This is a genomic window from Cupriavidus sp. GW821-FHT02F09 (assembly GCF_059421605.1).
In genome coordinates this window covers 1-57,671 of the sequence record NZ_JBWKVH010000023.1, presented here as the reverse complement: position 1 = coordinate 57,671, position 57,671 = coordinate 1, and the positions used below count along the sequence as shown (strand labels likewise).

The window sequence follows — 57,671 nt, the reverse complement described above, 5'->3', positions numbered from 1 at the left end:
CGCGCCCGAAGTCGCGATCATGGGCGTATGCAAGAGCTTCTGGAAGCAGCACTCCAGCGACGGCAAGAACTGGGCTTCGCGCCTGACGCTGCCGCTGTCGTTGTCATGGGACCACCGTGTCATCGACGGCGCCGCGGCTGCCCGCTTCAATGTCCATTTTGCCAACCTGCTCGCCGATCTGCGGCGTGTGCTGTTCTGAGGGGCGCGCTGCAATGACCCAACGTGTCGAAGTCAAAGTGCCGGATATCGGCGATTTCAAGGATGTCACGGTGATCGAGGTCATGGTCAAGCCCGGCGAGACCATCGCCGTGGATACCAGCCTGATCGCGGTCGAGTCCGACAAGGCCTCGATGGAGATCCCTTCCACCCACGCCGGCGTAGTCAAGGAGATCACCGTCAAGGTCAACGATAAGGTGAGCGAGGGATCGGTGATCCTGGTGGTGGAGGCCGCCGCGGGCGCTGCAACCGTTGCCGCGCCCGCCGCGCCAGCGCCTGCGGCCCCATCGGCCCCATCGGCACCGCCCAAGCCAGCGCCAGCCGCCGCGCCCGTTCCCAACGCTGCCAGCTACACCGGCAAGGTGGACCAGGAATGCGAAATGCTGGTGCTGGGCGCCGGCCCCGGGGGCTATTCCGCCGCGTTCCGCAGCGCCGACCTGGGCATGAAGACTGTCCTGGTGGAGCGCTACGACACGCTTGGCGGTGTCTGCCTCAACGTGGGCTGCATCCCCTCGAAGGCGTTGCTGCACACGGCATCGGTCATGGATGAAGTGGCGACCCTGCCGGACCACGGCATCCGCTACGGCGCGCCCGAGATCGACCTGGACAAGCTGCGCGGCTTCAAGGACAGCGTCATCAAGAAGCTGACCGGCGGCCTGGCCGGCATGGCCAAGGCACGCAAGGTCGAGGTGGTGACCGGCGTCGGCAGCTTCCTCGACCCGTATCACCTGGAAGTGGTGGCGGCCGACGGCGGCAAGCGCGTGATCAAGTTTGCCAAGGCCATCATCGCGGCGGGCAGCCAGGCGGTGAAGCTGCCGTTCATGCCCGACGACGAGCGCGTGGTCGACTCCACCGGCGCGCTGCTGCTCAGGTCGATCCCCAAGCGCATGCTGGTGGTGGGCGGCGGCATCATCGGGCTGGAGATGGCCACGGTCTACTCCACGCTGGGCACGCGCATCGACGTGGTGGAGATGCTGGATGGCCTGATGCAGGGGGCGGACCGCGACCTGGTCAAGGTGTGGGAGAAGAAGAACGCGCACCGCTTCGACCACGTCATGCTCAAGACCAAGACGGTGGGGGCCAAGGCCACCGCGGCGGGCATCGAAGTCAGCTTCGAGGGCAAGGAGGCGCCGGCGCCGCAGGTCTACGACGCGGTGCTGGTGGCGGTGGGCCGCAGCCCCAACGGCAAGTCCATCGGCGCGGACAAAGCCGGCGTGGCCGTCACCGAGCGCGGCTTCATCGAGGTCGACAAGCAGATGCGGACCAACATCGCGCATATCCATGCGATCGGCGACATCATCGGCCAGCCAATGCTGGCGCACAAAGCGGTACATGAAGCGCATGTGGCCGCCGAGGCCGCGCACGGCGAGCCCGCCTTCTTCGACGCGCGGCAGATCCCGTCCGTTGCCTACACCGATCCCGAGGTGGCCTGGGCCGGCAAGACCGAAGACCAGTGCAAGGCCGAAGGCATCAAGTTCGGCAAGGCCGTGTTCCCGTGGGCCGCTTCGGGCCGGGCCATCGCCAACGGCCGCGACGAAGGCTTCACCAAGCTGCTCGTCGACGAAGCCACCCATCGCGTGATCGGCGGCGGCATCGTCGGCACGCATGCCGGCGACCTGATCAGCGAGATCTGCCTGGCCGTGGAGATGGGCTGCGAGCCCGCCGATATCGGCAAGACCATCCACCCGCACCCGACGCTGGGCGAATCGATCGGGATGGCGGCCGAGGTGTTTGAAGGGCATTGCACCGATTTGCCGCCTGTGAAGAAGAAATAAGAAGAAATAAGCGAGAGGCGCACGGCGCGGCATTTGCGCCGTGCGCTACGCCCAAGAGATCACAAGAACGTGTATCGCCGATCTGGCGCCCTGACCGAGCCACAGAGACAACCATGACCGAAAACCTTCGCGAAGCCGCACTCGACTACCACCGCTACCCCACGCCCGGCAAGATCTCCGTGACGCCGACCAAGGCAATGGCCACGCAGCGCGACCTCGCCCTCGCCTACTCGCCGGGCGTGGCCGATGCCTGCATGGAAATCGTGCGCGATCCGGCCGAGGCAATGAACCTCACGTCGCGCGCCAACCTGGTCGCCGTGATCACCAACGGCACCGCGGTGCTGGGCCTGGGCAATATCGGGCCGCTGGCGGGCAAGCCGGTGATGGAGGGCAAGGGCTGCCTGTTCAAGAAGTTCGCGGGCATCGATGTGTTCGACATCGAACTGGCGGAAGACGATCCGGACGCGCTGATCGACACCATTGCCCGCATGGAGCCGACCTTTGGCGGCATCAACCTGGAAGACATCAAGGCGCCCGAGTGCTTCTACATCGAGAAGAAGTTGCGCGAGCGCATGAAGATCCCGGTCTTTCATGACGACCAGCACGGCACGGCCATCGTGGCCGCCGCGGCCATCCTGAATGCGCTCAAGCACGTTGGCAAGGATATCGCCGAGGTCAAGCTGGTCGCATCCGGCGCCGGCGCCGCGGCACTGGCCTGCCTGGACCTGATCGTCAGCCTGGGCCTGCCGACCGGCAACGTGTTCGTCTCCGACAGCAACGGCGTGGTCTATCAGGGCCGCAAGGAGGCAATGGACCCGAACAAGGCGCGCTATGCGCAGGACACATCCGCGCGCACGCTGGCTGACATCATCGGCGGCGCGGACATCTTCCTGGGGCTGTCGGCCGGCGGCGTGCTCAAGCCGGACATGGTCAAGGTGATGGCGCGCGACCCGATCATCCTGGCCATGGCCAACCCCACGCCGGAGATCGCGCCGGAGGATGCGCTGGCGGTACGTCCCGATGCCATCCTGGGCACCGGGCGCTCGGACTATCCGAACCAGGTCAACAACGTCCTGTGCTTTCCGTTCATCTTCCGCGGTGCGCTGGACGTTGGCGCCACCACCATCAACGAGGAGATGAAGCTGGCCGCCGTGCGCGCCATCGCCGAACTGGCGCATGCGGAAATCCCCGAAGTGGTGGCCCAGGCCTACGGCGCGGTGGGCCTGCGCTTCGGCGCCGAATACCTGATTCCCAAGCCGTTCGACCCGCGCCTGATCGAAGCGGTGGCGCCCGCCGTGGCCAAGGCCGCGATGGACAGCGGCGTGGCCACGCGCCCGATCGCTGACATGGAGGCGTATCGCCAGCGCCTGGGCCAGTTCGTCTACCAGTCGCGCAGCGCCATGGGGCCGGTGTTTGCCGCCGCCAAACGCGCGCCCAAGCGGGTGATCTACGCTGAAGGCGAGGACGAGCGCGTGCTGCGCGCCGCCCAGGTGGTGATCGATGAGGGCATCGCGCGCCCGTTGCTGGTGGGCCGCCCCAATGCGATCGTCCAGCGTATCGCGCAGTTCGGCCTGCGCCTGCAGCCCGGCGTGGATTGCGAGTGCGTGGATCCACTGGACCCCGCCGTCTACAGCGACGCGGCCGAGGCGTACTACCAGCTGAGTTGCCGCGACGGCGTGTCGCGGGCGCTGGCACAGGCGGAGGTGCGCAGCCGCGGTACGCTGCTGGGCGCCATGCTGGTGCGCCAGGGCCGGGCCGATGCCATGCTGTGCGGCACCGTGGGCCGCTTCCAGGATCACCTTGGCTATGTGCGGGACACCATCGGCCTCAAGCCCGGCAGCGAGACGCTCGCCGTCATGCAGATGCTGATGCTGCCGGGCCGCCAGCTGTTTATCTGCGACACCCACGTCAACCTCGACCCGACGGCGCAGCAGATCGCCGACATCACGTTGCTGGCGGCCGAGGCGGTCAGGCGTTTCGGCATCACGCCTAGCGTGGCCCTGCTCTCCCACTCCAACTTCGGCGGCTCCACCGCGCCGGCCGCGGTGAAGATGCGCGAGGCGCTGGCGCTGGTGAAGGCGCGTGAGCCGTCGCTGGCCGTGGAAGGCGAGATGCGCGGCGATGCGGCGCTGTCCAAGCCCATCCTGGAGCACGAGTTCCCCGAATCCTGCCTGCCCACCGAAGCCAACGTGCTGGTGATGCCCAACGTGGATGCCGCCAACATCTCCTACAACCTGATGCGCATCGCCGCGGGCGGCGGCATCACGGTGGGCGGCATCCTGCTCGGCGCCGCGCGCCCGGTGCACATCCTGACGTCTTCATCGACGGTACGCCGCATCGTCAACATGAGCGCCGTGGCAACGGTCGACGCCAGCGCGCAGCGCGCCTCTGCCTGGGCAATCGACTGACCTGACCCGCGACGACGCCGGCGCCCACGCAACCCCAAAGAGGAGACACCCATGGACAATGACAATCACCCCAAGCCGTTGTACCGATCCCTGTACTTCCAGGTCATCACCGCGATCGTCATCGGTGTGATCCTCGGCCACTTCTACCCGCAGGCCGGCGAGGCGATGAAGCCGTTGGGCGATGGCTTCATCAAGCTGATCAAGATGATCATCGCGCCGATCATCTTCTGCACGGTCGTGGTCGGCATCGCCGGCATGGAGGACATGAAGAAGGTCGGCAAGACCGGCGGGCTGGCGCTGCTGTACTTCGAGGTGGTGAGCGCCGTTGCACTGGTGGTGGGTCTCGTGATCATCAACCTCGTCAAGCCCGGGGCGGGCATGAATGTCGACGTGAGCACGCTCGATACCAAGAGCATCGCCGCCTATACCGAGCCCGGCAAGATGCAGGGCACGGTGGATTTCCTGCTGCATGTGATCCCCAATACCGTGGTGGACGCCTTCGCCAAGGGTGAGATCCTGCAGGTGCTGCTGTTTGCCGTGATGTTTGGTTTCGCGCTGCACAAGTTCGGCGGGCGCGGCACGCTGGTGTTCGACTTCATCGAGAAATTCTCGCATGTGCTGTTCACCATCGTCGGCTACATCATGAAGGTGGCCCCCATCGGTGCGTTCGGGGCCATGGCGTTCACCATCGGGAAATATGGCGTGGGCTCGCTGCTGCAGCTTGGCCAGCTGATGGCAACGTTCTACGCGACCTGCCTGTTCTTCATCTTTGTCGTGCTTGGCGGCATCGCGCGCGCGCATGGGTTCTCGATCTGGAAGTTCATCAAGTACATCAAGGAGGAACTGCTGATCGTGCTGGGCACGTCGTCGTCCGAATCGGTGCTGCCGCGGATGATGGCCAAGCTGGAGAACCTGGGTGCGCGCAAGTCCGTCGTGGGGCTGGTGATTCCCACCGGCTACTCGTTCAACCTGGATGGCACGTCCATCTACCTGACCATGGCGGCTGTGTTTATCGCCCAGGCCACCAATACCGACATGAGCCTGATGCAGCAGCTGACGTTGCTGGCCGTGCTGCTGCTCACCTCCAAGGGCGCGGCCGGGGTCACCGGCAGCGGCTTCATCGTGCTGGCGGCCACGCTGTCGGCGGTGGGCCATGTGCCGGTGGCGGGCCTGGCCCTGATCCTGGGCATCGACCGCTTCATGTCGGAGGCGCGCGCGCTGACCAACCTGATCGGCAACGGCGTGGCCACGGTGGTGGTAGCGAAATGGACCGGCGACCTGGACGTGGCGCGCATGCACCGCCGGCTGGACAACGAATCGGACGCCGAGGCCGACGAGCCGGAGGCCGTGCTCGATCCGATGGTGGCGCGCATGCCGGCCTCCGGCACCACGCTGACCCGGTGACCGGCAGGCCGCGATGAAACCTTCCACCTATCGTCCCGACGCCAGCGTCAAGGCACCGCACCGCATCGTCATCGTCGGCGGCGGCGCTGGCGGGCTTGAGCTGGCCACCCGGCTGGGCAACACCCTTGGCCGGCGCCGGCAAGCCGAAGTCACCCTGATCGAGAAAACCCGCACCCACGTGTGGAAGCCCAAGCTGCACGAGATCGCCGCCGGCAGCATGGACATGAGCGCCCATGAAGTGGGCTATCTCGCGCAATCGCACTGGCACCACTTCCGCTACCGCGTCGGCGAGATGGTGGGACTGGACCGGGAGCGCCAGGAGGTGCTGGTGGCGCCCTATGTGGATGACGAAGGCACGCAGATCACGCCGCCGCGCACCTTTGGCTATGACACGCTGATTATCGCGGTGGGCAGCCAGAGCAACGACTTCGGCACCCCTGGCGTCTACGAGCACGCCATGCGGCTGGAGTCCGCGGCGGACGCGCTGCGCTTTCACTCGCGCATGGTCAATGCCTGCATCCGCGCGCATGCGCAGACCGCGCCCCTGCTGGCCCAGCAGCTGCACGTTGCCATCATCGGCGCCGGCGCCACCGGGGTGGAACTGGCGGCCGAGCTGCACCGCACCACCCGCGAGGTGGTGGCCTTCGGCCTGGACCGGGTCGACGCCGACAAGGACATCCGCGTCACGCTGATCGAAGCCGCGCCGCGCGTGCTGCCGGCGCTGCCGCCGCGCCTCTCAAGCGCCACGCAGGGCCTGCTGCGCAAGCTGGGCGTGGAAGTACTTACCGACGCCAAGGTGGCCGAGGTGCTGCCCGGCGGCGTGCTGCTGGGCGATGGCCGCCTGCTGCCGGCGGAACTGGTGGTATGGGCGGCGGGCGTGAAAGCACCCGACTTTCTCAAGGACCTGGCGGGCCTTGAAACCAACCGCATCAACCAGCTTGTGGTGCATCCCACGCTGCAGGCCAGCCGCGACGAGAACATCTTCGCGATCGGCGATTGCGCGGCGTGCGCGTGGCCCGAGGCCAATCAGGGCAAGGGCGGGTTCGTGCCGCCGCGCGCCCAGGCCGCGCACCAGCAGGCCTCGCACATGGTCAGGCAGGTCCGCGCCCGCATGGCGGGCAAGCCGCTGGCCGACTACCGCTACCGCGACTTCGGCTCGCTGGTGTCGCTGGGCGAGTTCAGCACCGTGGGCAACATGATGGGCGGCCTGATCGGCGGCAGCCTGATGGTGGAGGGACTGTTCGCCCGGATGATGTACCTGTCGCTCTACAAGATGCACGAACTGGCCTTGCACGGCTTTGCCAAGGTGGCGCTGGACACGCTGGCGCGCTCCATCGTCCGGCGCACCGAGCCACATGTGAAGCTGCACTGAACCCGGTGCCGCTGTCCTGCAAACACACACGCACACGCACAAGCAACCGCACAAATCCGGACCCCATGACCACGCCCACGCCCGACCCCTCCCGCTGGATTGCCGAGCTCTTCAGCGCGCAACAGACCATGCTGCGCGCGTTCGGCGCCGCTCCCGGCCAGGCACCGCAGGATGCCGACGGCACGCCCGCGCCGGTCTCCATGCTGGCGGCAGCGCGCGCGCTCGCCGCCTGGCCGGAACAGGCCCTCAGGCAAATGAGCGCGCTCTGGCCGGCGAGCGAGCCTGCCGGCACCGCGGACCGGCGCTTTGCCGCACAGGCCTGGCGCGATGACCCGCGCTTCGCGCTGGCGGTGCGCCACTACCAGAGCTACGCCACGCTGCTGCAAGGCGCGATCGAGCAAGCGCCGGCCGATGCGCAGACCAAAGGCCAGTGGCAGTTTGCGCTGCGCCAGGTGCTGGATGCGCTCAGCCCGGCCAACTGCCTGGCCACCAACCCCGAGGCGCTGCAACTAGCCGTGGACTCCGGCGGCGCCAGCCTGGTGGAAGGCATGCGCCTGTTCCTGCAGGACCTGGCCAAGGGGCGCGTGTCCATGACCGATGAGCAGCGCTTCGAGGTTGGCCGCAACGTGGCCACCACGCCGGGCGCCGTGGTGCATGAGAACGAGCTGATGCAGCTCATCCAGTACGCACCGGGCGCGGGCAAGGTCCATCAGCGCCCCCTGCTGATCGTGCCACCCTGCATCAACAAGTTCTACATCCTCGACCTGCAGCCCGAGAACTCCTTCGTCGCCCATGCGGTGGCGCAAGGACATACGGTCTTCCTGGTGTCCTGGCGCAACGTGGCGCAGGCGCAGGCGCACCTGACCTGGGACGACTATCTCGAGCAAGGCGTGCTGCGCGCCATCGACGTGGCGCAGGACATCACGGGCGCCGACCGCGTCAACACGCTGGGCTTCTGCGTGGGCGGCACGCTGCTGGCCTGCGCGCTGGCCGTGGCCGCCGCGCGCGCCGAGGACAAGGTTGCCAGCGTCACGCTGCTCACCACGATGCTGGATTTCCACGACACGGGCGAGATCGGGCTACTGGTCAACGAAGCCATGGTCGCCATGCACGAGGCCGCGATCGGCCGCGGCGGGCTGCTGCGCGGCCGCGAGCTGGCCCATGTGTTCGCGGCGCTGCGCGCCAACGACCTGATCTGGCCCTATGCCGTCAACAGCTACCTGAAGGGGAGCGCGCCGCCCGCGTTCGACCTGCTGTCCTGGAACTGCGACGACACCAACCTGCCCGGGCCGATGTACTGCTGGTACCTGCGCAACGCCTACCTGGAGAACCGTATGCGGGTGCCCGGCGGCACGGTGCAGTGCGGCGAGCCGGTGGACTTTGCCCAGGTCCAGGTGCCAGCCTTTCTCTATGCCTCGCATGACGACCATATCGTGCCGTGGGGCAGCGCCTATGCCACCACGCGCCTGCTGGGCGGGCCCACGACCTTTGTGCTGGGCGCCAGCGGCCATATCGCCGGCGTGATCAACCCGCCGGCCAAAGGCAAGCGCCATCACTGGACCGGGCCGCTCCAGAGCGATCCGCAACGCTGGCTCGACGGCGCCGAGCGCGCCGAAGGCAGCTGGTGGCCGGCCTGGACCCGCTGGCTGGCGCAGCACGCCGGCGCGCGCACCGCTGCGCGCCGGTCGCCCGGCAACGCCGCTTACCCCGTGATCGAGCCCGCACCCGGGCGTTACGTCAAGGCGAAGGCCAGCTAGCTACCAACCAGCCAGCCGCCCCGTCAATTCGCTATCCACCCTACCCCCAAGATTCACCCAGGAGAGTCACATGGAAGATGTTGTCATCGTCGCCGCAGCCAGAACCGCCGTGGGCAAGTTCGGCGGATCGCTCGCCAAGGTGCCGGCCCCTGAGCTGGGCGCCACGGTCATCAAGGCCTTGCTCGAACGCAGCGGCCTGAAACCCGAGATGGTCGACGAAGTGCTGCTGGGCCAGGTGCTGACCGCTGGCAGCGGGCAGAACCCCGCGCGCCAGGCCGCCATCAAGGCCGGCTTGCCCAACACCGTGCCCGCCATGACCATCGGCAAGGTCTGCGGCTCCGGCCTGAAGGCCGTGCACCTGGCGGCCCAGGCCATCAAGTGCGGCGACGCCGATATCGTCATCGCCGGCGGCCAGGAGAACATGAGCGCGTCACCGCACGTGCTGGCAGGCTCGCGGGACGGCCAGCGCATGGGCGACTGGAAGCTGACCGACACCATGATCGTCGACGGCCTGTGGGACGCCTTCAACCAGTACCACATGGGCACCACCGCCGAGAACGTGGCCAAGGCCTACAACATCTCGCGCGAACAGCAGGACGCGTTCGCGGCCGCGTCGCAACAGAAGGCCGAGCTGGCACAGAAAGCCGGCCGTTTCAAGGACGAGATCGTGCCGGTCTCGATCGTCTCGAAGAAGGGCACGGTGGTGTTCGATACCGACGAGTTCATCAAGCACGGCACCACGGCCGATGCCCTGGCGGGCCTGCGGCCGGCGTTCGACAAGGCCGGCTCCGTCACCGCAGGCAATGCCTCTGGCCTGAACGACGGCGCGGCGGCGGTACTGATGATGTCGGCCAGCAAGGCGCGCGAGCTGGGGCTGACGCCGCTGGCCCGCATCGCCTCCTATGCCAGCGCCGGGCTTGACCCCACGATCATGGGCATGGGCCCGGTCCCGGCCTCGCAGCGTTGCCTGCACAAGGCGGGCTGGAGCATCAACGACCTGGACCTGATGGAGATCAACGAGGCCTTCGCCGCCCAGGCGTGCGCGGTCAACCAGGAAATGGACTGGGACGCCAGCAAGATCAACGTCAATGGCGGCGCCATTGCCATCGGCCATCCCATCGGCGCGTCCGGCTGCCGCATCCTGGTCACCCTGCTCCATGAAATGGCGCGGCGCGATGCCAGGCGCGGCCTGGCGTCGCTGTGCATCGGCGGCGGCATGGGCGTGGCGCTGGCCGTCGAGCGCTAATCGAGCGCCAATCTATCGCTAAGACAACATACATTCCACAAGGAGAAAACAACCATGAGCAAGCAACGCGTAGTACTGGTCACGGGCGGCATGGGCGGCCTGGGCGAAACCATTTCCACCAAGATGGCCGATGCCGGCTACCGGGTGGCGGTCACCTATTCGCCCGGCAACACCACCCATGGCGAATGGGTTCAGCAGATGAAGGCACGCGGCTACGACATCCTCGCCGTGCCCTGCGATGTGGCGGACATCGATTCGTGCGCCAAGGCAGTGGCGGCAGTGACGGAAGTCGCCGGCCCGGTCGATGTGCTGGTCAACAACGCCGGCATCACGCGCGACATGACGTTCAAGAAGATGGACAAGGTGAACTGGGACATGGTGCTGCGCACCAACCTGGACAGCCTGTTCAACATGACCAAGCAGGTCGCGGACGGCATGGTCGAGCGCGGCTGGGGCCGCGTGATCAACGTGTCGTCGGTCAACGGCTCCAAGGGCGCGTTCGGCCAGACCAACTATTCGGCCGCCAAGGCCGGCGTGCACGGCTTTACCAAGGCACTGGCCCTGGAGGTCGCCAGGAAAGGCGTGACGGTCAACACCATCTCGCCCGGCTACATCGGGACCAAGATGGTCACTGCCATTCCCGAGGAGATCCTGAATACCAAGATTCTCCCGCAGATCCCGGTAGGCCGCCTGGGCAAGCCGGAGGAAGTGGCGGGCCTGATCATCTACCTGGCCTCGGAAGAAGCCGCCTTCCTGACCGGCGCCAACATCGCCATCAACGGCGGCCAGCACATGCAGTGACGCGGGCGCAGCGATGACGGCCATCTGGCAAGACAACAGCAAGGCAAGGCAGCAACCGGAGACCATATGAAATCCATGGGCATCGATCACGACGCGCTGATCAAGCAGTTCGCGCAATCGTCGCAAAAGCAAGGCGAATCCCTGCAACAGGCGGTCCAGCAAGCGACCCTCAAGGCGTTGCAAGGCCGGGAGCTGACCCTGAAGAGCATCAAGGACACGCTGAAGATGGTCACCCAGGCGGCCTCCGCCGGGGTGACCGGCAGCGGGCTCGCCGGGCCGGGGCTGGAGCCGATGTTGTCCCAGGTCGCGCAGGGCATGGACGCCGCGCTGGTGCAGGCGGTGGAAGCCAATCGCCGGGCGTTGCAGCAGATCGTCGACCAGGGCGCGCAATTGCGCGAGACCCACCTCAAGAAGGCCGTGGCCGACATCGAGAAGATGGAGGACGCGCTGTTGGGCACGGTGGCCAAATCCATCGGTGAGTTGCCACAGTCAGTTCAGGGGCCGTGGTCGTCGGTGCTGGAGGGCATGAAGCTCAAAGGCACGGCGACCGGCGCCAACGCCACGGCAGTGGTCGAGCAACTGACCACCCAGGCGCGCGAGCTCGCGCGCGAGGGACGGGCCTTTGCGCAAAGCAGCACCGAAGCCTGGCTCGAGCACTACGCCACGCTGGTCAGCGGCGTGCTGATCGGCATGTCGAACGGCCTGAACGGCGAAGGCAAGCGCTGACCTCGCGGTAGCCACGCCGCCATGCAGCAACCGGGACGCCGCACGCGCGGCGTCCCATCCACAACCCACGGAGGAGCCCGGACAGATGGATCCCATCCTGCTGGCGCGCATGCAGTTTGCTGCCAACATCACCTTCCATATCTTGTTCCCGACCATCAGCATCGCCCTGGGATGGTTGCTGCTGTTCTTCCGCTGGCGCTATCTGAAGGCGGACACGCCACCGCTGCGCCATGCCTGGCTGAATGCTTACCGGTTCTGGACCAAGGTGTTCGCGCTGACGTTCGCGCTTGGCGTGGTCAGCGGCATCACCATGAGCTTCCAGTTCGGCACCAACTGGCCTGGCTTCATGGAAACGGTCGGCAATATTGCCGGGCCCCTGCTCGCCTATGAAGTACTGACCGCGTTCTTTCTCGAAGCCGGCTTTCTTGGCGTGATGCTGTTCGGCCACGGCAAGGTGGGCGAGCGGATACACCTGATGTCGACCTTCTTCGTCGCCTTCGGCACCACGCTCAGCGCCTTCTGGATCCTGGCGCTGAACTCCTGGATGCAGACGCCACAGGGCTACGAGATCATCCATGGCGAGTTCCATGTGCACAGCTGGCTCGCCATCATCTTCAACCCCTCCTTCCCCTACCGCTTCTGCCACATGCTGCTGGCCTCGGCGCTGACCTGCGCCTTCCTGCTCGCGGGGCTGAGCGCGTGGCAGTTGCTCAAGGGCACCGGACAGCTGTCCGCGCCCAAGGTGCTGCGGGTCGGGCTGACCCTCGCCGCTGTCGCGATCCCCCTGCAGATCGCGGTCGGCGACATGCACGGGCTCAACACGCTTGAGCACCAGCCCCAGAAGATCGCGGCCATGGAGGGCGTGTGGGAGACAGAGCGCGGCGCGCCCTTGCTGCTTTTCGCCATTCCCGATGCCCGCGCCCGCACCAACCGCGCGGCGATCGGCATCCCGCATCTCGCCAGCCTGATCCTGACGCACCGCGCTGACGGCGAGATCCGCGGGCTGAACACGTTCGGCGACGCGCATCCGCCCGTCCTCCCGCTGTTCTTCGCGTTTCGCGTGATGGTGGGCATGGGGGTGCTGATGCTGGCGGCCAGCTGGCTGGGCTGGTGGTGGTACCGCCGCGCCGGCTGGCAGCCGCAGCGGCTGCCGCGCGCGCTGCTGTGGGGATTCGCAGGCATGACCTTCTCCGGCTGGATTGCCACGGTGGCCGGCTGGTACGTCACCGAGATCGGACGCCAGCCTTTTATCGTCTACGGCCTGGTACGCACCGCCGACGTTGCCTCCAACGTGCCGGCGCCCCATATCGCCCTGACACTGACGCTGTTTGCGACGGTGTACCTCGCGCTGATCGTCGCCTATGTCAGCGTGCTCAAGTACCTGGCGGAGAAACCGGAAGCCCCGCTCGGGGCCGATCACGCCGGACAACCCACACCGGCGTCCGGCACGATCGCCGCGCGCCCCTTGCCTGCCGGGAGCCAACCATGACCTGGATGCGTTTTGACGATGCCCTGCCCGTGATCTTCATGGCGCTGATGGGCGTGGCCATGCTGGTCTACGTGATCAGCGATGGCTATGACCTGGGCGTCGGCATGCTGATGCACCGGGCGGCCCCGGCCGAGAAAGACGTCATGGTGGCGTCGATCGGTCCGTTCTGGGATGCCAACGAAACCTGGCTGGTGCTCGGCATCGGCATCCTCCTCGTGGCTTTCCCTAAGGCGCACGGATTCATATTGACCGAGCTCTACCTGCCTGTCACGCTGATGCTGGTGGGGCTGATCCTGCGCGGCGTGGCGTTTGACTTCCGGGTGAAGGTAAAGAGCGCGCACAAGCCGATGTGGGACCGCCTCTTCTTCGCCGGCTCGACGATCGCGTCGGTCTCGCAAGGATGGATGCTGGGACGTTACATCAGTGGCTTCGGTACCGGTTGGAACTATCCCCTGTTCGCTGCGGCCATCGCCGTGGCGTTGCCGATGGCCTACGTGCTGCTCGGCGCGTGCTGGCTCGTCATGAAAACCGAGGGCGAACTCCAGCAGCGCGCGGTGCACTGGGCCAGGATCGCGTGGGCGCCGATGGTCTGCGGGCTGGCATTGATCTCGATTGCCACACCTTGGATCAGCCCGGCGGTGCGCGAGCGCTGGTTCGTGCTGCCGCAGATTGTCGCCCTCGTCTCCATCCCGCTGGTGACCGGCGTCGCGCTCGTGGCCGTGCGCATGCTGCTGAACACCCGCGTGGTACGCGGGCCGGTGAGCTGGCTGCCCTTCGTGCTGCTGATCGGGGTCTTTGTGCTCAGCTTCCTCGGGCTGGCCTACAGCATCTTTCCGTTTGTCGTGATCCACCGCCTGACGATCTGGCAGGCCGCCAGCAGCCCGGAGGCCTTGAAGGTGATCCTGGTGGGCGTGTGCATCTCGGTGCCGGCCATTGCCGGCTACACGGTGTTTTCGTACCGGGTATTCCGTGGCAAGACCGGCGAACTCCGCTATGCCTAGCTGGCCTTGGAACATGCTGCGGCGCGACACAACGCAAGGCCCCGCCGACGGCTGCGCGGGCTTCGCGCAACCGTGCTCCGGGAGTACACTGCATTCACCTGACCTGTGCCTGGACGAGCACAGGTCTCGCTTCTATCACTGGTATCCGGACGACAAGTCCTGCATCCTTGAGGACCGCGGAGAAAGGGCTCGCGACATGAATCTCGGCCGTATGCGCATGGGGATCTGGTGCGGTATGGCATTGGTAGCGATCGCGCTGGCCACGTGGCTGGCCTATGTCATGGCGTTGCGCGCCGGGCTCGATCAGCTGCGGGTTGCCGCCCAGCATCGCCTCGATGTCGTGTCCGCGCGGCTTGACGGCGAGCTGTCCCGGTTCGACTACCTGCCATCGTTGCTCGAATCCACCACGGATGTCTTCGCGTTGCTCAGCCGGCCCGATGACGTGGCGCTCAAGCAGCAGGTCAGCCGTTACCTGCACGGCATCACCGCCACCGCCGGCGCGGACAACCTGTACGTCACCCAGCGCTCCGGCCTGACCCTGGCGGCGGCCGACTGGGACCAGCCGGGCACCCCGGTGGGCGCGGATCTCTCGTTCCGGCCGTATATGCGCGATGCGCTCGAGCACGGCCGGGGCCGCTTCTACGGCGTAGGGTTTACCTCCGGCCGGCCCGGCTATTACCTCGCCTACGCGCTGCAGCAAGGCGGCGCGCAGCGCGGCGTGGCCACGGTCAAGGTCAACCTCGACGCGGTGGAACGCAACTGGGTCCAGATCCCGGGCAAGGTGATGGTGGTCGATGCCCGCGATGTGGTCATCCTCGCGTCGCTTGCGCCGTGGCGGCTGCGTCCGCTGGCGCCGCTGACGCAAGCGATGCTGGCCGAGGCCGGCCTGGCGCGCACCTACGGCAAGTCCGACCTGATGCCCCTGGACTGGCAGGTACGCGCCAGGCTGGATGCGCACACCACGCGCGTGCGCCTGGATGGCGTGGATTACCTGGCCTCGGAGCGCACGGTCAACCATGGCCTCTGGCGCATCATGCTGCTGGATGACGAACTGCCGGCGCGCAACCTGGCCCGCAACGCCGCCATCGGCGCTCTCCTGGCCTGCATGGTGATACTGCTGCTGGCGCTGGTGATTGCGCTACGCCTGCGCGCCGCGCAACAACAAGCCGCCGCGCAACGCGCGCTGCGCGCCGCGCACGATGGCCTGGAGGCCAAGGTGCTGGAGCGCACGGCCGAGCTGCGCGCGCTGCAAAGCGACCTGGTCCACGCCGGCAAGCTGGCCGCGCTCGGGCAGATGTCCGCCGGCGTGGTGCATGAACTCAACCAGCCGCTGGCGGCCATGCGCACGCTGTCGGACAATGCCGAGGTGCTGCTGGAAAAAGGCAGGCTCAAGGATGTAGCGGGCAACCTCCAGCGCATCGCCAAGCTGATCGATCGCCTCGGCCGGCTGACGCAGCAGCTCAAGGTCTTTGCCTTCAAGTCCCAGGATGCGGTGCAGCCGGTCCTGGTACGCCAGGCGGTGCAGGACGCACTGCTCCTTGTCAGCACCCGGATGCGGGAGCGCGATATCACGGTCAGCGTGGCGATCGACCCCGACGACATCAGCGTCCTGGCCGATGAGATCCGCGTCGAGCAGGTGCTGGTCAACCTGCTGGGCAATGCCGCCGATGCCTTGTCGGGCGCGCCGGTGCGGGATCTGGAGATCCATGCGGCCCGGCAGGACCAACTCTGCATCATCACCATCCGCGACACCGGCCCCGGCATCCATCCCGACGTGCTGCCGCGCCTGTTCGACCCATTCATTACCACCAAGCCGGCGGGCAAGGGCCTGGGCCTTGGCCTGATGATCTCGGCGCACATCGTGCGCGAATTCGGCGGGCGCCTGTACGCCCGCAACCTTGCGCCTGCCGGTGCCGAGTTCGTGGTCGAGCTGCCGCTGGCGCCGTCGCATGAGAGACAAACCAATGACTGACACCCATCCCATCCGCGTGGTTTTTGTCGAGGACGAGGAGGATGTGCTGGTCGGCAGCTCGCAGGCCCTCGAGCTGGCGGGCTTCGCCGTGAACGGCTTTGCCTCGGTGGAGCAGGCGCGCAGCAGCATCGGCATCGGCGAGCCGGTGGTGGTGGTCTGCGATGTGAAGCTGCCGGGCATGAACGGCGTGGCCTGGCTCAACGAGATCCGGCACATCGACCCCGACCTGCCCGTGATCCTGATGACTGGCCACGGCGACATCTCCATGGCGGTGCAAGCCATGCGCGAGGGCGCGTACGACTTTATCGAGAAACCGTGCTCCTCCGAGCGGCTGGTCTCCGTGGTCAGGCGCGCCGCCGACCGGCGCAAGCTCAGCCTGGAAGTGCTGGGCCTGCGCGAGCAGCTGGAAAGCTGGCAGGGGATCCAGGCCTGCCTGATCGGACGCTCCGCGCAGATGGAGCGGGTGCGCCGCGCCGTGCGCGCGCTGGCCGATGCGCCCGCGGACGTGGTGATCTATGGCGAGACCGGCACGGGCAAGGACCTGGTGGCGCGCTGCCTGCATGACCATAGCGCGCGCCGCACCGGCAACTTCGTGCCGCTGAACTGCGGCGGCCTGCCCGAAGCCCTGGCCGAGAGCGAGCTGTTCGGGCATGAGGTGGGTTCCTTCACGGGCGCCACGCGGCGGCGTTGCGGCAAGTTCGAGCATGCGCAGGGGGGCACCCTGTTTCTCGACGAGATCGAGAGCATGCCGATGTCGGTGCAGGTCAAGTTCCTGCGCGCGCTGCAGGAGCGCTCCATCGAACGGGTGGGGTCGAACGAGCCCATCGCGGTGGATTGCCGGGTCATTGCCGCCAGCAAGGAAGACCTGAAACTCCTCAGCGAGCAAAAGAAGTTCCGTGCCGACCTGTACTACCGCATTGGGGTGGCCTTTATCGACCTGCCACCACTGCGCGAGCGGCGCGAAGATATCCCGCTGCTGTTCGAGCATCTCATCCTGCAGGCCGCTACCCGCTTCAACCGGCCGGCGCCGGTGCTCGGGAACGCGCAGTTCGAGCTGCTGCTGTCCCATTCATGGCCTGGCAACGTGCGGGAGCTGCGCAATGTGGCCGACCGTTTCGTGCTCGGGCTGCTGTCCGATGATTTCGAGCTGCACGGCGGCCATGCCGAGCACGGCAACAGCCTGCCCGACCAGCTCGAACAGTTTGAACGGGTGGTTGTCATGGAGGAACTCAAGCGGAACAACTGCGACGTGGCGGCTACCGCCAGGGCACTTTCCATCCCCAAGCAAACGCTGTACTCCAAGCTGCGCCGTCTGCAAATCGCCTATGACAAGGTGCAGGCCGAGGAGTGACCCAGGCGTAATCCAACTGAGCCAACTGGCCCAACTGGCCCAACTGATCCACCTGATCCACCATCGCCCCCCGGTCGCGCGGGGGACGCCCCCTATTTTCAAGACTGACAGGTATTCCCCATGCTTTACCAATTCCACGAACTCAAGAGCGCCTTGCTGTTGCCGCTCACCGCACTGGCGCAAGCCACGTCGCGCACCTTTACCAATCCGCTCAGCCCGCTGTCCATGATGCCGGGCGCCAACCGGATGGCCGCCGGCTACGAACTGCTCTACCGCCTCGGCAAGGATTACAAGAAGCCGCCCTTCGACATCAAGTCGGTGCAATGCCACGGGCGGGACGTTCCCATCGTCGAGCAGACCATCGTGGAGAAGCCCTTCTGCAAGCTGCTGCGCTTCAAGCGCTATGCCGACGATCCGCAGGTCATCCAGTGGCTGAAGGACGAGCCGGTGGTGCTGGTGTGCGCCCCGCTGTCAGGCCATCATGCAACCCTGCTGCGCGATACGGTGCGAACCCTGCTGCAGCATCACAAGGTCTACGTGACCGACTGGATCGATGCCCGCATGGTGCCGGCGGAGGACGGCCCGTTCCACCTGACCGACTACGTACACTACATTCAGGACTTCATCCGCCACATCGGCGCGGAAAACCTCCATGTCATCTCCGTGTGCCAGCCGGCCGTGCCTGTGCTTGCCGCCATCTCGCTGCTGGCTTCCGCCGGTGAGGCCACGCCGCGGACCATGACCATGATGGGCGGCCCGATCGATGCGCGCCGCAGCCCCACTGCCGTGAACGCGCTGGCCACCGACAAGTCCTTCGCGTGGTTCGAGAACAACGTGATTCATGCCGTGCCGGCCAACTACCCGGGACACGGCCGCAAGGTCTACCCGGGCTTCCTGCAGCACGCCGGCTTTGTGGCCACCAACCCGGATCGCCACCTCTCCTCGCACTACGACTACTACCAGAACCTGGTCGATGGCGACCTGGACGACGCCGAGGCTCACGTGCGCTTCTATGACGAGTACAACGCCGTGCTCGACATGGCCGCCGAGTATTACCTGGATACGATCCGCGATGTGTTCCAGGAATTCCGGCTGGCCAGCGGCACCTGGGAGATCGACGGCAAGCCGGTACGGCCGCAGGACATCACCGGCGCGGCGCTGCTGACCATCGAGGGCGAACTGGACGACATCACGGGAGCGGGCCAGACCGCGGCGGCGCACGATCTTTGCGCGGGCATTCCCGGCGCGCGCAAGCAGCATGTGACAGCGCAGGGCTGCGGGCACTACGGCATTTTCTCCGGCCGGCGCTGGCGCGAGGCGATCTATCCGCAGCTGCGCGCGTTCATCGCCAGCTATCGCTGAGCAGTCCGGCTCGCCATTCCAAGGGCCGAGGAGCGCGCCCTTGAGCGGCGCTCCCCAGCGATGGCGTGAAACCCTGGATGCGCGAGCGGCTTAATCCGACTGGTCCGGGATGGCCCGTATCAGCTCATCGAGCTGCGCGCTCATGGGCAACCCGAGCCGCTCACCGGTGGGCAGCTTGTTCATGAACCATTGCTTGTACGTGCGATCCAGTTCCCCGGACACGGCCATCTCGCGCACCGCCTTGTCCACCACGGCGGCGAACTGCAGATCGCCCTTGCGGAACATGATCCCGTAGGGATCGTAGGAGAGGAAATCACCGACGATCTGGAACCTGCCGCCGGCGCTGCTGCTGCGCAAAAAACCATACAACAGCACATCATCCCCCGCATAGGCGTCCGCGCCACCGTGCTGCAAAACCTGGAACGCATCGGCATGGTCCCGCGCCTTGATAACGTTCAGCTGCAGGCCGAAGCGAGCCGAGAGCCGCTCAAGCGCCTCCACGTTCGTGGTGCCGCCGGTCGCGACCACGGTCTTCCCCTTCAGGTCCTTGAACGACTTGATCGGCGATCCCTTCGGCACCATCAGCTTGGTCCCGGCCACGAAGATCACCGGTGAGAACGACACGCGCTTCAGGCGCTCGACGTTCCTGGTGGTCGAGCCGCATTCCAGGTCGACCCTGCCGGACGTGACCGCATCGAAGCGATTGTCCGAGGTGACCGGCACCCACTGAATGCCGACCTCGCGGCCCACCTCCGCCGCCACCGCATCCACAATCGCGCGGCAGATATCGATGGAATAGCCGACCGGCTTGCCAAGCCGGTCCAGGTACGAGAATGGCAAGGACGACTCGCGATAGCCGATGGTCAGGGTGCCGATTTCCTTCGCCTTCTTCAGCGTGCCGGCCAGTTCCCCCGCCTGTTGCGCCGACGCCGCGGCGGCGGACAATGCCGCGCACAGCGCGACGGCCGCCCACATCACGATTTGCCGGCACCTGCGGCGGCTGCGCCCGTCGCTCACGCGTGCTCCGTTTGAAATCATTTGATTTGCACTCCTGCAATGATCGTTCGCACAATGCCCGGCACACCGCGCGCGAGGCCGCCTGCGAGGCGCCCTCGCGCGCGCTGGCCGCTCAGGCCTGGACCGCGCCTGGCTTGCCGAGCGGGGCGCGCGCATCCGATGCCGTGCTGTCGCCCTCGCCGTCCAGATCCAACTCGCTCGCCAGCTGACCCTCCCACTTCGCCACCACGGCAGCGGCAATCGAGTTGCCTACCGCATTGGTCGCCGAGCGGCCCATGTCCAGGAACTGGTCGACCCCCATGATCAGCAGCAAGCCAGCTTCCGGAATGCCGAACTGGTTCAGCGTGGCGGCAATCACCACCAGCGATGCGCGCGGCACCCCGGCCATGCCTTTTGACGTCAGCATGAGCAGCAGCAGCATGGTGATCTGGGTACCGATCGGCAGGTGAATGTCGTAGGCCTGCGCAATGAACAGCACGGCGAACGTGCAATACATCATGGTGCCGTCGAGGTTGAAGGAGTAGCCCATCGGCAGCACAAAGCTGGATATCTTGCGGCTGACGCCGAACCGGTCCAGCGCGGTGAGCATCTTCGGATAGGCGGCCTCCGAGCTGGCCGTGGAAAAGGACAGCAGGAAGGGTTCGCGAATCAGCCGGATCAGCGTGAACACCCGCTTGCCCAGGAAGAAGAACCCGGCCGCCACCAGCAGGCCCCACAGCACCAGCAGGCCAAGATAGAAGCTGCCCATGAACTTCGCGAAGGTGATGAGAATGCCCAGCCCTTGCGTGGTCACGGTGGAAGCAATGGCCGCGAACACCGCCAGCGGCGCCATCCACATCACGGCGCCGGTGATCTTGAGCATGGTCTGCGCCAGGTCGTCGATGACGCCGGCCAGCCGCTTGCCTGTCTCCCCCAGGGTCGACAGCGCGGTGCCGAAGAAGATCGAGAACACCACGATCTGCAGGATTTCATTGGTGGCCATGGCCTCCGCCACGGACCTCGGCACCAGGTGCGTAATGAAATCCTTCAGCGTGAAGGCGTTGGTCTTCAGGTTGGTAGCCGCCCCCACGTCCGGCAACGGCAGGCCGATGTTGTGGCCGGGCTGCAGCAGGGTGGCCAGGATCAGGCCCAGCGTGAGCGAGAGAAACGAAGCCACGATAAACCAGCCGAGCGCCTTCACGCCGACGCGGCCAACGGTGCTCGCATCGCCCATGTGCGCGATGCCAACCACCAGCGTGGAGAACACCAGCGGTGCGATGATCATCTTGATCAGGCGCAGGAAGACATCGGTGAAGATCGATATATAGCCGGCGATCTCCTTGGCGGTACCGGGATCCGGGAAGGCCTTGTTACAGCTATAGCCGACGATGACGCCGAGGATCATCGCGATGACGATGTAGGTGGTGATTGGGCGCTTTTTTTTCATGACTGCTCCTTGGATTCTTGCGAGCCTGCTTTTCCGAAGCCGCCACCCTCGGATATGTTCTGGCGAATTGGGTCGCCGCGGTCCGGACCGGGCCGCGTCCTGCTTGCGTTTGCGCGTATTCGATGGTTAGCCTGCGGCCAAAGGCAGCCCGGATTCGCCATGCATGCCTTCCCCCATGACTATGAGACTAGGAAACTCACTGAAAACTGCCAACATCGTCGAGCATCCACCGGCGCGCCGGCACCACCGCATGCGGCAGCGCGGTGCTCTCCACGTCGAACTCGATCATCCGGGCGCCGGGCAGGAAATGGCTGCAGGACTGCCGCCAAACGGCATCTGGCCAGACCATTTCGACGGAACCGTCATAGGGGTGATAGACGGCGCTGTACAACGTGCCGTGGCCACGTCCGTAGGCAGTTTGAAACAGCGGCGGGCGCAGCAGCGCGCGCAGGACAGCCTTGGCATCCTCGGCCTGCCGCACTGCAACAGCCAGCGTCTGCTCCCTGGCCTCGGCCAGGGTCGCATTGGCGTGCGCCGTCCACTCGACGCCATGCTGCAGGTTGCTCACCGCCTGCTTGCGCACCACCTCCAGCGGCCGGTCCGGCGTGACAAACACCGTTGCCCACTGTGCGCGGCGGTCAAGCAGGCTCACCGTGTAGCTCATATGCACCGGGATGCGCGCAAGCATCTCCACGGCCTGGTCGACGTTCTCCGCGAACTCCAGCACGTAGCGCAAGACCAGTGGAATGCCGAATCCATTACCCACCGCCTTGCGGCCCCCGAACGACAGCGACGCGGCCAGGCCGCTCTCGTTGATGCCGTCGAGCGCGCCCCACAGGCAGTCGTTGACCGCCACCACCCGTTGGCCATGCCATCTGGACGCCAGCCACACGCCCTCGAGCAAAGCCGGGGCGAAATCGTAGTTGCGCAACAGCGCGGGCGTGGCACCGGCGGCCTGCTGCCCGTCCACCGGCAGCCACACCGCCTGCGAGCAGCCGGCAATGTAGGGCGGCGGCCCCCACATCGACAGGAAGCGCGCTTCCAGGTCGCCGCCGCCGGACAGCTCGACCAGCCGCTCCCAGGTCGGGACCAGCTCCGGCATGTGGTGGCGCAAGGCCTTGCGGCACATCAGGAAGCCCGGCCGCGCGCGATCGCCGTCGCGCAGATACCATTGCCGGTACCCGGGCCAGAACTGCCGGAAGATGTTCTGCCATCGCTGGCCGGGCAAGTCCTCACTGATCGCTTCGAATGTACAACGCATGAATTCCTGGCCTCTCGTGGTTGGACCTTCGGCCTACAGGATCTTGAACGCGCCCGGCTGCGGCGCAAGCTCGGCCTGTGCGGCAACCAGGGGCTTGGCCACGTAATACTGCTTGATGCCCCGGATCCATTGGTGCGCGCGCTCGTTGAGCTTGAACTCGTCGTTCATCGAACGACCCCGCGTGATCAGGATGCCCAGATCCGCGCCTTCGTAGCGATAGTCGCCGGGCCCGGTGATACGCAGGAAGAAGGCTTCTTGCTCGCTCTCGATCTCGCGACGGTTGGAGTCGAAGCGGTGGTAGGACACGGAGCCGTCGGATGCCATGCGATAGATGCCCGAGGGCGGCGCATGGGTCACGATATCCACGTTGTCCTCGGTGTACTTGATGACCAGCTGGGACCAGCCGTCGATGAACGACTTCTCGGCCCAGCGCTCATTGAGCTCGCGCACATTGAGGTCGAATGGCACACCCGAGAATTCCAGCAGGTGGAACAGGAACAACGGCGCGTCCGCATAGGCGAAGGCCGCATGATTGGTCATCGGGCTGGCGCCGCAGATGCGGGGATTCAGCTCGCCGAGATACACCTCGCCGCTATCGACGTCGATCAGGAAGTCCAGGTCAAAGTAGCCGCGATAGCCCTCCTCCAGCAACTGGTTGCCGAAACGGAAGGCCATGTCGCGCGCCTTCATCCTGACGTCTTCCGAGAACGCCCCGGGGAAGATCTCGTTGCCGCACCAGCCGCCCTTGTAGGGGGTCAGTTCACGCGCGCCCACCACCTCGGTCAGCAGCGGCCCGACCAGCGTGCCTGACTGCGTGGCGCAGGCCTCCAGGGTCGCGCCGCGGCAGTTGATGCGCTTCATGATCTTGACTTCGGGGTCGTTGACGATCTCATCCTTGTGCTTGTTGAAATCGTCAACGCTTGCGATAAAGAAGGTGGTGTGGCCGGAGTCGCCGAACGCGCTCTGCACCACCAGGTCATTGCCCAGACCGTGGTGCTCCGCGATCTGCATCAGATGCTCGTAGCTGTCCACCTTCTCCAGTGCGTTGGGCACCGAGTGCACGCCAGCTTTGTTGCCGATGCGCACAGTCTCCATCTTGTTATCGCAGCGGCTGCGCAGCGCGGCCGGCGGGAACCACACGTCAAGCCCCAGCTCGTCGGCCAGCTCTTCGGTTTTCTCATCGAACATCAGGAAGGTCGCGGCAGGCCGTCCCCCCCGCTGCTCGATCATTTCCACCACGTCCTTATGCTGCAGCAGGTAGTTGTTGATGTCCTCGATCGAGGTGAACTCCTCGTGCGGCAGCGCCTGCGGCACGAAGACATTGGGATGGCGGCCGTCGAAGCAATCGATGTAGTTGATGTACTTGAAACGGTTGACCCACTGATCGATGCCCAGGAGATTGAAGTTAGTGGCGCTGATGAAGTAGATGGGCTTCTCGTTCCTGTGGAACATCACGCGCAGATCTGAGACATTACGGACTTTTTGCATCGCGGCTTTCTCCTGATGAACTCGGGGCCGGCTGGACGCGGGTTTCCCGCGGTTCCTGGACATCCAGGTCCGGCATTCTTTTTTTGTCGACATGGGCTCTGTTGCGAGAAGCCGGGCGCCTGTCCCAGCCTCCCGCCTCGCTACTTTTTTGCCGCGGGGCGTTCCGCCAGGGCCGCCGCCGCCACTTCATCGACCGTTGCCGTCGAGACTTCCACAACGGCCGAGACCGACGCCTTCGCCGCGGCCGCCACCGCCGCAGCTGCCTCGCCGGCGGCCTGGAGCGCCAGTTGCTGGAGCGCCCCGTCGCTGAACACACGGAAGCCCAACTCCGGGCGGTAACCGTGGATCTCCCGCACATCCAGCGCCTGCATGAACTCCAGAATCTCGGAGCTGATCACCTGCCCCGGCACCAGGATGGGGAAGCCCGGGGGGTAGGGAATCACGAACAAGGCCGATACCACTTCACGGCCCTTGGAGATGGCCTTGGCCACCTCGGCCATGTTCAGGTACTCGCAGTTCTCCTCGTCATAGGACATGAAGAAGGCTTTGCGGATATCGCCGTCCGGCGTCTCGATCTGCCCGCTGTTGCACACGCTGCGGAACGCAAAATGGAAGTGCGAAAAGTCCGGCAGCGGCGGCAGTTCCCTGGTCAGCGACGAAACGCGCTTCTCGTGCAGGCGGCGCTCGATCACGCTCATGTCCGCCGTGCGCTCCTCCAGCTCCCTGGCAATCTTGATCAGCACCTCGATCAGGTAAGCCACCGACGACCGCGTGGTACCGATATTGGTCATGAACAAGACGGTGTTGCGCGACGTTTTGTTGATCTGGATGCCGTACTTGTCCATCAGGTACTTGTTCTTGAACGTGTCACCGTCAATGCCGGAGGTGCCGATCGACAGGGTCAGCCGGGTCGGGTCCAGCGCGAATTCATCGACGCGCCACGCGGCTTCCATATTGGCCCAGCCGGATTCCGGGCTGTAGTACGCCTCGATGCCGGATGGCCGGTACGCGGTCGGCACCACGCGGGAGACGTTGAGGAACTGGAAGTACTTCTTGAGCAACGGGTGCGTGTGGATCCACTCACGCAGTGTCATGGCCAGTTCCATCTGGCGCTGCACCAGCTCGTAGCCCTCCAGCTCCACCTGGCGGCGGCCGACATCGAGCGAGGCCAGGATCTGGTAGTTCGGCGAGGTGGAGGTGTGCGTCATGTACGCCTCGTGGAACGCCTCTTCCGCCTTGTCCTTGAAGTCCTGGTCCCACACGTGAATCATGGAGCCCTGGCGCAGCGAGGTCAGGGTTTTGTGGGTGGACTGGGTCGCGTAGACCCGCACCCGCGCGCGGTCCGGATCCGGCATCAAGCGGGTGGCGACAAGCTTCTCCTCATCGTCCCAGTCCGCCCCGCCGAACGATGCGGTGAATGCATCGTAGCGCCGGCGATAATCCTCGCTATCGAGCTCGCGGCGCAGGCGCGACGCCGAATCCATGCCGGTGCGCTGGCGGTAGGTGGGATGAAAGCGGGCAAAGGCAAACCAGGCCTCGTCCCACAGGAAGATCAGGTCGGGCTTGATGGCCAGGCACTCCTCCATGACGCGCTTCACGTCGTAGACCACGCCATCGAACGTGCAGTTGGTCAGCAGCACCATCTTGACCTTGTGCAGCGTGCCCGCCCGCTTGAACCGCAGCAGCGTGCGCTTCATCTGGGCGATAGGGACCGCCCCGTACATCGAGAAATCGTCCAGTGGATAGGAGTCGAGATACGCCACCTTGGCGCCCGCCAGCACCATGCCGTAGTGGTGGGACTTGTGGCAGTTGCGGTCTACCATCACGATGTCGCCCGGCTTGACCAGCGCCTGCACCACGATCTTGTTGGCCGTCGAAGTGCCATTGGTCGCGAAGAAGGTGCGGCGCGCGCCAAATGCGCGCGCGGCATACTCTTGCGCGACCTTGATGGGGCCGATGGGGTCCAGCAGCGAGTCGAGCCCGCCGGACGTGGCGGAGGTCTCGGCCATGAACAGATTCAGGCCGTAGAACTGCGCCATGTCCTGAATCCAGTGGGAGTTCATGATCGACTTGCCCCGCGCCAGCGGCAAGGCGTGGAACACCCCGGTCGGCTGCTTCGAGTACTCCTTCAACGCCGTGAAGAACGGCGTCTTGTAACGCTCCGACACGCCTTTCATGATCGACATGTACAGCTCGGTGTGGTCCTCCTCCCGGAAAAAGATCCGGTTGAAGACCTCGCCCAGCCGCGACGCGATCTCTTCGGCCTTCACGTCCGTGACCAGGTACAGGTCCAGTTCCGGCCGCAGCTCCGCAATCTTCTGCCCCAGCAAGGGGCCGCGCTCGGATTCCGGCTGCTCCTCGATGCCCTCGTCCAGCCCTTCCAGGAACTTGCGCAGCAGGTCCAGCTCATACTCGGACTTGAACGGAAAGCCATGCCGGATCACGCAAGCCTGCAGGTTGAAGTTGAAGAGCGTGGCGATCAGCGCATCCTCGAAGCTTGGCACCACCACCACGTCCCACACGAAGGGATCATCCACGCGCTGCTTGCGCTGAACGCGCCGGCGCAAGGCCTCTTCATCCTCGCGCGTCATGTCGTCGACGATCAGGACCTCAAAGTACGGTCGTGCTATTTGCGCCTGCATCTCCTCTTCCGTCTCGATCTCGGACGGCTCCTCCGACTCCGCATCCAGCGACAGCTTCTTGTGGCGATAGGTGTCGCTGGCCAGCATGCGGTTGATACGGTGCACGGCGATGTTCAGCCGGCCCAGGTCGCCAGCCTCGAACCACGCGGTCAGCTCCTCGAACAATCGGTGCCCCGGGAATGCCCAGAACCGCTCGATCGGTTCAAGCATGGCCAGCGTCTCTTTTACCCGGGCGTGGCGCTCGATGAATTCCTTGCACTCCCGCGCGAGATTGACCAGGCGGCCCAGGTCGTCAGTCAGATTCATCCAGCCATCCGCGCGCATTTCCCAAACGCTGCGGTAACGGTTTAGGGAAATGTTTTGCCCGGTCTTTGCTTTTCGTGCCGTGCTGCGTGCCATGTTATTCCTCTGCTAACGAGATAATCTCAATGCGCGGATCTGCAACTGCGAATCCGTTTAATAGAACGACCGTTTTATTTCCTGCCCGATATTCACCGGCTCCTGTTTATCAAGCGGGTCGATAGCAACCTTGAAGGCAAGCGCTATCCATTGGGCCAGCCATCACGCTTTCCCTTGGATATTTGAATTCTGTTTTTTCGCCGCGCCGGAATAACGTGGCGGCCTGCCGAGGCTTTTCCCCCGGCGGCTACTCGCCCGCCGGCCCGGTCACTTCCGGCTTTGCGTCTTCCAGGACACCCGGCTTCACCAGCTTGCCAAGCGTGTGGAGATAGGCATCCGCGCCGCTGTTGCGCTGGTAGACCGGGAACTCCACCTCCCGGTCGCGGAAGCTCTTGAGCGGCTGGCCAAGCCCGCGCAAGCCGCGCTCGCGCTCGCGCCGGACCTTTTCGAAATCGATCTCCACGGGGATGATCTCCGCGGTGCCCGGGCCGGCTTCATGCAGCACATAGCCAGCGGGATCCACCACGATGGAGCGGCCCACGCCACCGTCACCGACACCGTTGATATCGAAAAAATAGACCTGGTTGGTTGCCGCCGATGCCCGCACGATCGACAATTCGATGTCGCGGTCAATGGTGTCCGTCATGGTCGGGTGCAGGATCACTTCAGCGCCCATCGCAACCAGTGTCCGGGTCGTCTCCGGGAACCACATGTCATAGCAGATCGAGATGCCGAAGCGCCCCGCGTCCGGCACATCGAACACCACGAACTCGCTGCCCGCGGCGATGCCTTGCTCATAGGGCCGGAAGGGAAACAGCTTGCAGAAACGGGCAACCACGTTCCCGGCGGGGTCGATCACCGGCGCGGTGTTGTAGATCGCGCCGCCGCGACGCTCGAACAAGGATCCGGGGATCAGCCACAAGCCGTACTTGGCAGCCATCTCGCACAGGCGGGCCTCGGCTGCGCCCGGCATTTCCTCGGCCTTGGCCGGGCTCGGGCCAAACGCCGCCAGCTCGGAGAACATCACCATGTCGACCCACGGAAAGCGGTGCCTGACATGGGCCAGGTAGCGATTCATCTGCGTGATGTTCTCGTCGAATGCCGACACCGGCATCTGGATACCTGCTACTGCAAAACGCTTCATTTAATGCCTCGATAAATACAACATACTGGTACATCAGCACGCACCGATATGGGGATATTCGCCATTGCCCCATCGCATTTAGGCAGTGAATTAAGTGCCCGCTCAATAGCTGGTCTTTCACACTTTTTGGGGCCAAGCCGGCGGTCTGTTACTTAGTTGAAATGGTTATGTGGTAATGCCGCGACATGATGGGATCTACTCTACAAGCCCGTTGGCTCCACTGTATAGTGCCGGTACAAATTTTCAGATGGAGCCAAGAATTGAGAGAGACGCCGTTGACCGATTGGCTTCTCGCGCGCAGTCATTGGAGCCAGCCCGAACGATCCGGTGCTCCGCTGAACAGGCAGTTGTTCGACGACATCCGCGAGGCCATCCTCGCCGGCCAGCTATCCCCGGGCACACGGTTGCCACCCACCCGCGAACTTGCCCGTGAACTGAGCATTGCCCGCAACACGGTCCTCTATGCCTACGAGCGGCTCACCGACGAGGGCTACACGCACACGCACGGCGGCAGCGGCACCTACGTTGGCGACACCGCCCCCGACCCCGCCCTGCTCGCCCGCATCGTCGCCCCCAGCCAGGCCGGCGAGCCCGCGCTCCCCGGCGATGAATCCAGGCTCTCGCTGCGCGCGCGCGAACTGCTGGCCAGCGTTGGCGCATCGGACCTGCAAGTGGGTGCGTTCGTGCCCGGCATTCCGGATGTCAGCCAGTTCCCGCGCGGCGTGTGGCAGCGCCTGATCACCAAGGTCTGGAAGACCGCCAGCCAGGAACAACTGGGCTATGGCAGCCGGCATGGCCATCCGCCGCTCAAGCGCGCGCTGACGGAGTACCTGTCGCTCGCCCGCGGCGTGGATTGTTCGCCGGAGCAGATCATCGTGACGCAGGGCAGCCACCAGGCCATCGATCTCTGCGCCCGCCTGCTCGCGGACCCGGGCGAACTGGTCTGGGTCGAGGACCCATGCTATTGGGGCGCGCGCAGTGTCTTTCGCTCGGCGGGCCTGCAGATGGAGGGCATTGCGGTGGACGAGCACGGGATCCGGCCGCCGGTTGCACCAGAGAGCGCGCCAAGGCTGATCTTTGTCACCCCCTCTCACCAATACCCGAGCGGCGTGGTGATGAGCCTTGCGCGGCGCCGCCTGCTCACAGAGCTGGCGCATCGCCACAACGCATGGATCATCGAAGACGACTACGACAGCGAGTTCCGCTATCAGGGCGCACCCTTGCCGTCGCTGCAGGGGCTGGACCCGCACCGCAACACCATCTATGTCGGCAGCTTCTCGAAGGTGCTCTATCCTGGCTTGCGGCTCGCCTTCCTGATCGTGCCACCGGAACTGGTCGACGCCTTCTCGGTAGCGCAATCCGAGTTGCATCGCGGCGGACAGCTATCGGTGCAAGCCGCGCTGGCGGAGTTTATTTCCGATGGCCATTACGCAGCGCACGTACGGCGCATGCGCAAGATCTACGGCGAACGCCAGGTGTTGCTGATTGACGAATTGCAGCGCCAGCTCGGCGACGAGGTGGCGATCGTGGGCACCGATACCGGGCTGCATCTGAGCGTCATACTCCGGCATGCCAATGACCAGTTGGTATCGCGTTTCGCGCTGGCGCACGGGATCGTGGCGCGACCGTTGTCGTCGTATTTTGCTGATTCGCTGCAGGCGCAGAATGGGTTGGTGCTCGGCTATGGTGGGGTTGCGGATGCGGAGATTGCACCTGCGGTTGGTAAGCTGGCGCGGGCTATTGAGTTGGTGAAGGGGTCTTGAGTTGGGGCTGCAGGGCCAGTCTTTTAGCGCTCCTAGCTGCTGGCGCGGCTGTGCGCCTTTGGCCGTTTTCGCTTGGGGGAGATGTCACTTTTCTTTACGAGTTAAATACGAGAATATTGAATTCAGAATCTGAGCGGGGCCATTCGCTGAGCGACGGTCATCGCAGGAAAGGTGAGATGGGGATGGGCGTGTGTGCATCTAACGCCGACATGAATGTGCTGCTGCACCCCCACGGCGCGGGGCGTGGGGCGCGATTGCCGCGGATGAGAGAGATGCGGGCGGGAGCAAGGACGCGCCCGGACGCTGAGGCCAGCGCGCACAACTACTCCACCATGAAAAGGTGCGCAACGTTAATGGCTGAGCGAACGCCGCCAAGCCATCGGCTCAGAACATTTCGTCGATTCGATTCACATTGGCGAGAAGCTGCTGCTGCAACGGCAGCTAGCAGGCTATACAAACCGACGCAATCAATCGCGGTATCGGCGCGCAGATCGAGCGGCGTGAGGACGGCGCCAATGCGCAGGCCCCCGCCAGTTACGGCTCAGCGCGCGGCGACGCAAGCGCTGATCGAGAACGAACCCCGCAGGCCCGGGTACAGCGTCTGCACCGGCTCAATGCCTGGTCCAGTTGCTGCTTTAGCGGTGTCAGCAAGGCATGCAGGCGGCTATCGCCCGCGTGCAGGTTCAGCAGCGTGATGACAGATTCCAGATGCGCGCTGATGCGCAGCAGTTCGTGGCAGCCTTGATGGGTAGGCTCGCGGCGCGGATCCGCTTCGTTGTCCGGCAGCAAGGGCTCGGCGATCAGCCTGGCCTCCATGGCGGCTTCCCGTGCTTCGGCAGCGGTGCGCGGGCGACGTTGGCGGGCGGTCATGGGTACCTCCTGTTTTGTGATCTGACTACGATCCTGGAAATCAGAGTTTCGAGGGGCAGCGTTGGCGACCATCGTCCCCGCACGAGGCAGCGGTGAGTTGTTGTGCTGATAGGCGTGCGTATCCCCACCGCCTGCGGCCTTGCGGCCCGCGGTGCAGGTGCGGGGAACAGGCGTGGCTCAGTACAGCGCCTGCACGCGGTTCACTGCTTGGTCCAACTGCTGCTTCAGCGGAGCCAGCAAGGCATGCAGACCGTTGTTGGCGGCGTGCTCGTCAGCCTGTAGCTCCAGTAGGAGCAGGAGGGATTCCAGGCCCGCGCTGACGCGCAGGAGGTCATGGCAGGATTGGTGGATGGTTTCGCGTAAGGCTGCGCGGTCAGTCTCGGTTACATACTCTGACATCAACGACTCCATCAGTGGCAGCGTGTCCGCGGCATGTGAGGCGATGCGCGCGAGCACGTCGGCCGATTGTTGGACGGGCGCCTCGCCCGTGAGGATCTGCGTGTCTGATAGACTTTCGCGGCTTGCATCCGGTGCAGAATGCGGCGCGATGTAGCCCTGTTCGGGCTGGGCATCGGCGCGATTGCGGGCAGCTAGACGACCTGAGAAGGGCCATCTATTGATGTAGAGATGCTGGCACGCCGAATCGTCGCGTTTTGCGGTTGGGGCAGCGCTGCCGGCACAACACAAGGTGTCGACCGTCGCGGTGTCCCGGGTGTCTATGGAAATCAATGTTAGCCATATTTGGCTATAAAAACAAGCCAAATATGGCTATGTGCATCCACCCCTCTCCATGCGTGAGGGAGCGGTCGCTGTACACCGTTGATTTATTTGATTATTTCTAGTGAGCTGAGCCGGCGCTCGACCAGTTCGACCGCCCTCCCCTCATCTTAGAACTTGAGGAAAAAGCAAGGACATGTCGCTCGTTGATCGGCTTCGGCAATGCGCAGAGATAGCTGGAAGTGGCGATGAACTTGCCCGCAGGGCGGCCATCCCGAGGAGGACGCTGGAATACTATCTCGCTGGCGAGTCGGACCCCAAAGCCAAGCGGCTGACAGCGATCGTCGAGGCAACTGGCGTGAACGGGCACTGGTTGCTGACGGGAAGCGGCCCGATGCTGGCAAACGATGCGCGGCTGCCGTCGAATCGTGCGACGGCAGCGATGGATGCCAGCCGACTCGGTTCGGCGTTAAGCGAGGTGGAGCGGAGTCTTGCGGCCACGCAGCAGCATGTGCCGGCTGAACGGCGCGCCAAGATCGTGCTCTTGGTGTACGAGCACCTTGAGAGTGGAAAGACGCCCGAGGAGAGCGCCGCGTTTGCGCGGCAACTCGTCGAGCTGACTAGTGGGCCGTAACGTTTAAATTGGAAGTAATTCACCGAGAAGGATCGAAATATCTCCATTTCACGGGTTTCGGCTGTTTGTTGTAGTTACGATCCACTAGCTGCCGGTCGAGGCATAGTGGCGCAGCCCGACACGCCACGCGCCGAAAGCCGCCAGGAGAAAAACGAAACCCGCCAACGGCGACACCAGCCCTGTCCAGGCAGGCGCACCGAGTGGATCGGCCTTGCCCAATATGGTCAGCGCGGGGTAATAGGCGACACAGGCCAGTGGCACGGCAAAGGTCAGCACGTACCGGAACCATTGCGCATACAGAGCCAGCGGATACTGCGTCGCCTGTACGCCGCCGTATGTCAGGACGTTGGCGACCTCGAGGCTCTCGATGGTCCAGAAGGACAGCGTGCCCTGCAGTACCAGGATGCCCAGAAACAGCGCCACGCCGCCTGCGACCGCAAACAGGGCGATGGCGATGGATCCCGGTGTCCACGCGATGCCCACCTGCACCGTTGCGAAAGCCAATACCATCAGCCCTTGCAACAAGCGCCCCAGACGGCTGATGCGGACGTCGTGCCCCATCAATTGCAGAGCCAGGGGACGAGGCCGCAATAGCAACCGGTCGAATTCGCCGGTGCGCAACAACGCCGTGCCCAGCACGTCGAAGCCGCGCCCCAGGGCATCGGCGATGGCGAACATGCAGTTCACCAGCCCGTAGAACAGCGCTACCTCGCCGATTCTCCAACCCTGCACGTCGCCGAAGCGGTGGAACAGCGCCCAGACCGCGACCACCTCGACTCCGGTGACGAGGAACTGCCCCACCGTAAGCAACAGCGCCGAGGCCGGATAGCGTGCCTGGCCGCTCAGCGAAGCCATCACGAGGCGGGCGAACAATGCCAGGGAGCCCATTCGCCTCAGCCGCCTTGCACGTCGAGCCGGCGCATCGTGCGTCCCATGGCCGCATGGCCAACGGTCACTAGCAGCACGATCCACAGGCATTGCAGGCCCAGCCCGCAGAGCATTTGCGCGCCGCCCAGCTGCCCGAAATAGATCCGCGCCGGAATATCCATCACGCCCGCTAACGGTTGCACCAGCAGCACGGTCTGCCAGGTGTCGGGCAGTAGTGCCAGAGGCAGCAGGTTCCCGGAGAACACGATGACGACGGGTCCCGCCAGCGTATTGATGCCGCGTTCGTTGAGCGCGGCTGCCGCCGCGATGTTGAGCAGCATCACCAGCGATGTGGACAGCAGCAGCGCGAGCAGCACCGAAGCGATGAAGCCCAAGCCCGCAGCCAGTCCGGCAGGCGGCTGCCAGGCCCATTCACCCAGCCCGGCAATTGGCAGCGCAATGCCAGCAAAGGCCAGCATCAGTGCCACACGCGGTAGCGCGCGCGCCGCCGTCCAGCCGGCCGAGCGTGCAAACCACAGCGCATAGGCATTCACCGGCCGCAGCCGGTCGTATGCCACGGCTCCGGTGCGCACCGCCTGCGCCACCTCGGGGTCGCCCATCCACGGCAGCAGTGCGAGCAAGCCTTGGGCCAACCACGTGTAGGTGATGGCCTGCGCGAGCGACAGCGGCGCGCTCGCCGCCGCCGCGCTGCGGTAGAACGCCACCAGTACCATGATCTTGATTCCCCCCCACCAGCACTGCGTAACGAAGCCCGCGTATACCGCCACCCGGTACTGCAGCATCTGCAGGAACCGGGATCTGAACGCGGCGAGATAGGGACGCAGGAGTTCGCGCGGCGCCATCATGGACTAGGCCTCGACCGCGCCGTGCATCGCGTAGAAGCGCGCGATGACGGCCTCGATGGTCATACCCTCGTCTTCCGCGTCCGCTGACAGGCCCTCATCCAATCGGCGCGCAGCCACCACCTGGGACCGCAACGCGTCGACCGCGCAGTCGGCCAGCACGCGGCCGTGGCCGATCACGATCACACGCTTGGCCAGCGCCTCGATGTCATGCATGTCGTGCGTGGTCAGTAACACGGTGGTGCCGCGTTCGTGGTTGGCGCGCCGCACGAAGTCACGGACCGCGAGCTTGGTGGGCGCATCGAGCCCGATTGTCGGCTCGTCCAGGAAGAGGATGTCGGGTTCGTGAAGCAACGCCGCCGCTATCTCCGCCCGCATGCGCTGCCCCAGCGACAACTGGCGCACCGGCTGGTCAAGCAGGCGCTCGAGATGCAATAGCGCGACCAGTTCGTCGCGCGTGCGGGCAAAGCGCACCGGGTCGACCCGATAGATGTCGCGCAGCAGCGCGAAGCCGTCGCCCACCGGCAGATCCCACCAAAGTTGCGTGCGCTGCCCGAACACCACGCCGATGCGTGCCACGTGCCGCTCGCGGTCGGCGAAAGGGACGCGCCCGTCGATTTCGACGCGGCCGCCGTCGGGCCGCAGGATACCGGCAAGGATCTTGATGGTGGTCGATTTGCCAGCGCCGTTTGGGCCAATGAGGCCCAGCAGTTCGCCGCGCTGCAGTTCGAATGACACCCCCGCCAGCGCATCGACCGTGCGATAGCGCGGCCGAATCAGTGCACGCAGCGCACCGAGCACGCCCGGGTCGCGCTCGTGGATGCGGTAGGTCTTGTGTAGACGACTAACGATGATCTGGGGCATGGCGGCGCGGTATGGCGGCGCAAAGAGGGCGGGCAAGCTTACATGAAGTGTGATCGGCGGTCCACCCCACACCCCAACCTTTCCGATCTTGCGGCCACGGTGCTTCCGCCTGGCGTCGTCTTGAGACCCTCACTTCGCCACGCAGATCGGCGCAGACCCAAAAAACTCCCCCTAAACCACAATCTCCCGCGACGCCTGCGGCCTGCGCACCAGCAACTCAGCCAGCTTCTTCAACGCAGCAGCAAGATGGGCACGCGTCTCGACACCTCCCAGCGAGATGCGGATCGCATTGGGCGGCGTGGGGCCAGCATAGAACGCATCGGAAGCGGTAACACGCAGATCCTCCGCACGCGCGGCCTGCGTCAGCGCCAGCGAAGTCCAGTAGCTCGGCAAGTTGTGCCAGACGTGTATGCCGCTGGGTGGTGCCTGGTCCGCGCTGAACAGCAACTGCCGTGCAAGCTCTCGCCGCGCGAAGGCTTCGGTGCGGATCCCGGCCAGCAACTGCGCGGCGGAGCCTTCGTGAATCCACTGCGTGGCCAGGGCTGTCGACAGCGGCGTGGACATCAGCGCGAAGGAGCGCAGCGCGGCCAGCACGCCCGCCCGGCTGCGCGCTTCGGGCAGGCGGATATAGGCGGTCCGCAGCCCCGGGCTCAGGCATTTCGACAGCGTGGCAACGTAGTAGACCTGGCCCGGCGCAAAGTGGGCCACGGGCGGCGGCGCGTCGCTGCCGAGCAGCCAGTAAGGATCGTCCTCGATGATCCAGGCGCCGCACTTCTGCGCGGTCAGCGCGACATCGCGGCGCCGGTGCGCGGGCATGGTCCGCGTGGTCGGGTTCTGGATGGTCGGGTTGAGGTAGATCGCGCGTGCGCCATGCTCGCGCAACGCTTGCTCCATCGCATCGGGCCGCATGCCGTCGTCATCGGTGGCCACCGTCACCACGCGGCGCCCGAGCTGCTCGGCCGCCGCGCGCAGGCCGGGATAGGTCAGCGGCTCCGCAAGGATGGCGTCGCCGGGCTGCGTGAGCGTGAGGATCAGCGCCGCCAGCGCGGCCTGGGCGCCGGGGCAGGCAATCAGCTGCTGCGGGCTGACCGACTCCAGCACCGGCTTGAGCCACATGGCGCCGGCGGCCCGGTCCGCCCTGCTGCCGCCACCAAGCTGGTAGGTCATGAGCAGGTGCGCATCGGAGCGCAGCAGCACCTGCGACAGCCCGCGCTGCAGCAAATCATGGAAATCCACGCCGGCGGGCGGCGGCGGCACGTTCATGCTCAGGTCGACCATCTGTGCCAGTTCGACCTTTGGCGGGGCGACGAAGGTGCCCAGCGCCCCGCGCGCCTCGATCAGGTTGCGCCGCTTGGCCTCGGTGAACGCACGCGTCACCGTGGTGAGATCCACCCCGAGCTGCCTGGCCAGCTCGCGCTGCGGCGGCAGGCGGTCGCCGGGGTTCAGGCGCCCGTCCCCGACCGCGCGCTCGATGAAGCCAACGATCTGCTGGTAGCGCGCGCCCTCGCCGCGCACGAAGGCGGCGGCCCAGCCGGGACCGGCGCCGTTATCTTGTATGGATTTACTCTGATGCATTTTGCTTTATGTATGGCCTTTGTCTTACATTATCATGCGCCGCAGCATCACACAAATCCATACATTTAACGCTTTGTATGCGTTTCCCGCCAGTCCGGCGGAATCCCCTCTCTCGCGATGGTTTCCAGCGTGCCGTGGCAGGCAGTCCCGACGCGCGCGCCGGTTATGTGATGCATAACTAAGGTGTGTCTTATGCGTAACTCAAATGCCGGGGCAGACGCTGCTGTCCGGCGAGAATCCAGCGCTTGGCTGAATGCTTGCAAGGGAGGGTTCCGCCATGCGGGACTGTTCCTCGGTGGAGCAGCGATGCTCCTTCTCAGTGGCTGCCAGCTGGAGCTGCTATCCCCGAAGGGCGACATCGGGCATCAGGAAAAGACGCTGATCCTGGTCTCGCTGTTCATCATGCTGCTGGTCGTCGTGCCCGTCATTTTCCTGACGCTGTATTTCGGCTGGCGGTATCGCGCCTCCAACACCAAGGCAACGTATGCGCCCAAGTGGGCGCACTCCACGCGGATCGAGGTGGTCATCTGGACCATCCCGTGCGTGATTGTGGCCGGCCTGGCGGTGCTGATCTGGAACACCACGCATTCGCTGGACCCCTACAAGCCGCTGGAGTCGACCGTCAAGCCCATCCGCGTCGAAGCCGTGGCGCTGAACTGGAAATGGCTGTTCATCTACCCGGACTACGGTATCGCCTCGGTCAACCGGCTGCCCATCCCGGTCGATACGCCGATCAATTTCAGCATCACCGCGGAATCGATGATGAACTCCCTGTTCATCCCGCAGCTCGGCAGCATGGTCTATGCCATGGCCGGCATGCAGACCAAGCTGCACCTGATCGCCGACACGCCCGGCACCTACGCGGGCATGTCCGCGGCCTACAGCGGCCCCGGCTTCTCCGACATGCATTTCGACACCGTGGCCACCTCGCGCGAGGCGTTCGACGCGTGGGTACGGCAGGCCAGGCAGTCGCCGCTGACGCTGGACGAGAAGGCCTACAAGACGCTGGAGCTGCCGAGCACCAAGGAGCCGGCGACGGTCTACGCGGGCGTTGCGCCCGGCCTGTTCCAGAACATCGTCAACAAGTACATGCATAGCGATATGCGCGCCAATATGCGCGGTAATACGCGTGGTGATGCGCTTGGCGACGTATGCACAGCCCAAAGCCCCCCGCTGGCCATCAACTGATGAAGCCAATGAATCCGAAACACATGCACTGCATGCCACACACACAACGCCACCGCGCCGCGGCCACGGAGCACTGATCCATGTTCGGCAAACTGAACCTCGAGGCGATTCCGTACCATGAGCCCATCATCATGGGTACGCTGGCCGCCGTCATTCTGGGCGGCGTCGCGCTGCTCGGCGCCGTGACCTACTTCGGCAAATGGAAATACCTGTGGACCGAGTGGATCTGCTCGGTCGACCACAAGCGCATCGGCGTGATGTACATCATCATGGCGCTGGTCATGCTGCTGCGCGGCTTTGCCGACGCCATCATGATGCGCGCGCAGCAGGCGATCGCTGTGGGCGATGCGGCCGGCTACCTGCCTCCACACCACTACGACCAGATCTTCACCGCCCACGGCGTGATCATGATCTTCTTCGTGGCAACGCCGTTCATCCTCGGCTTGATGAACGTCATCGTGCCGCTGCAGATCGGCGCGCGCGACGTAGCCTATCCGTTCGTCAACTCGCTCAGCTTCTGGCTGGCGGCAGCGGGCGCGGTGCTGGTGATGATGTCGATGTTCGTCGGCGACTTTGCCGCCACGGGCTGGGTCGCCTATCCACCGTTGTCCGAGCTGGGATATAGCCCGACGGTGGGGGTGGACTACTACATATGGTCACTACAGATATCGGGCCTGGGAACCACGCTCACCGGGATCAACTTCATCGTCACCATCCTGCGCATGCGTGCCCCGGGCCTGACGCTGATGAAGATGCCGGTGTTCACCTGGACCGCGCTGATCACCAACATCCTGATCGTTGCCGTGTTCCCGGTGCTGACCGCCACGCTCGCGCTGCTCACCGCCGACCGCTACCTGGGCATGCACTTCTTTACCAATGAGCTTGGCGGCAACGCCATGATGTACGTCAACCTGATCTGGGTCTGGGGACACCCGGAGGTCTACATCCTCATCCTGCCGTGCTTCGGAGCCTTCTCGGAGATCATCTCCACGTTCTCCGGCAAGCCGCTGTTCGGCTACAAGTCGATGGTGTACGCCACCTCGTCCATCGGCATCCTGTCGTTCTTCGTCTGGCTGCACCACTTCTTCACGATGGGTTCCGGCGCGAACGTCAATGCCTTCTTCGGGATCATGACAACCATCATCTCGATCCCGACGGGCGTGAAGCTGTTCAACTGGCTGTTCACGATGTATCGCGGCCGCATCCGCTACCACTCGTCCACGCTGTGGACGATCGGCTTCATGGTGACCTTTGCCATCGGCGGCATGACGGGCGTGCTGCTGGCCGTGCCCGGCGCGGACTTCTTGCTGCATAACAGCCTGTTCCTGGTCGCGCACTTCCACAACGTGATCATTGGCGGCGTCATCTTCGGCTGCCTGGCCGCCATGAGCTTCTGGTTCCCCAAGGTGTTCGGCTTCACCCTGAACGAGCGCTGGGGCAAGATCTCGTTCTGGTGCTGGCTGGTGGGCTTCTACCTGGCCTTCATGCCGCTCTACGTGCTCGGCTTCAAGGGCATGACCCGCCGGATGAACCACTACACGCACGCCGACTGGCAGCCCTACCTGATCGTGGCGCTGTGCGGCGCCGTGATCATCGGCGCCGGCATCGTCGCCCTGCTCATCCAGCTGGCCGTGAGCGTGCGCGACCGCAAGCAAAACCCCGACCTCACCGGCGACCCGTGGGATGGCCGCAGCCTGGAGTGGGCCACCGCATCGCCGGCCCCCTTCTACAACTTCGCCCATGTGCCGCACATCACTTCGCTGGAACAGCACTGGGATGACAAGGAGGCGGGGCGCGCCTATGTGCGGCCAGCCCACTACGAGGACATCCATATGCCCAGGAACACCAGCGCGGGCGTGATCGTGTCGGCGTTCGGCCTGGTGCTCTGCTTCGCGCTCGTCTGGCACATGTGGGCAATCGCGGGCCTTGGCCTGCTGGGTGTGATCGGCACCTTCATCGCACGGACCTACAACCGCGACGTGGACTACTACGTCCCGGCGGCCGAAGTCGAACGCATCGAAAACGCGCGCTATGCGCAGCTACGCAAGGCGGCTTGACCCATGAGCTACACAGTCATTCACAACACGCACGAGCACGTCGCGCACGACGACGGATCCAAGACCACACTGGGGTTCTGGATCTACCTGATGAGCGACTGCCTGATCTTCGCCGTGCTGTTCGCCACCTTCGGGGTGCTCGCCGGCAATACGGCAGGCGGCCCGAGCGGCCGGGAGCTGTTCGAGCTGCCGTTCGTGCTCGGCGAAACCATGCTGCTGCTGATCAGCAGCTTCACCTTCGGCGTGGCCATGCTGAACATGCAGCCCGGGCGGGAGCGCCAGGTCATCCAATGGCTGGGCATCACGTTCCTCCTTGGCGCGGCCTTCATCGCCATGGAGCTGTATGAGTTTGCCGAGCTGCTGCATGCCGGCGCGGGGCCGGGCGTCAGCGCGTTCCTGTCTGCCTACTTCTCCCTGGTGGGCACCCACGGCCTGCACGTGAGTTGCGGCCTGCTGTGGATCCTGGTCATGATGCACCAGGTCAAGTCCTTCGGCCTGGATGGCGTGACCCGGCGCCGCCTGGCCTGCCTCAGCCTGTTCTGGCACTTCCTGGACCTGATCTGGATCTGCGTGTTCACCTTTGTCTATCTGCGAGAGTTTGTATGAAGACCGCCCATCTCCACACAGGATCCGCGGCACATGCCGCGCACGGCAGCCTGAAAGGCTATGCGATCGGCTTTGCGCTGTCGCTGGTGCTCACCCTCGCGTCGTTCGGCGCGGTGATGGGCGGGTTCGTGCCCAAGGGCATGGGCCTTGCCGCCATCGTGGTGCTTTGCGTTGCGCAGCTGGTGGTGCAGCTGGTGTTTTTCCTGCACATCGGGACGTCCGCGGACCAGCGCATGAACACGGCAATCTTCGTGTGCACCGGGGTGCTGATCGCCATCATCGTGGCAGGCTCGCTGTGGGTCATGCATAACGCGAACGTCAACATGATGCCGATGGATATGTCGCCGGAACGCGCGCGTCTGCGCGACTAGCACCACGGCCGCCAAGGGCACCATGGCGTGGCCGCCCCCTCGGCGGGGGCCGGCCACGCGCCGCCGTCAGGCGGCGTGCTTGCGAATGACTAGATAGAATGACTAGAAAAGCAGGCTGCCGGCGGCCGCCGTGCGGCTGGCCGCGGGCCAGTGGCGGATGTTCTGAAACCGCGTGGTCCGGTCGCCAAGCATGCTGGCGCCCCCTTCCCAATAGACCCAGCTCCGGCCCCTTCTGAGACGGTCCAGGTAGGCGTCTTCAAACCCGGCCGGCAAGCGATTGGCCATGGACGCCAGCGCGCTTTCGTCAGCGCCGAACTCACCGGCAAGCCTGAATTTCCCGCCAGACAGGCCATCCGCGATTCTCAGGTCCAGGTAAGGCACGAACAGGCCGATGCGGCGCAGCGCCGCCGGCATCGCACAGCCCCATGCGTGGACGGCAGCACGCAACGCACCGAGCGCGAGCAGGAACGCCCGCTCATTCCTGGCCGTCAGCACACGCCCACTAAGCACGCCATCCATCAGTTCCTTGCCCGCGGCGGTGAAAGCCGGCGGTGCAAGCGAGACACCTTCGGGATGCCCCTGGCCGAGAAGCGCAAGGCAAGCCGCGAGGCCGCTTGCGCTTTGCTCGCCCATGCTCAAAGCCGGACAACGCGGATCGGATTCGGAAAGCAGAACCAGCACATCGGCAGCGTGGCGTGGCGACGCCAGCACGATGCGGTCATAGGCGAGACCGGCGTCTCGCATGCACAGTTCAAGCGCGGTGCAGGCCGGACATCCGGCCAATACAAATAACTGGTACTTCATGGCTGCGGCGGTTTCCCCTGGCGTCGACAATGACGCGCGTCCAGGGGATGTTGCCGCACCGCAACAATGCAGAACAGGAGCAGAAGTACGCTATTTGGAGCAGAGCAGAGTCGAATTCCGCCGGGGCGTTAGCCTGGCACCCGCAGCGCCGCATTCAGCTGGTCAACCACTTCCGCCCAGTCAGCATCTTCCAGGATTTCCTCCCGCAGCAACGTGGCCTGCGCGGGCGTCCAGAACGGGGCGTCCGCAAGCACGACATCGGGGGCCAGGGGAGAATGCGCGGCCAGGAATTCACGGATCGCCTGATCGTCGGCGGGCAGGCCGAGTTGCGCAAACAACTCGGAAAAATGGTGGAAGGAATTGTCCACGGCGAGCGTACCTCCTTTGGTGAAGACACATCACTGCATCAATGTTCGACCCTGCGCGCTGAAACCGCCTCAGCCCCGCGCTATCCGCTTGGCCATGCTCCAGCGATGCACCTCGGAGGGACCATCGTAGATCCGGAAGGCGCGCATGTCGCGGAAGATGCGCGCAACAATGGTTTCGTCCGTCACCCCGCTGCCACCAAGCACCTGCACGGAACGATCCACCACCCGCCACAACGCCTCCGAGCAGTACACCTTGGCCAGGCTAGACTCGTCGCGCCCCTTCTCGCCCTGGTCCAGCACCCAGGCGCAGTGCCAGATGGTCAAGCGCGCGGTGTGCATATCCATTTCGTTGTCGGCCAGCATGAACCCCACGCCCTCATGCTCCACCAGGGTCCGGCCAAACGCAAGGCGCTGCCGCGCATAGTTGACCGCAATGTCATGCGCGCGCCGGGCCGCCCCGAGCCAGCGCATGCAGTGCGTCAGCCGCGCCGGGGCCAGGCGCAGCTGCGCGTAGCGGAATCCTTCCCCAAGCTTGCCGAGCACGTCGCGCTCGGGAACGCGCAGGCCATCGAAGCGCACCACGGCATGCCCACCCGTGAAGCACGTATCGAGCGCGTCCATCTGCCGCTCGATCTCGACACCGGCCTGGTTCATGTCAGCGAGGAACATGGTGGCGGTGCCGTCTTCCATCCGTGCCATGATGATGGCGAAGGTGGCGCCGGTGGCGCCCGTGATAAACCACTTCCTGCCCGTGATCACGAAATGGTCCCCATCGCGCACCGCCGTGGTTTGCAGCATCGACGGATCGGCCCCCGCGCCTGGCGCCGGCTCGGTCATGCAAAAGCACGAGCGCGTGTGCCCAAGGATCAGGGGATGTAGCCAGCGCGCCTTCTGCTCCGGCGTGGCGACCAGCTCCATCAGGTGGATATTGCCTTCGTCCGGCGCATGGATATTCATCGCGATCGGCCCCAGCGGCGAGTAGCCCGCCTCTTCAAAGACAATGGCCTTGTCCCGGTGCGAAAGCCCGAGGCCTCCGGCCTGCGTGCTGGCGTGGGGTGTCAGCAAGCCCACCGCCCTTGCCTTGTCCACCAGGTCCGCGCGCAGATCCTCGGTGGGGCCGTGCGCCGTTTGCCGCGGATCGCGCTCCATCGGCATGACCTGGTCCGCAATGAACTGGCGGGTGCGCTCCTGCAGCTCCCGTTGAACGGGCGTCAAACTGAAGTCCATCATCTTGCTTTGCCTCGCCTTGCTTCGTTTTCTGATTGGGCCATTGCAGCCATGCAGAACAAATTGTAGGCGAGGCAGGCGTCCCGGCGCGAGGCGTGTGGATGTGCAGGCGTGGCTATCCCTGCGCGGCTAGCACGCGACGTGGCAGACGCCAAGTTGCTGGGCCATCAGCACGAGATCGGCAAACGTGCGCGCCTTCATCTTGCGCATGGCCTGCCCGCGGTGGATCTTTACCGTCACCTCGCTAATGCCGATGCGGCTGGCAATCTGCTTGTTCATCAGCCCGGATGCGGCCAGTGCCATCACCTCCGACTCGCGCGGCGTCAGTGTCTCGAAACTGCTGCGAAGCCCCTGGGCCCTGCGCATTCCCTCGCGTCGCCGGCGGTCTTTCTCGAGCGCCGCCGAGACCGCATCGAGCAGGTCCTGATCGCGAAACGGCTTGGCCATGAAGTCTTCCGCGCCAGCCTTCATCGCTGCCACGGTCATGGCAATATCGCCATAGCCTGTCATGAAGATGATCGGGACACAGATGCCCAGTTGCCCCAGGTGCGCCTGCAGGTCCAGTCCACTCTGGCCGCGCAGCCTGACGTCGAGCACCAGGCAGCAAGGTGCCTCTGGCAACCGGTATTCAAGCAATTCCGCAGCCGAGCCGAACAGCGCGGCACGCATGCCGACCGAGCGAAACAGGTTGCCCAGCGCACCGCGCAGCAGCGCGTCGTCGTCGACGACCAGCACCAACCCTTCGTCCGGGGTAATCGTTTCGACAGGCTCCAGGCTTTGAATTGTCACGGTCAGTTTCTCCAGTCAGCTTCAAAGGCACCAGCAAGAACGCGGACAACGTCAATCGTTGTGTCGGGCTGCGCGGGGCTGTGTCGCCGTGTGGCTTCCCCGCGGGCACTGTACGCTTTTGCCTTGCCGGCATATTGTCAATTTGTGCCGGCTTTTGTCTACTGTGGCTGATTAGCGCGCACCTCACATTCCAAGTTGAACAGCGATCACTTTAAGAGAGGTCACGGCTGTGGTTGCGGCACAGGCAAGGCAAAGGAAAAGGCCGCGCCAGGGCCTGCCGGATGCTGGCCGCTTTGCGCCGCGGAGCGCACGGGAGACTCGGCCCATATGGACCCACCATGCGCTTCGACGATCGATCGGCAGATCGACAGGCCCATGCCCAGCCCTTGCTCGCGCGTGGTGTAGAAAGCCTCGAACAGCTTGTCCAGCTTTCCCGCCTCGATACCCGGGCCGGTATCCTCCACGCGCAACAGTACCTGGCCCTCGGCTGGCGCCGCCGTGGTGACACGAAGGTGACGGCGCCCCGGGCGGCGGCATGACATTGCCTGGATGGCATTGACAAGCAGGTTGATGATCACCTGCTGCAACTGGATGCGGTCGCCGAGCACTTGCGGCAGCCCGGCCACGCAGTCCTGGGCAATGACGATGGCGTGAGCCTCGGCCTGGTGCTTCACCATGGCTACGGTCTCGGCCGCAAGGTCGCTCAGCTGCAACGGCAAGCGACGAGACTCCCCCTTGCGCGCGAGCGCCCGGATGCGCCGGATCACCTCGCTTGCGCGCAGTCCTTCCGCGATCATGTTCTCCACCGCATGACGCGCTTCATCGAGATTGGGTTCAGGACGGTTGATCCAGCGCAGGCACGCGCCGCCATAGGTGACGATACCGGTCAGCGGCTGATTGACCTCGTGTGCGATCGATGCCGCCAGCTCGCCAAGCGTGGTGACACGGGAGACGTGCGCCAGTTCGGCTTGTGCCCGCTGGCGCTCCTGGTTCTGGCGCAGCAACTCGGCATACAGCCTGGCATTCTCCAGCGAGATGGCCGCCTGGGAGGCCAGCATGGCCAGCAGGTTGATTCGCCGGCCGGTGAACAACGCATCTGCCAGATTATTCTCCAGGTAAAGCACGCCGATCAGCTCGGCCTGCTTTGCCAACGCCAGGCAGGCCACCGAGCGCACGCTGCGCGCCCGGACGTCCGGATCCTGCCCGAACTTCGCATGCGTCCTGGCATTGTCGAGGACAAAATCCGCGCGGGTCGTGAGCGCCGCGTCGACGATGGCACGGGGATAGGGCACGGCACCGGCCGGATCCAGGTCGACCACGATGCCGGATCGCTCGGTGCGGGCTTGCGCGGCCAAGCGCAGTGCACCGTCCTGCCGGAGAAACAGCAGCGCCCGCTGCGCGGCCGCCTGCTGAAGGGTGGTTGTCAGCAGCGTGTTGATCAGGCGGTCGAGCTGTATCTCGCCGGCCAGCGTCTGCGTCGCCCTGATGGCGGTGTCGAGGTCCAGCTGGGAGGCTGGGCCGATGTAAGTAGCGGGCTGAAGGGCCGCCACGCCGGCTTGTTCGATGGCCGCGCGGCCCGTGTCCAGATCCGTGCCGTCATGGGCGCGAGCGCGCGCCTCCAGCTTGCGCACCTGGCCGTCGGCGCCCCAGTTGCCATAGGCATCGCGTGCCTTGCGCAGGTAAGCCATTGCCGGCGCCGCCAGGCCCTGTTCGAAACAGCAGCGCGCGCAAAGATCGTAGGCCAGGGCCTCGTCATGAACCTGGTCCCGCTCTCTCGCCTGGCGGGCCGCTTGTTCGTACTGCCGCATGGCCTGCAAGGGCTCCCGCGCCATGCGCAAGGCTTCGGCCGACAGGATGCCCGCGCGCGCGCCGAAGTTGGCGGGATTCTCCCGTGCCCAGGCGCTCAGCTGGTCGTGATGGCGCCTGAAGGCCGCCGCGTGCGCGCTGCCAGGCGCGTGGCCAGATGTGTGGCCGGTTGTGTGGCCCGGGAACACCGGCGCCCAGGCCAGCGTGAGCGCCGCGAAAAAATGATAGTCCGCGATCTCCAGGAAATACGGGGCGGTCCAAAGCAGCGGCTCCGCCTTGCCCGCCGCGTCCAGCGCCCCCCGATAGTCGTCCGCGGCGAAGCAGGCCTGCAGCTTGCGAATCCAGTAGCAGCAGGCGGCGACGGCGAGGCGGGGGTCGGCCTGCAGTCTTGCCTCGGCTTCCGGCAGCCCCGGCTCGCTGGCGTCCAGCGCCATCCAGCCCGCGGCCCTGCCCCGCAGCACCGCAACATACCTGGCCTGCGCGCTCAGGATGTCGACGACCCGCCCCAGGCCCAGCGAGCGGGCGAAAGCCAAGCCAGCCTCGATCTTCGCCTCCACGTCGGCCAGCGGCTCCGCGCAAGCCAGCAGATGGGTCACCAGCTGGTTGCGGCTGTAGGCAGCGAAATTGAAATCCCCCGTCTGCCGGCCCTCTTCGAAACTGCGCTCGATCAGTTCGCGCCCACCGCGGATGGGCTGGGTCCACGGCAGCAGCAACGCGCCAAAGCACATATGGACCTTGGCGCGAAAGCGGCCCATGCCCTCCTGCGCGACCAGCGCCAGGCCGGCCTGGCCCAGGCGATAACCCAGCCCGTAGTCGCCACGGCGTGGCCCGATCGTCATGCCAAGGTGAACGTAGGCAATGCAGGAGGCTTCGTCGTTGCCATGCTCCAGGCTGATGAGCACCATCCAGAGCGGTATCAGGTCGCGCAGGTTCCGGTCCATGAACGACGCGGGCGACATCACCTCGGCCAAGACGCTGAGCGTGGCGCGCCACACCGGGCTATGCATGCGCGGCAAGCTGGCCAGCGACTCGACCGGCCGATCGCCCAGCAATGCAAGCAAGCGCTGGTACTCCTCCTCCACCTGCCCCCGCGCGCCGGGCCGGAAGTCCAGGCCCATCGTGCGGATGAACCCCAGCCCCAGCCGGACGGCGTGGTCGGACTGGTCAAGCGCCGTATGCACCGCCACTTGCAGCCGCGTGACCGCCGCCAGGTCATAGGGTGTCCGCGTCCTGGCGCTCAGGTCCAGCAAACTGGCCGCGGCAGCGCCGAGCCGGCCACCAACGAATTCGCACTCGGCGCGCCCCATCGCCAACGCCAGCGCCAATGCGTGATGGGTCTCCCATGCCCCGTCTGGCAGCCATCGCTCGCCGGCGGAAAAATAGGCACTGGCGCGGTCGTAGGCGGTTGTCTTCATCGCGCGAAGTGCGGCCTCCAGGCTCAGTTGGGCAACCTGGAGCCGCTCGCCGCCATCGAGGTGGATGCCGACTGCCCGGTTGAACTGATCAACCGCGCAGAAGACGCCGCCGTCGCGGCTGCCTTCGCCGATGTCACCGCCGATGTCACCGCTGTTGTCACCGCTGTCGTCACCGTGCTCCACCCGCTGCGCCAACCGGCGGCCAAGCCGCAGGTGCAAGGCCGGGCGATCGGGTGCCGGGATCAAGGCATAGGCCACCTCCTGGACCCGTTCGTGGGCGAAGTGATAGCAGGCGCCGCCGACCACGATGTAGCCCCCGGCCACGGCTTCGGCCAGCAGGCCGCCAAGGCGTGCCTCGCTGACATCCAGCGCCTGAGCCGCGGTTGCCGCCGGCACCGTGCTGCCCAGGCAAGACAGGGCCATCAGCAAGGCGCCTGTTTCTGGCGGCAGTCGCTGCAGGCCCTCGGCAAGCAAACCCGGCGCATCGCCCTGGATATCCGGCGAGTCAGGCAATGGAGCGCTCGCGACCAGATCCAGGCTGCCCTGGTTGCGCCACGCCGCAAGGCATCGCCGCAGTTCGCCGGCAAGCGCGCTCGCGCTGGGGTAGCGTTCCTCGGGCGCCTTGGCCAGCAACCGCATCACCATGGCCGACAACACTGGCGCAACGGCGTCGTTGCGCTCGGACGGCGCCACCGGCAGTCTCGCGAAATGGCTGTGCACCCAGCCGACCGGCTCGCTGGCTTCGAGCGGCAGGACACCCGTGAGCATCTGATACAGGATCACGCCCAGCGCGTAGAGGTCCGCCCGTGCGTCGACTGCCGACTCGCCCCTGGCGGCCTGCTCGGGCGCCATGTAGGCCAGGGTTCCCGCCAGCATCTGGGGTTCCGCGGCTGGCAAAGTGCCGGACGATGCGACGGTGGCGATACCGAACCCGGTAATCCAGGCCCGTTCCCGGTTCGGTGCGACAAGGAGATGCGCAGGCTTGATGTCCCGGTGGACGATGCCGGATTCGTGCATGGCCGCAATCGCGGCGGACACGGCGATTGCGATTTCCAGGAAGGCATCCAGCGGGAACGGCTGGCCAAGCATCTGGGCCAGCGGCAAGCCTCCCTCGTCGGCCGCGAGCAGGGCCGGCCTGCGGTCATAGCGGATCAATGCCACCGGGACCGCTGCCCAATCGGATCGCAGCAGGTCCCGCAAGGTGTATTCGTGCTCGAGGCGTCGCCGTACGCCAGCCGCGCTGGCAGCCGGGCCGGCGAGCGAAAGCAGCACGGGCGAGCATCCGGCGGCGGTCCCGCGAAGCAGCGCGATCTCACCGTCCAGCAAATACTCGAGCTTGTAGCTGCGCAACGAATTCATCGGACCTGGGACCGCATCATGAAAGCTGGGAATCTCAGAGTATATTGCGCCCAGGAGGAGCAATCCGCTGTAGAGGAGGCGTGCGCCGGTGTCGCCGTCTCATACTTTGGTGTTACCCCCGGCCACGTCAGGCCTTGCCCGCACGGACCAGGCCTGGCCTGATAGCACGGTGGGGACGGCGCGGCCGGACGGCCCTCCCCTGCGCGCCCGGGGGGAATCCCTGACCGATGCCGACAATACCACCGTATGATTCCACTGAGTGCGACAGCGCGATATCCTCGTAGCAAGCGATGGGGGCCTCCGACCGCTTCGTCACCGCTCATGACAAAAGGAGGAACATCGTGTGATAGCTACCCCGGTGATCGCCATCGTCGACGACGATGCTGCTGTCCGACAAGCCCTGGGAAGCCTGCTCCGCTCCTTCAACATGAGCGTCGAGCTTTATGCGAGCGGGAACGATCTGCTTCAGTCAAACACCATCGATGCCATTTCTTGCCTGGTCGCCGACGTGCAGATGCCCGCGATGAACGGCTTCGCGCTTTGCGAACACCTCCGCGCACGCGGGTTTTCCACGCCGGTGATCTTCATGACGGCCTTCCCCGAGGAGCGCTACCGGCAACGCGCCGAGGCGATCGGCGCTGTCTGTTTTCTCAGCAAACCGTTCATGGAAGCTGACATCATCCGTTGCATCGGGAACGTGCTGGCGCGAAGCGCGAATTCCGGGCCGCCGCCAGGGGACTGAAGACGATGTCCGAAAGCGTGATGCCCCTGGCACTCGGCATGCGCCACGAGCGGCTTGCCCTGGGCCTGAGCGGCTTCTTTGCCGCCGCCTCCATCCGGGCTGCCGACACGCTGCTGCCGGCCTTGTCTCGCGATTTTGGGATCTCCACGGGAAAGACCGGTGTGGCGGTGACAAGCTTCATGCTTGCCTACGCCGCATTCCAGCTGATCTACGGGCCCCTGGCCGAGCGCTATGGCAAGCTGCGTGTCATCGCGGCTGCCTTGATGGCTTGCGCCGTTGCCAATTTCAGCCAGTCGCTGGCGCCTGGCTTCGAATGGCTGGTGGTGCTGCGCGCCATGGCCGGCGCCGCAGCCGCGGGCGTCATCCCGATCTGCCTGGCGCGCCTCGGCGACACCGAACCACTGGTCTCGCGGCAGAGCCTGCTCGCGCGCTATTCGGTGGCCACGATCTGCGGACTGATGACCGGCCAATGGGTATCCGGGCTCGTCGCCGATGCGCTGGGCTGGCGTGCCGCCTTCGCGCTGCTGGCGGCCGGCTTCGCCTGCGTGGCCGCGATCCTGGCCAGCCTGGCACGCCGCGATGAAACGGCCGGCTATTGGCAGCGCGGGGCACCCGGCCCGCGGCCGGGGCCAGCAACCCTGCTGAAATCCGCATGGGTGCGCCGGGTACTCAGCATGACCTTGCTGCTGGGCTTGCTCTGCCCGAGCGTGTTCGCCTTTGTGCCGACCTACCTCAAGCTCCGCTTTGCCTTGTCCCTGGCAGCGGCCGGCGCCATCACGTCGATGCACGGCATAGGCGGGCTGCTGTACGCCGGCTTCGCGCCGGCGCTGATTCGCAGGATGGGACGGCAGCGCCTGGCCAGGCTGGCGGCCGCGCTGCTTGGCGTGGGGATGGCCTGCATTGCGCTTGGGCAACACTGGCTCTGGATCGCCGCGGGGTGCCTGTGCGCGGGCTGTGGCTACTACATCGTCCTGAATGCAATGCAAACCGCCGCCACGCAGATGGCGCCTTCGCAACGCGCGAACGCCGTCGCCCTGTTTGCGTTCTGCCTGTTCGCCGGCCAGGGCCTTGGCGTGCTGCTGGCCGCGCGCCTGGTGGACACGGCCGGCATTCCGGCCTTGTTCGCCATCAGCGGCGTGCTCGTGATCCTGCTGATCCTGGCGCTGTCCAGGCAACTGCTGCCGCGCCTGGACGCCACCCCGCCCTGATCCGGCGCAGGGGTGGTCAGCTGCCGTCCGGTGCTGCCAGGTGGCGCACGACGGGCGGCGCGGCACCGCGGTGAAAACCATGCACGCGCGTCTGGATCAGTTTGTCGTTCATGGTGTGGCGCTCGTGCTGGCGCAGATGCTCCAGCCACGACTCCACCAGGAAGGTCTCGATAAAGCGTCCGGGCGCGGCCAGGTCCTCGTAGGCACCCCAGGACAGCGCACCGCTGCGACGACGAATCCGGCGCATCTCCTGCACGGCCTTGGCGAACGCTGCCGTATCCTCGCGCGCAACCTCGTACTCCACGCAGATCATCACCGGCCCACGGTCGTGGGCCACGTCCAGTGCACCCGGGTGCAGAAAACCTGAAGGCGCCAGGTCCAGTTCCGGCGAGATGCCCAGTCGCCACCGCAGTGCAGTGGCGCATGCAAGGACCAGCCCCGCTGCCGCCAGCACCAGGGCGACGGGAATGCCCAGCAGCGCGGCGGCTTTGCCCCATAGCGCGCTCCCCGCAGTCATGGCGCCGAAGAACACGGTCAGGTAAGCCGCCAGCGCGCGTGCCTTGACCCAGCCCGCGGCGCTGCGCTGGGCGGCCACATTGAGTGTGGACAGTACCGCGATCCAAGCCAGCCCGGCAAACAGCAGTGCGGCTGCCAGCAGCCAGAAATGCCGCACATAGGCCAGCGCGAGCAAGCTCAGCGCGAACAGCAGGCTTGCCAGCACCACCATGCGATCAGCGCAGACCCGGCCGCGCAACTTGGGGAGCACAAGGGCGCCACCGACGGCGCCCAGGCCGATGCTGGCCAGCAGCAAGCCATATCCGCCCGGACCGAGGCCCAGTTCCCGCCTGGCCACCAGCGGAAGCAGCGCCCAGCCGGCACTGCCGAAGAGAAAGAACGCGACCGCCCTGACCAGCACGACCCGCAGCAGCGGCGCGGCCTCCACGTACCGCAGGCCGGCACGCACGGCCGAAAAGAAATGCTCGGACGGCAGGTTCCGCCGGGCGGGCTCGGCCTTCCACCGATACAGCACCAGCGTCACGCCCAGCACCGACAGCGCGTTGAGCAGAAAGACCACCGCGGGCCCGGAGAACGACAGGATCAAGCCGCCCAGCGCAGGGCCGATCGCACGGCTGATATTGATCCCCAGGGAGTTCAGCGCAATGGCTGGCGGCAAGTCCGCCTTGTCGACCAGATCCGGCACGATGGCCTGGAACGGCGGCGAGCTCATCGCCGCGCCGGTACTCAGCAAAAACGCAGCAAGCAGCAGCACATGGGCGTTGACCAGGCCGGTAAGCGCAAGCACACCCAGCGTGGTCGCCACGACCAGCGTCCAAAGCTGCGCGAAGATCAGGTACTTGCGCCGGTCGACGATATCGGCCAGCACCCCGGACGGCAGGGCGAACAGGAACATCGGCAGGCTGCCCGCTGCCTGCACCAGGGCGACCATCAGGGGATCGGGATCGAGCGAGGTCATCAGCCAGCTGGCACCCACGTCGTTCATCCAGGTGCCCACATTGGACGCCACCGTGGCGATCCATAGCATCCGGAAAGTGCGGTGCCGCAGCGGGCTCCACGGCGAGCCGGCAGCACCGGCGCTGCCGCGCTCGGCGGCAGGCGTGCCGGCAGTGCCGGCTTGAGAGTCATTCATGGCTTGGTCGCAAGTTGCTCAGGCACTGACGGTGGTAATGCCAACAGTGGCACAGCCGCATTGTGTGGAGCACAGCGGGCGCCGTCTACCCATACCAAGGGACAATTGTTTTGTGCCTCGGCACCGGCTAGCATCGGCGCCGACGCATTGGCCTTGCGCCCAGCGCGTCAGGCGTGAACCCTGCGGCGCCAGTTGCCGGGAGAGACGCCGACCGCTTGCGAGAACACGCGGGTGAAATGGCTTTGATCGGAGAAGCCACAAGCCACGGCCACTTCCGCCAGGGAGAGCCCTGATTCGCGCAGGAGCCCGCGGGCGCGCTCCAGGCGCTGGGCCGCCAGCCACTGATAGGGTGTCTGGCCAGTCGTATCCCGGAAGGCACGGGTGAAATGGCTACGCGACAGGTTGCAGGCGTCGGCGACGTCCGCAATGGACAGATCGCCATCGATCTTGGCGATCAGCATTTCCTTGGCCATCGCCACGCTGCGTTGCGACAGCAACCGGTTTGTCTTGGGCGTCGCGACGGATCCATTCCCATAGTGCTCGACGAGATAGGTCCCGATGGTGAAGCCCAGCTGATCGACGAACAGCTTGCTGGCCATCCCGGGGTGGCTCAGCGCCGGCGCCGCCGCCTGGGCGAGATGCGCCAGTACCTGGTCTTGCTCTCCCGCCGCGCTGCGCAGCCCCAGGATGCGCGAGCGGCCTAGTTCCGCGCTGGTGCGCTCGATAAAGGTGCGGGAAATCTCCAGCAGGATGAAATCGAAATAACCATAAAAATCGGCTTTATAGTCTTCAAAGAAATTCCGGATATAGATGGAGTTCCTTTCAAATTCGTGGGTACTCGCGCGGCGCTCATGAAACACCCGGCGGCGATGTCCGGTGCACAGCGAAACCCCGACCAGAAAGCCACGATTCGACGCCGAAGTGATAACCTGGCTCGCCTTCTCGCCCGGCGAGCTTTTGCGGAAAAACTGGATCTCGCTGCCGGCGAGCTTCTGATCCTTGGAGAGCTTTTCCGCGGCGCACCCGAATGCGTCAATCGATACAGGGGCTGCGAGCGAGATGGAGGCATTGGCGTTGACGGACATGATCTCACACGGGAATAAACCACCACCATGAAAACCCACGCCGCGGCAGCCGCGGCTGACCAAGAATAGCAGAGCTTGCATGCAGCTCGCGTGAAACCTTGGATGGTACAGGTCGAGTGACGCAAGCGCCTGTTGCCTGCTGAAAACCAAGGGCGCGCGATGCCTTCTGTATAATTCAAACTCTTTCAGGCAATTCTCCCGTATCAAGCGGCGTGCCAATCACGCGGCATCGCCAATAGTCCGACGGACTATAGAGCACACGCCGGCAAGATCGCCCCTGGCGCTCCGATCGACTCCCATCTCGATCGCCGCGCGGCCGCCCAACATCCTGATCGTCGCCCGCCGGTCATCGACCGTCTGACGAGCCATGGCAATCCACGCGAACCTGCGCGATTGCCGGCCCGGCAAGCCGATCAGTAAGGATCTATCTCTTTCTATGAGCAAACTCCCCAGGCTCGCGCTGAGCCTTGTGCTGGTTGCGCTATTGCACCTGATCCCCACAGCGCTTCCGGCCGCGGCAGCCGCCGACACCACCGCGAATGCGGATGCTCCCGCGACCAGGCCGCCATCGCGCGCGGATGCCGTTGCCGAGCTGAAACGGCTCCAGACCGAGCAGGACCGCATCAAGCAACTGGCATCGTCGCCCACCAGCGGCACGCAGCTCGAAGGGCTGGATGACGCCATCCACCAGTTGGCAGGCGACGTCGACAAGCTGAGCGCGGCGCTCACGCCCCAGCGTGCGCAGTTACAGGCACAGCTCGACGTGCTCGGGCCGCCACCCGCCGCCGGCACCACACCGGAGGCCGCTGCAGTCGCACAGCAGAGGGCAGACCTGAACGCGCGCAAGGCGCAACTGGACAGCGGACTGAAGCAAGCGGCCGAGGTCAAGGGCAATGTCACCAACCTGACCGAGCAGATCGCCAAGCTGCAGCGCAGCCGCTTGAAGAACCAGCTCGCGCTGCGCTCGGCCAGCATTCTCAGCATGGCATTCTGGGAGCCGTTGTTCGCGCCAAGCCAGGAGGACCAGCAGCGGCTAAACGCGTTCATGGGGCAAGTTACCCCGTTGTGGGACCTGGCCTGGCAGCCCGGGCGGCAGGCAATCACCGCCCTGCTTCTGCTGCTTGCGATCGGCGCCTGGACCATCGGCCGGCGGCTGATCGAGCGGGCGCTGGCATGGTTCTGTCTGACCCGTTTGCCCGAGAGCCGGCTGCGGCGCAGCGCACTCGCGCTTGCAACGGCACTCGCGACGGTTGCGGCAACCGCCATCGCGGTACAGATTGTGTGTTTTGCTTTCGCCCCGCACTACGAATTGCCAGCTCAGGTGCAGGACCTGATCAGCGAACTCGGCAAGCTGACGCTGACAAGCGCGCTGATCGCGGGCCTGGGACGGGCATTGCTGTGCACGCGCCATCCCTCATGGCGCGTGCCTGCGCTCGCCGACAAGGTCGCGCTGGCGATGCGTCCGTTCCCTAGTGTCCTCGCGGGCCTGCTGCTGATCGCCGGCACACTCGAGCAACTCAACCGGACCGCGGACACAAGCCTGCAGGTGACCTTGCTAGGCCGCGGCCTGGTGTCGCTTGTGGTGGTGCTGACAATCGGCGCGGCGCTGCTGCGCGCCAACCGCGTGCGCACGAAGCTCGCCGCTGCGGGCGAGCGGCCTGAATCGCGCTCCACCTTTGCCGGCCTGATCCACGCTGGCGTAACGGTGACGGTCGTCGCCTCGCTGATGGCGCTGCTGATCGGCTACATCACGTTCGCGCGCTTCCTGACCTACGAGCTTGTCTGGATCGACATCGTCCTGTGCAGCCTGTACCTGTTGACGCAACTGACCCGCGACGTCTGCGAAAGCGTGTTCAGCGCGCACCATCCAAGCGGCAAGGTCATCAAGCAGTTATTCGGACTCGGGGACAGCCATCTCGCGCAGGCGTCGACGGTGCTCTCGGGGATCGGCACCAGCCTGCTGCTCCTGGTGGCCGTCATCGCGCTGCTGACCGGCGGCTTCGGCACCACGCCGAGCGACCTGCTCAACAGCCTGCTGACGATGCTAGGCGGCGAGCGGCTGCGCAGCCTCAACATCATGCCCGACCGCATCCTGAACGCTGTCATCGCGCTCTCGGTCGGCACCTACCTGCTGCGCTCGGTGCGGCGCTGGCTGGACGCGGAACTCTTGCCGAAGGTCTGCATGGAAGCGGGCCTGCGCGCATCGCTCATCACGCTGTTCAGCAACATCGGCTATGTGCTGATCGTATTGCTGACGCTGTCGCTGTTGGGCGTCAGGTGGGAAAACCTGGCCTGGATCGTCAGCGCGCTGTCCGTGGGTATTGGCTTCGGCCTGCAGGAGATCGTCAAGAACTTCGTGTCGGGGCTCATCCTGCTGACCGAGCGCCCGGTGAAGGTCGGCGACATGGTGAGCATCGGCGGCGTGGAGGGCGACATCAAGCGCATCAACGTGCGCGCGACGGAGATCCTGCTGGGCGACCGCTCGACCGTGATCGTGCCCAACTCGCAGTTGATCTCGCAGAACCTGCGCAACGTGACGATGAGCAACAGCACGCAAGGCGTCGCGACGCTGCTGCTCACCTTCCCGTTGAACATCGATCCTGAACAGGTGCGCGAACTGCTGCTCGACTCCTATCGGGAAAATGAAGCGATTCTCGACAAGCCCGCGCCATCCGTCACGTTCAGCCAGCTGGCGCCGAACGGGATCACGCTAAGCGTGACGGGCTACGTAGGCAGCCCGCGGATCGCCACCGCGACCAAGAGCGACCTGCTGTTCGAGATACTGAAGCGGCTGCGCGCGGCCGATATCTCGCTGTCGGTCCCGCAGACCTTGCGGGTGGAGAATATGGCCGCGCTTGGCGCGTAACGCGTCCGGCCCCTTACGGAGTCACCAGCGCCACCGAGTCCTGCACGCCATGCGCACGCCTGGCGCCCATGGCTTGCTGCACCACATCGCCGATCATGTCCGCAGTGACCGCCGACAGCGTCCATCCCAGGTGGCCGTGGCCGGTGTTGTAGAACACGCAGGACGCACGGCCCCGGCCCACGCGCGGCAGCATGGTAGGCATCATCGGCCGCAGGCCGGCCCAGGGCACCACGCTGCGCGTGCTGACACCGGGGAAGCACTGGTTGACCCACTCCACCAGCGGACGGATGCGGTCGGCGCGGATGTCGCGGTTGTAGCCATTGAACTCCGCCGTGCCCGCCACGCGGAAGCGGTCAACGCCCAGGCGGCTGGTGACCAGCTTGGTCTCGTCGTCGAGCAGGCTCACGACGGGCGCGGCCGCCTGGCTTTGCGCGTCGTTCAGGTTGACGGTGATCGAATAGCCCTTGACCGGATAGATGTTGACGCGATCGCCAAGGCTGGCCGCCAACGCCCGGCTGGCGGTGCCGGCACAGACGACCACGCCGTCGAACACGCGCGATTCGGCCTGCTGGCCGTCGCTGCTGACGATGGTGACCTGCCGGCCGTCAGTGCTGACCGACTGGACATCCTGGCTGTACAGGCAACGCACGCCCAGGCGGTCGATAGCCGCGGCCATGCCGCTGGTGAACTTGTGGATGTCGCCAGTAGAGTCGCTCTGGGTGAAATAGCCACCGTAGTACTGCCCGGCCAGGGTCGGCTCGATGGCGCGCATTTCTTCCGGCGTGACCGCGTGGCGCTCCAGCCCGCCCTCGGCCAGCAGCTTCGATACCCTGCCTGCATGCTCGAAACCCGCCTTGTCGCGATAGATATGGAGGATGCCTTCCTTCTTCAGGTCGAAATCGATGCCTTCGGCCGCCGCCCAGGAGAACAGGTGGTCACGCGCGGCAATCGCCAGGCGCGTGGTCTCGATGGTGTTCTTGCGGTAATGGGGAATGGCGGCGATGAACTCGGCGAACCAGGACAGCTTGTGCCAGCTCGGGCGCGGGTTGACCAGCAGCGGCGCATCGCTCTTGAGCATCCACTTGATGCCCTTGAGGATGGTGGACCAGTGTGTCCAGACTTCGGCGTTGGAAGCGGAAAGCTGGCCGCCGTTGGCGAACGAGGTTTCCATGGCGGCATAGCGGTGTTTTTCGAGCAGGGTGACCGAGAAACCGCGTTTGGCGAGCGCGTAGGCAGTGGTCACGCCGGTGATGCCACCACCGATAACGGCAATTGATTTCATCTCTATGGTTCCAGGACGTCGGATGGGAGCCTCTTGCGCAGCATGCGCAAAAGACGCCCCCTCTGTCCTTGACCTGAGAGATTCACGATACGCCACTTTGGGGGTGGCGGGGATCGCTTGCTCCTTCGGTACCGCCGGCTGACGAGCGCCGGGGTTCTTCAGAGTTCAAACGTGATACCGGTCCTTTTGCCTGAGAGTTTCCGGGGCGGTTGCTCCTTCGGCGCTGCCCGGCGCTTGGCCAGGCAGTCTCTCCCGATATCAACTTTGCATGATGCCGCCAGGTAATACCAGATGGCATGGCTCGGAACTTTAGCACTAGTCTGACTGCCTGGGGAATTTCCCTGCGGGTTCAGGCCGAGAATATCAGCGGGCCGGAACCGGGGCGATCGACGCGTGCGGCGTGGCGGTGCGCTGCGCGGCCTTGTGCACCATGGTGTAGG

Annotated in this window: 43 protein-coding genes, 1 pseudogene and 1 riboswitch (1 of these 45 running past the window's edge); of the genes and pseudogenes, 23 read left to right on the top strand and 21 right to left on the bottom strand. The window is 65.3% G+C overall.

Features of this window, described 5'->3' with window-relative positions:
- The 14 genes from aceF to AC07XB_RS23440 form a co-directional block, all read left to right on the top strand.
- A protein-coding gene (aceF, locus tag AC07XB_RS23505) for a dihydrolipoyllysine-residue acetyltransferase (protein ID WP_493688081.1) crosses the window boundary here: on the top strand, window positions 1-199 show its end. The gene continues 1,415 nt to the left of window position 1, outside the view; only the last 199 of its 1,614 coding nucleotides appear in the window; its start codon lies off the left edge, out of view; it ends in the stop codon at window positions 197-199.
- A 13-nt stretch (window positions 200-212) separates the two neighbouring features.
- A complete protein-coding gene (gene lpdA, locus AC07XB_RS23500; protein WP_492813245.1) occupies window positions 213-1,991 on the top strand; it encodes a dihydrolipoyl dehydrogenase in 1,779 nt (592 codons plus the stop codon).
- 113 nt (window positions 1,992-2,104) lie between these two features.
- Window positions 2,105-4,399 (top strand): NADP-dependent malic enzyme, encoded by a 2,295-nt coding sequence (locus tag AC07XB_RS23495; RefSeq protein WP_492831508.1) that lies wholly within the window; start codon window positions 2,105-2,107, stop codon window positions 4,397-4,399.
- 51 nt (window positions 4,400-4,450) lie between these two features.
- Complete coding sequence (locus tag AC07XB_RS23490; protein ID WP_477133986.1) at window positions 4,451-5,803, top strand: dicarboxylate/amino acid:cation symporter; 1,353 nt, start codon at window positions 4,451-4,453, stop codon at window positions 5,801-5,803.
- 13 nt (window positions 5,804-5,816) lie between these two features.
- Window positions 5,817-7,175 carry an NAD(P)/FAD-dependent oxidoreductase gene (locus tag AC07XB_RS23485; RefSeq protein ID WP_416051927.1) on the top strand — a complete coding sequence of 453 codons (1,359 nt, stop codon included), beginning with the start codon at window positions 5,817-5,819 and terminating at the stop codon, window positions 7,173-7,175.
- 65 nt (window positions 7,176-7,240) lie between these two features.
- Window positions 7,241-8,932: a class I poly(R)-hydroxyalkanoic acid synthase gene (phaC, locus tag AC07XB_RS23480; RefSeq protein ID WP_492831507.1), complete on the top strand. Its 1,692-nt coding sequence runs from the start codon at window positions 7,241-7,243 to the stop codon at window positions 8,930-8,932.
- A gap of 70 nt (window positions 8,933-9,002) precedes the next feature.
- Window positions 9,003-10,178: an acetyl-CoA C-acetyltransferase gene (locus AC07XB_RS23475; protein WP_492813239.1), complete on the top strand. Its 1,176-nt coding sequence runs from the start codon at window positions 9,003-9,005 to the stop codon at window positions 10,176-10,178.
- A 54-nt stretch (window positions 10,179-10,232) separates the two neighbouring features.
- Window positions 10,233-10,979, top strand: coding sequence for an acetoacetyl-CoA reductase (phbB, locus tag AC07XB_RS23470; RefSeq protein WP_043354246.1), 747 nt, complete (start codon window positions 10,233-10,235; stop codon window positions 10,977-10,979).
- A 66-nt stretch (window positions 10,980-11,045) separates the two neighbouring features.
- Window positions 11,046-11,705 (top strand): DUF6781 family protein, encoded by a 660-nt coding sequence (locus tag AC07XB_RS23465; RefSeq protein WP_492831506.1) that lies wholly within the window; start codon window positions 11,046-11,048, stop codon window positions 11,703-11,705.
- Window positions 11,706-11,790: 85 nt separating this feature from the next.
- Entirely contained in the window at window positions 11,791-13,194 is a 1,404-nt protein-coding gene (locus AC07XB_RS23460; protein WP_492831505.1) for a cytochrome ubiquinol oxidase subunit I, read from the top strand.
- Window positions 13,195-13,199: 5 nt separating this feature from the next.
- Window positions 13,200-14,195 carry a cytochrome d ubiquinol oxidase subunit II gene (locus AC07XB_RS23455; protein WP_492813314.1) on the top strand — a complete coding sequence of 332 codons (996 nt, stop codon included), beginning with the start codon at window positions 13,200-13,202 and terminating at the stop codon, window positions 14,193-14,195.
- A gap of 196 nt (window positions 14,196-14,391) precedes the next feature.
- Window positions 14,392-16,167, top strand: a complete 1,776-nt coding sequence (locus tag AC07XB_RS23450) for a sensor histidine kinase (protein ID WP_492831504.1) — start codon at window positions 14,392-14,394, stop codon at window positions 16,165-16,167.
- Window positions 16,160-17,518 carry a sigma-54-dependent transcriptional regulator gene (locus AC07XB_RS23445; protein WP_492374523.1) on the top strand — a complete coding sequence of 453 codons (1,359 nt, stop codon included), beginning with the start codon at window positions 16,160-16,162 and terminating at the stop codon, window positions 17,516-17,518. Before AC07XB_RS23450 ends, AC07XB_RS23445 begins: the two co-directional genes overlap by 8 nt.
- Window positions 17,519-17,638: 120 nt before the next feature.
- Window positions 17,639-18,880: a polyhydroxyalkanoate depolymerase gene (locus AC07XB_RS23440; RefSeq protein WP_492831503.1), complete on the top strand. Its 1,242-nt coding sequence runs from the start codon at window positions 17,639-17,641 to the stop codon at window positions 18,878-18,880.
- A 90-nt stretch (window positions 18,881-18,970) separates the two neighbouring features.
- Here the strand turns inward: AC07XB_RS23440 and AC07XB_RS23435 are convergent, their stop codons facing one another.
- The 6 genes from AC07XB_RS23435 to AC07XB_RS23410 all read right to left on the bottom strand — a co-directional run bounded on the left by AC07XB_RS23435 (window position 18,971) and on the right by AC07XB_RS23410 (window position 28,257).
- Window positions 18,971-19,855, bottom strand: coding sequence for an amino acid ABC transporter substrate-binding protein (locus tag AC07XB_RS23435; protein ID WP_492831510.1), 885 nt, complete (start codon window positions 19,853-19,855; stop codon window positions 18,971-18,973).
- Between the two features lie 154 nt (window positions 19,856-20,009).
- Window positions 20,010-21,323, bottom strand: a complete 1,314-nt coding sequence (locus AC07XB_RS23430) for a dicarboxylate/amino acid:cation symporter (protein ID WP_492831502.1) — start codon at window positions 21,321-21,323, stop codon at window positions 20,010-20,012.
- A 196-nt stretch (window positions 21,324-21,519) separates the two neighbouring features.
- A complete protein-coding gene (locus tag AC07XB_RS23425; RefSeq protein ID WP_492374520.1) occupies window positions 21,520-22,584 on the bottom strand; it encodes a C45 family autoproteolytic acyltransferase/hydrolase in 1,065 nt (354 codons plus the stop codon).
- Window positions 22,585-22,617: 33 nt separating this feature from the next.
- Entirely contained in the window at window positions 22,618-24,135 is a 1,518-nt protein-coding gene (locus AC07XB_RS23420) for a biotin carboxylase (protein WP_416053220.1), read from the bottom strand.
- Window positions 24,136-24,212: 77 nt separating this feature from the next.
- Entirely contained in the window at window positions 24,213-27,020 is a 2,808-nt protein-coding gene (locus AC07XB_RS23415; RefSeq protein WP_492813226.1) for an aminotransferase class I/II-fold pyridoxal phosphate-dependent enzyme, read from the bottom strand.
- A gap of 340 nt (window positions 27,021-27,360) precedes the next feature.
- On the bottom strand, window positions 27,361-28,257 hold the full coding sequence (locus AC07XB_RS23410) for a carbon-nitrogen hydrolase family protein (protein WP_492831501.1): 897 nt from the start codon (window positions 28,255-28,257) through the stop codon (window positions 27,361-27,363).
- A 260-nt stretch (window positions 28,258-28,517) separates the two neighbouring features.
- On the opposite strand from AC07XB_RS23410, the gene pdxR reads away from it, so the two are divergent.
- A complete protein-coding gene (pdxR, locus tag AC07XB_RS23405; protein WP_492831500.1) occupies window positions 28,518-30,020 on the top strand; it encodes a MocR-like pyridoxine biosynthesis transcription factor PdxR in 1,503 nt (500 codons plus the stop codon).
- 534 nt (window positions 30,021-30,554) lie between these two features.
- Here the strand turns inward: pdxR and AC07XB_RS23400 are convergent.
- On the bottom strand, window positions 30,555-30,890 hold the full coding sequence (locus tag AC07XB_RS23400) for a DUF1484 family protein (RefSeq protein WP_416051915.1): 336 nt from the start codon (window positions 30,888-30,890) through the stop codon (window positions 30,555-30,557).
- Window positions 30,891-31,067: 177 nt separating this feature from the next.
- The gene (locus tag AC07XB_RS23395) at window positions 31,068-31,619 is read right to left on the bottom strand and encodes a DUF1484 family protein (RefSeq protein ID WP_492831499.1); all 552 of its coding nucleotides are present in this window, start codon (window positions 31,617-31,619) and stop codon (window positions 31,068-31,070) included.
- A 184-nt stretch (window positions 31,620-31,803) separates the two neighbouring features.
- On the opposite strand from AC07XB_RS23395, the gene AC07XB_RS23390 reads away from it, so the two are divergent.
- Window positions 31,804-32,241 carry a hypothetical protein gene (locus AC07XB_RS23390; protein WP_492831498.1) on the top strand — a complete coding sequence of 146 codons (438 nt, stop codon included), beginning with the start codon at window positions 31,804-31,806 and terminating at the stop codon, window positions 32,239-32,241.
- Window positions 32,242-32,325: 84 nt separating this feature from the next.
- Here the strand turns inward: AC07XB_RS23390 and AC07XB_RS23385 are convergent, their stop codons facing one another.
- The 4 genes from AC07XB_RS23385 to AC07XB_RS23370 form a co-directional block, all read right to left on the bottom strand.
- A complete protein-coding gene (locus AC07XB_RS23385) occupies window positions 32,326-33,129 on the bottom strand; it encodes an ABC transporter permease (RefSeq protein WP_492831497.1) in 804 nt (267 codons plus the stop codon).
- A gap of 5 nt (window positions 33,130-33,134) precedes the next feature.
- Window positions 33,135-33,971, bottom strand: coding sequence for an ABC transporter permease (locus AC07XB_RS23380; RefSeq protein ID WP_492374515.1), 837 nt, complete (start codon window positions 33,969-33,971; stop codon window positions 33,135-33,137).
- 6 nt (window positions 33,972-33,977) lie between these two features.
- Window positions 33,978-34,835, bottom strand: a complete 858-nt coding sequence (locus AC07XB_RS23375) for an ABC transporter ATP-binding protein (RefSeq protein WP_492831496.1) — start codon at window positions 34,833-34,835, stop codon at window positions 33,978-33,980.
- Between the two features lie 171 nt (window positions 34,836-35,006).
- Window positions 35,007-36,410 (bottom strand): aminotransferase-like domain-containing protein, encoded by a 1,404-nt coding sequence (locus AC07XB_RS23370; RefSeq protein ID WP_492831495.1) that lies wholly within the window; start codon window positions 36,408-36,410, stop codon window positions 35,007-35,009.
- A gap of 306 nt (window positions 36,411-36,716) precedes the next feature.
- On the opposite strand from AC07XB_RS23370, the gene cyoA reads away from it, so the two are divergent.
- The 4 genes from cyoA to cyoD all read left to right on the top strand — a co-directional run bounded on the left by cyoA (window position 36,717) and on the right by cyoD (window position 40,632).
- Window positions 36,717-37,598: a ubiquinol oxidase subunit II gene (gene cyoA, locus AC07XB_RS23365; protein WP_492831494.1), complete on the top strand. Its 882-nt coding sequence runs from the start codon at window positions 36,717-36,719 to the stop codon at window positions 37,596-37,598.
- A gap of 80 nt (window positions 37,599-37,678) precedes the next feature.
- Window positions 37,679-39,655, top strand: a complete 1,977-nt coding sequence (cyoB, locus tag AC07XB_RS23360) for a cytochrome o ubiquinol oxidase subunit I (RefSeq protein WP_174425386.1) — start codon at window positions 37,679-37,681, stop codon at window positions 39,653-39,655.
- A gap of 3 nt (window positions 39,656-39,658) precedes the next feature.
- Window positions 39,659-40,261, top strand: a complete 603-nt coding sequence (gene cyoC / locus AC07XB_RS23355; RefSeq protein ID WP_043354234.1) for a cytochrome o ubiquinol oxidase subunit III — start codon at window positions 39,659-39,661, stop codon at window positions 40,259-40,261.
- Complete coding sequence (gene cyoD / locus AC07XB_RS23350; protein WP_492831493.1) at window positions 40,258-40,632, top strand: cytochrome o ubiquinol oxidase subunit IV; 375 nt, start codon at window positions 40,258-40,260, stop codon at window positions 40,630-40,632. Before cyoC ends, cyoD begins: the two co-directional genes overlap by 4 nt.
- A 102-nt stretch (window positions 40,633-40,734) precedes the next feature.
- Here cyoD and AC07XB_RS23345 read toward each other — a convergent pair whose 3' ends face one another.
- The 5 genes from AC07XB_RS23345 to AC07XB_RS23325 form a co-directional block, all read right to left on the bottom strand.
- Window positions 40,735-41,376 (bottom strand): hypothetical protein, encoded by a 642-nt coding sequence (locus AC07XB_RS23345; protein ID WP_492375757.1) that lies wholly within the window; start codon window positions 41,374-41,376, stop codon window positions 40,735-40,737.
- 188 nt (window positions 41,377-41,564) lie between these two features.
- Complete coding sequence (locus AC07XB_RS23340; protein ID WP_492375736.1) at window positions 41,565-41,804, bottom strand: DUF2789 domain-containing protein; 240 nt, start codon at window positions 41,802-41,804, stop codon at window positions 41,565-41,567.
- A 69-nt stretch (window positions 41,805-41,873) separates the two neighbouring features.
- Entirely contained in the window at window positions 41,874-43,031 is a 1,158-nt protein-coding gene (locus AC07XB_RS23335) for an acyl-CoA dehydrogenase family protein (protein WP_492375756.1), read from the bottom strand.
- A 129-nt stretch (window positions 43,032-43,160) separates the two neighbouring features.
- Window positions 43,161-43,820 (bottom strand): response regulator transcription factor, encoded by a 660-nt coding sequence (locus AC07XB_RS23330; protein WP_492375737.1) that lies wholly within the window; start codon window positions 43,818-43,820, stop codon window positions 43,161-43,163.
- 221 nt (window positions 43,821-44,041) lie between these two features.
- Window positions 44,042-48,400, bottom strand: coding sequence for an ATP-binding protein (locus tag AC07XB_RS23325; protein ID WP_492831492.1), 4,359 nt, complete (start codon window positions 48,398-48,400; stop codon window positions 44,042-44,044).
- A gap of 343 nt (window positions 48,401-48,743) precedes the next feature.
- Here AC07XB_RS23325 and AC07XB_RS23320 point away from each other — a divergent pair, with 343 nt between their 5' ends.
- Both AC07XB_RS23320 and AC07XB_RS23315 read left to right on the top strand, forming a co-directional pair.
- On the top strand, window positions 48,744-49,142 hold the full coding sequence (locus AC07XB_RS23320; RefSeq protein WP_492831491.1) for a response regulator transcription factor: 399 nt from the start codon (window positions 48,744-48,746) through the stop codon (window positions 49,140-49,142).
- 20 nt (window positions 49,143-49,162) lie between these two features.
- Window positions 49,163-50,350 carry an MFS transporter gene (locus AC07XB_RS23315; protein ID WP_492831490.1) on the top strand — a complete coding sequence of 396 codons (1,188 nt, stop codon included), beginning with the start codon at window positions 49,163-49,165 and terminating at the stop codon, window positions 50,348-50,350.
- A 16-nt stretch (window positions 50,351-50,366) separates the two neighbouring features.
- Here AC07XB_RS23315 and AC07XB_RS23310 read toward each other — a convergent pair whose 3' ends face one another.
- A complete protein-coding gene (locus AC07XB_RS23310; protein WP_492831489.1) occupies window positions 50,367-51,998 on the bottom strand; it encodes an MFS transporter in 1,632 nt (543 codons plus the stop codon).
- A 167-nt stretch (window positions 51,999-52,165) separates the two neighbouring features.
- Window positions 52,166-53,164, bottom strand: coding sequence for a helix-turn-helix domain-containing protein (locus AC07XB_RS23305; protein WP_492375742.1), 999 nt, complete (start codon window positions 53,162-53,164; stop codon window positions 52,166-52,168).
- Window positions 53,165-53,519: 355 nt separating this feature from the next.
- Between AC07XB_RS23305 and AC07XB_RS23300 the strand changes: the two genes are divergently transcribed.
- On the top strand, window positions 53,520-55,949 hold the full coding sequence (locus AC07XB_RS23300; RefSeq protein ID WP_492831488.1) for a DUF3772 domain-containing protein: 2,430 nt from the start codon (window positions 53,520-53,522) through the stop codon (window positions 55,947-55,949).
- A gap of 13 nt (window positions 55,950-55,962) precedes the next feature.
- Here the strand turns inward: AC07XB_RS23300 and AC07XB_RS23295 are convergent, their stop codons facing one another.
- Both AC07XB_RS23295 and AC07XB_RS23290 read right to left on the bottom strand, forming a co-directional pair.
- On the bottom strand, window positions 55,963-57,231 hold the full coding sequence (locus AC07XB_RS23295; RefSeq protein ID WP_492375744.1) for a D-amino acid dehydrogenase: 1,269 nt from the start codon (window positions 57,229-57,231) through the stop codon (window positions 55,963-55,965).
- 168 nt (window positions 57,232-57,399) lie between these two features.
- Window positions 57,400-57,496, bottom strand: a riboswitch (glycine riboswitch).
- A 98-nt stretch (window positions 57,497-57,594) separates the two neighbouring features.
- Window positions 57,595-57,671: pseudogene (locus AC07XB_RS23290) on the bottom strand (hydrolase); the annotation flags it as partial.

What these genes read in the sequence shown, in the direction of transcription:
- lpdA (WP_492813245.1), top strand. Translation starts at nt 213, where the DNA reads ATGACCCAACGTGTCGAAGTCAAAGTGCCGGATATCGGCGATTTCAAG.
- AC07XB_RS23495 (WP_492831508.1), top strand. Translation starts at nt 2,105, where the DNA reads ATGACCGAAAACCTTCGCGAAGCCGCACTCGACTACCACCGCTACCCC.
- AC07XB_RS23490 (WP_477133986.1), top strand. Translation starts at nt 4,451, where the DNA reads ATGGACAATGACAATCACCCCAAGCCGTTGTACCGATCCCTGTACTTC.
- AC07XB_RS23485 (WP_416051927.1), top strand. Translation starts at nt 5,817, where the DNA reads ATGAAACCTTCCACCTATCGTCCCGACGCCAGCGTCAAGGCACCGCAC.
- phaC (WP_492831507.1), top strand. Translation starts at nt 7,241, where the DNA reads ATGACCACGCCCACGCCCGACCCCTCCCGCTGGATTGCCGAGCTCTTC.
- AC07XB_RS23475 (WP_492813239.1), top strand. Translation starts at nt 9,003, where the DNA reads ATGGAAGATGTTGTCATCGTCGCCGCAGCCAGAACCGCCGTGGGCAAG.
- phbB (WP_043354246.1), top strand. Translation starts at nt 10,233, where the DNA reads ATGAGCAAGCAACGCGTAGTACTGGTCACGGGCGGCATGGGCGGCCTG.
- AC07XB_RS23465 (WP_492831506.1), top strand. Translation starts at nt 11,046, where the DNA reads ATGAAATCCATGGGCATCGATCACGACGCGCTGATCAAGCAGTTCGCG.
- AC07XB_RS23460 (WP_492831505.1), top strand. Translation starts at nt 11,791, where the DNA reads ATGGATCCCATCCTGCTGGCGCGCATGCAGTTTGCTGCCAACATCACC.
- AC07XB_RS23455 (WP_492813314.1), top strand. Translation starts at nt 13,200, where the DNA reads ATGCGTTTTGACGATGCCCTGCCCGTGATCTTCATGGCGCTGATGGGC.
- AC07XB_RS23450 (WP_492831504.1), top strand. Translation starts at nt 14,392, where the DNA reads ATGAATCTCGGCCGTATGCGCATGGGGATCTGGTGCGGTATGGCATTG.
- AC07XB_RS23445 (WP_492374523.1), top strand. Translation starts at nt 16,160, where the DNA reads ATGACTGACACCCATCCCATCCGCGTGGTTTTTGTCGAGGACGAGGAG.
- AC07XB_RS23440 (WP_492831503.1), top strand. Translation starts at nt 17,639, where the DNA reads ATGCTTTACCAATTCCACGAACTCAAGAGCGCCTTGCTGTTGCCGCTC.
- AC07XB_RS23435 (WP_492831510.1), bottom strand. Translation starts at nt 19,855, where the DNA reads ATGTGGGCGGCCGTCGCGCTGTGCGCGGCATTGTCCGCCGCCGCGGCG.
- AC07XB_RS23430 (WP_492831502.1), bottom strand. Translation starts at nt 21,323, where the DNA reads ATGAAAAAAAAGCGCCCAATCACCACCTACATCGTCATCGCGATGATC.
- AC07XB_RS23425 (WP_492374520.1), bottom strand. Translation starts at nt 22,584, where the DNA reads ATGCGTTGTACATTCGAAGCGATCAGTGAGGACTTGCCCGGCCAGCGA.
- AC07XB_RS23420 (WP_416053220.1), bottom strand. Translation starts at nt 24,135, where the DNA reads ATGTCCAGGAACCGCGGGAAACCCGCGTCCAGCCGGCCCCGAGTTCAT.
- AC07XB_RS23415 (WP_492813226.1), bottom strand. Translation starts at nt 27,020, where the DNA reads ATGAATCTGACTGACGACCTGGGCCGCCTGGTCAATCTCGCGCGGGAG.
- AC07XB_RS23410 (WP_492831501.1), bottom strand. Translation starts at nt 28,257, where the DNA reads ATGAAGCGTTTTGCAGTAGCAGGTATCCAGATGCCGGTGTCGGCATTC.
- AC07XB_RS23400 (WP_416051915.1), bottom strand. Translation starts at nt 30,890, where the DNA reads ATGACCGCCCGCCAACGTCGCCCGCGCACCGCTGCCGAAGCACGGGAA.
- AC07XB_RS23390 (WP_492831498.1), top strand. Translation starts at nt 31,804, where the DNA reads ATGTCGCTCGTTGATCGGCTTCGGCAATGCGCAGAGATAGCTGGAAGT.
- AC07XB_RS23385 (WP_492831497.1), bottom strand. Translation starts at nt 33,129, where the DNA reads ATGGGCTCCCTGGCATTGTTCGCCCGCCTCGTGATGGCTTCGCTGAGC.
- AC07XB_RS23380 (WP_492374515.1), bottom strand. Translation starts at nt 33,971, where the DNA reads ATGGCGCCGCGCGAACTCCTGCGTCCCTATCTCGCCGCGTTCAGATCC.
- AC07XB_RS23375 (WP_492831496.1), bottom strand. Translation starts at nt 34,835, where the DNA reads ATGCCCCAGATCATCGTTAGTCGTCTACACAAGACCTACCGCATCCAC.
- AC07XB_RS23370 (WP_492831495.1), bottom strand. Translation starts at nt 36,410, where the DNA reads ATGCATCAGAGTAAATCCATACAAGATAACGGCGCCGGTCCCGGCTGG.
- cyoA (WP_492831494.1), top strand. Translation starts at nt 36,717, where the DNA reads ATGCTCCTTCTCAGTGGCTGCCAGCTGGAGCTGCTATCCCCGAAGGGC.
- cyoB (WP_174425386.1), top strand. Translation starts at nt 37,679, where the DNA reads ATGTTCGGCAAACTGAACCTCGAGGCGATTCCGTACCATGAGCCCATC.
- cyoC (WP_043354234.1), top strand. Translation starts at nt 39,659, where the DNA reads ATGAGCTACACAGTCATTCACAACACGCACGAGCACGTCGCGCACGAC.
- cyoD (WP_492831493.1), top strand. Translation starts at nt 40,258, where the DNA reads ATGAAGACCGCCCATCTCCACACAGGATCCGCGGCACATGCCGCGCAC.
- AC07XB_RS23345 (WP_492375757.1), bottom strand. Translation starts at nt 41,376, where the DNA reads ATGCGAGACGCCGGTCTCGCCTATGACCGCATCGTGCTGGCGTCGCCA.
- AC07XB_RS23335 (WP_492375756.1), bottom strand. Translation starts at nt 43,031, where the DNA reads ATGGACTTCAGTTTGACGCCCGTTCAACGGGAGCTGCAGGAGCGCACC.
- AC07XB_RS23325 (WP_492831492.1), bottom strand. Translation starts at nt 48,400, where the DNA reads ATGAATTCGTTGCGCAGCTACAAGCTCGAGTATTTGCTGGACGGTGAG.
- AC07XB_RS23315 (WP_492831490.1), top strand. Translation starts at nt 49,163, where the DNA reads ATGCCCCTGGCACTCGGCATGCGCCACGAGCGGCTTGCCCTGGGCCTG.
- AC07XB_RS23310 (WP_492831489.1), bottom strand. Translation starts at nt 51,998, where the DNA reads ATGAATGACTCTCAAGCCGGCACTGCCGGCACGCCTGCCGCCGAGCGC.
- AC07XB_RS23305 (WP_492375742.1), bottom strand. Translation starts at nt 53,164, where the DNA reads ATGCAAGCTCTGCTATTCTTGGTCAGCCGCGGCTGCCGCGGCGTGGGT.
- AC07XB_RS23300 (WP_492831488.1), top strand. Translation starts at nt 53,520, where the DNA reads ATGAGCAAACTCCCCAGGCTCGCGCTGAGCCTTGTGCTGGTTGCGCTA.
- AC07XB_RS23295 (WP_492375744.1), bottom strand. Translation starts at nt 57,231, where the DNA reads ATGAAATCAATTGCCGTTATCGGTGGTGGCATCACCGGCGTGACCACT.